This window comes from Rhodococcus sp. NPDC079359 (assembly GCF_040702585.1).
Taxonomy (GTDB): Bacteria; Actinomycetota; Actinomycetes; order Mycobacteriales; family Mycobacteriaceae; genus Rhodococcoides.
On sequence record NZ_JBFBLH010000007.1, the window covers coordinates 57672 to 112227 of the forward strand.

Annotated in this window: 63 protein-coding genes (2 of these 63 only partly in view); 26 read left to right on the top strand and 37 right to left on the bottom strand. The window is 64.3% G+C overall.

From position 1 onward, the window contains the following. The 3 genes in view from AB0362_RS17355 to AB0362_RS17365 are tightly spaced (each overlapping or abutting the next) and all read left to right on the top strand, a layout consistent with a single transcriptional unit that may run on beyond the window. Positions 1–879, top strand: partial view of a sugar ABC transporter permease gene (locus tag AB0362_RS17355; RefSeq protein WP_317809081.1) — the 3' portion only. 168 nt of this gene lie to the left of the window's left edge; 879 of the gene's 1047 nt are visible here — the last part of the coding sequence; its start codon lies off the left edge, out of view; it ends in the stop codon at positions 877–879. Next, positions 876–1697, top strand: a complete 822-nt coding sequence (locus AB0362_RS17360; protein ID WP_317549119.1) for a carbohydrate ABC transporter permease — start codon at positions 876–878, stop codon at positions 1695–1697. Before AB0362_RS17355 ends, AB0362_RS17360 begins: the two co-directional genes overlap by 4 nt. Then, positions 1694–1867: a hypothetical protein gene (locus AB0362_RS17365; RefSeq protein ID WP_176460445.1), complete on the top strand. Its 174-nt coding sequence runs from the start codon at positions 1694–1696 to the stop codon at positions 1865–1867. The genes AB0362_RS17360 and AB0362_RS17365 overlap by 4 nt, the downstream gene beginning before the upstream one ends. Before the next feature lie 3 nt (positions 1868–1870). Here the strand turns inward: AB0362_RS17365 and AB0362_RS17370 are convergent, their stop codons facing one another. The 4 genes from AB0362_RS17370 to AB0362_RS17385 all read right to left on the bottom strand — a co-directional run bounded on the left by AB0362_RS17370 (position 1871) and on the right by AB0362_RS17385 (position 4413). Beyond that, entirely contained in the window at positions 1871–2596 is a 726-nt protein-coding gene (locus tag AB0362_RS17370) for a peroxiredoxin (protein ID WP_256980785.1), read from the bottom strand. A gap of 47 nt (positions 2597–2643) precedes the next feature. Further along, complete coding sequence (locus AB0362_RS17375; RefSeq protein ID WP_068047505.1) at positions 2644–3012, bottom strand: DUF5313 family protein; 369 nt, start codon at positions 3010–3012, stop codon at positions 2644–2646. Between the two features lie 88 nt (positions 3013–3100). Continuing rightward, entirely contained in the window at positions 3101–3988 is an 888-nt protein-coding gene (locus AB0362_RS17380; protein WP_317809080.1) for a LysR family transcriptional regulator, read from the bottom strand. Continuing rightward, positions 3979–4413, bottom strand: coding sequence for an MmcQ/YjbR family DNA-binding protein (locus AB0362_RS17385; protein WP_317809079.1), 435 nt, complete (start codon positions 4411–4413; stop codon positions 3979–3981). Before AB0362_RS17385 ends, AB0362_RS17380 begins: the two co-directional genes overlap by 10 nt. A 108-nt stretch (positions 4414–4521) precedes the next feature. On the opposite strand from AB0362_RS17385, the gene AB0362_RS17390 reads away from it, so the two are divergent. Continuing rightward, positions 4522–4872: a nuclear transport factor 2 family protein gene (locus AB0362_RS17390; protein ID WP_094687319.1), complete on the top strand. Its 351-nt coding sequence runs from the start codon at positions 4522–4524 to the stop codon at positions 4870–4872. Positions 4873–5013: 141 nt separating this feature from the next. On the opposite strand, the gene AB0362_RS17395 is transcribed toward AB0362_RS17390, so the two are convergent. Then, a complete protein-coding gene (locus AB0362_RS17395) occupies positions 5014–6096 on the bottom strand; it encodes an inositol-3-phosphate synthase (protein WP_032396939.1) in 1083 nt (360 codons plus the stop codon). Further along, the gene (locus tag AB0362_RS17400; RefSeq protein ID WP_068047497.1) at positions 6089–6679 is read right to left on the bottom strand and encodes a PadR family transcriptional regulator; all 591 of its coding nucleotides are present in this window, start codon (positions 6677–6679) and stop codon (positions 6089–6091) included. Before AB0362_RS17400 ends, AB0362_RS17395 begins: the two co-directional genes overlap by 8 nt. 121 nt (positions 6680–6800) lie before the next feature. On the opposite strand from AB0362_RS17400, the gene AB0362_RS17405 reads away from it, so the two are divergent. Then, entirely contained in the window at positions 6801–7208 is a 408-nt protein-coding gene (locus tag AB0362_RS17405; protein ID WP_269596053.1) for a hypothetical protein, read from the top strand. Positions 7209–7243: 35 nt separating this feature from the next. Here the strand turns inward: AB0362_RS17405 and AB0362_RS17410 are convergent, their stop codons facing one another. Then, positions 7244–7774 (bottom strand): GNAT family N-acetyltransferase, encoded by a 531-nt coding sequence (locus AB0362_RS17410; protein WP_317809077.1) that lies wholly within the window; start codon positions 7772–7774, stop codon positions 7244–7246. Positions 7775–7965: 191 nt separating this feature from the next. On the opposite strand from AB0362_RS17410, the gene AB0362_RS17415 reads away from it, so the two are divergent. From AB0362_RS17415 to AB0362_RS17425, 3 genes are all read left to right on the top strand, one after another. Beyond that, positions 7966–8397 carry a DUF5318 domain-containing protein gene (locus AB0362_RS17415; protein WP_170944655.1) on the top strand — a complete coding sequence of 144 codons (432 nt, stop codon included), beginning with the start codon at positions 7966–7968 and terminating at the stop codon, positions 8395–8397. A gap of 702 nt (positions 8398–9099) precedes the next feature. Next, positions 9100–11208 (top strand): transglycosylase domain-containing protein, encoded by a 2109-nt coding sequence (locus AB0362_RS17420; RefSeq protein ID WP_269596066.1) that lies wholly within the window; start codon positions 9100–9102, stop codon positions 11206–11208. Positions 11209–11320: 112 nt separating this feature from the next. Next, entirely contained in the window at positions 11321–12772 is a 1452-nt protein-coding gene (locus AB0362_RS17425) for a glycosyltransferase family 87 protein (RefSeq protein ID WP_317809300.1), read from the top strand. Here AB0362_RS17425 and AB0362_RS17430 read toward each other — a convergent pair. The 9 genes from AB0362_RS17430 to AB0362_RS17470 form a co-directional block, all read right to left on the bottom strand. After that, on the bottom strand, positions 12747–13979 hold the full coding sequence (locus tag AB0362_RS17430) for a TerD family protein (protein WP_317549124.1): 1233 nt from the start codon (positions 13977–13979) through the stop codon (positions 12747–12749). The two genes, AB0362_RS17425 and AB0362_RS17430, sit on opposite strands and share 26 nt — an antisense overlap. A 90-nt stretch (positions 13980–14069) precedes the next feature. Beyond that, positions 14070–14297: a helix-turn-helix transcriptional regulator gene (locus AB0362_RS17435; protein ID WP_032378705.1), complete on the bottom strand. Its 228-nt coding sequence runs from the start codon at positions 14295–14297 to the stop codon at positions 14070–14072. Then, complete coding sequence (locus AB0362_RS17440; RefSeq protein WP_262498627.1) at positions 14297–14896, bottom strand: DUF2975 domain-containing protein; 600 nt, start codon at positions 14894–14896, stop codon at positions 14297–14299. The genes AB0362_RS17435 and AB0362_RS17440 overlap by 1 nt, the downstream gene beginning before the upstream one ends. Before the next feature lie 84 nt (positions 14897–14980). Further along, complete coding sequence (locus tag AB0362_RS17445; protein WP_317809076.1) at positions 14981–15712, bottom strand: ESX secretion-associated protein EspG; 732 nt, start codon at positions 15710–15712, stop codon at positions 14981–14983. 17 nt (positions 15713–15729) lie between these two features. Further along, entirely contained in the window at positions 15730–17124 is a 1395-nt protein-coding gene (locus AB0362_RS17450; RefSeq protein ID WP_366235975.1) for a hypothetical protein, read from the bottom strand. Positions 17125–17163: 39 nt separating this feature from the next. Beyond that, the gene (locus AB0362_RS17455) at positions 17164–17967 is read right to left on the bottom strand and encodes an HAD family hydrolase (protein WP_366235976.1); all 804 of its coding nucleotides are present in this window, start codon (positions 17965–17967) and stop codon (positions 17164–17166) included. After that, a complete protein-coding gene (locus tag AB0362_RS17460) occupies positions 17964–20297 on the bottom strand; it encodes a phosphoribosyltransferase (RefSeq protein WP_366235977.1) in 2334 nt (777 codons plus the stop codon). Before AB0362_RS17460 ends, AB0362_RS17455 begins: the two co-directional genes overlap by 4 nt. Continuing rightward, on the bottom strand, positions 20294–21442 hold the full coding sequence (locus AB0362_RS17465; RefSeq protein WP_366235978.1) for an HpcH/HpaI aldolase/citrate lyase family protein: 1149 nt from the start codon (positions 21440–21442) through the stop codon (positions 20294–20296). Before AB0362_RS17465 ends, AB0362_RS17460 begins: the two co-directional genes overlap by 4 nt. 23 nt (positions 21443–21465) lie before the next feature. Continuing rightward, positions 21466–22551, bottom strand: a complete 1086-nt coding sequence (locus AB0362_RS17470) for a hypothetical protein (RefSeq protein WP_366236051.1) — start codon at positions 22549–22551, stop codon at positions 21466–21468. Positions 22552–22771: 220 nt separating this feature from the next. Between AB0362_RS17470 and AB0362_RS17475 the strand changes: the two genes are divergently transcribed. Together AB0362_RS17475 and AB0362_RS17480 are read left to right on the top strand one after the other, a co-directional pair. After that, a complete protein-coding gene (locus AB0362_RS17475; protein ID WP_027495074.1) occupies positions 22772–23347 on the top strand; it encodes a TerD family protein in 576 nt (191 codons plus the stop codon). Between the two features lie 92 nt (positions 23348–23439). Next, positions 23440–24537, top strand: coding sequence for a DUF475 domain-containing protein (locus AB0362_RS17480; RefSeq protein WP_068048447.1), 1098 nt, complete (start codon positions 23440–23442; stop codon positions 24535–24537). 9 nt (positions 24538–24546) lie between these two features. On the opposite strand, the gene AB0362_RS17485 is transcribed toward AB0362_RS17480, so the two are convergent. From AB0362_RS17485 to AB0362_RS17505, 5 genes are all read right to left on the bottom strand, one after another. Then, the gene (locus tag AB0362_RS17485) at positions 24547–24912 is read right to left on the bottom strand and encodes a helix-turn-helix transcriptional regulator (RefSeq protein ID WP_149408094.1); all 366 of its coding nucleotides are present in this window, start codon (positions 24910–24912) and stop codon (positions 24547–24549) included. Positions 24913–25039: 127 nt separating this feature from the next. Next, positions 25040–26083: a hypothetical protein gene (locus tag AB0362_RS17490; RefSeq protein WP_366235979.1), complete on the bottom strand. Its 1044-nt coding sequence runs from the start codon at positions 26081–26083 to the stop codon at positions 25040–25042. Beyond that, entirely contained in the window at positions 26080–27255 is a 1176-nt protein-coding gene (locus AB0362_RS17495) for an ATP-binding protein (protein WP_366235980.1), read from the bottom strand. The genes AB0362_RS17490 and AB0362_RS17495 overlap by 4 nt, the downstream gene beginning before the upstream one ends. Continuing rightward, positions 27255–27953, bottom strand: coding sequence for a response regulator transcription factor (locus tag AB0362_RS17500; protein ID WP_366235981.1), 699 nt, complete (start codon positions 27951–27953; stop codon positions 27255–27257). Before AB0362_RS17500 ends, AB0362_RS17495 begins: the two co-directional genes overlap by 1 nt. Positions 27954–27974: 21 nt before the next feature. Next, positions 27975–29378, bottom strand: a complete 1404-nt coding sequence (locus tag AB0362_RS17505; RefSeq protein WP_366235982.1) for a hypothetical protein — start codon at positions 29376–29378, stop codon at positions 27975–27977. Positions 29379–29540: 162 nt separating this feature from the next. Between AB0362_RS17505 and rpsF the strand changes: the two genes are divergently transcribed. The 7 genes from rpsF (at position 29541) to AB0362_RS17540 (ending at position 35957) form a co-directional block, all read left to right on the top strand. Beyond that, positions 29541–29828 (top strand): 30S ribosomal protein S6, encoded by a 288-nt coding sequence (rpsF, locus tag AB0362_RS17510; RefSeq protein WP_008711385.1) that lies wholly within the window; start codon positions 29541–29543, stop codon positions 29826–29828. A gap of 57 nt (positions 29829–29885) precedes the next feature. Next, positions 29886–30437, top strand: coding sequence for a single-stranded DNA-binding protein (locus tag AB0362_RS17515; protein WP_037195207.1), 552 nt, complete (start codon positions 29886–29888; stop codon positions 30435–30437). 42 nt (positions 30438–30479) lie between these two features. Then, positions 30480–30722 carry a 30S ribosomal protein S18 gene (gene rpsR / locus AB0362_RS17520; protein ID WP_032396926.1) on the top strand — a complete coding sequence of 81 codons (243 nt, stop codon included), beginning with the start codon at positions 30480–30482 and terminating at the stop codon, positions 30720–30722. A gap of 14 nt (positions 30723–30736) precedes the next feature. Next, complete coding sequence (gene rplI, locus AB0362_RS17525) at positions 30737–31192, top strand: 50S ribosomal protein L9 (protein ID WP_032378698.1); 456 nt, start codon at positions 30737–30739, stop codon at positions 31190–31192. Between the two features lie 234 nt (positions 31193–31426). Then, positions 31427–33706 carry a bifunctional SulP family inorganic anion transporter/carbonic anhydrase gene (locus tag AB0362_RS17530; protein ID WP_366235983.1) on the top strand — a complete coding sequence of 760 codons (2280 nt, stop codon included), beginning with the start codon at positions 31427–31429 and terminating at the stop codon, positions 33704–33706. Between the two features lie 521 nt (positions 33707–34227). Beyond that, the gene (dnaB, locus tag AB0362_RS17535; protein WP_032396923.1) at positions 34228–35622 is read left to right on the top strand and encodes a replicative DNA helicase; all 1395 of its coding nucleotides are present in this window, start codon (positions 34228–34230) and stop codon (positions 35620–35622) included. Between the two features lie 77 nt (positions 35623–35699). After that, entirely contained in the window at positions 35700–35957 is a 258-nt protein-coding gene (locus AB0362_RS17540) for a DUF3297 family protein (RefSeq protein ID WP_366235984.1), read from the top strand. Positions 35958–35999: 42 nt separating this feature from the next. On the opposite strand, the gene AB0362_RS17545 is transcribed toward AB0362_RS17540, so the two are convergent. The 6 genes from AB0362_RS17545 to AB0362_RS17570 form a co-directional block, all read right to left on the bottom strand. Next, positions 36000–38180 (bottom strand): cation-translocating P-type ATPase, encoded by a 2181-nt coding sequence (locus AB0362_RS17545; protein WP_366235985.1) that lies wholly within the window; start codon positions 38178–38180, stop codon positions 36000–36002. A 19-nt stretch (positions 38181–38199) separates the two neighbouring features. After that, positions 38200–38484, bottom strand: a complete 285-nt coding sequence (locus AB0362_RS17550; protein WP_366235986.1) for a DUF1490 family protein — start codon at positions 38482–38484, stop codon at positions 38200–38202. 91 nt (positions 38485–38575) lie between these two features. Then, positions 38576–39331: a class I SAM-dependent methyltransferase gene (locus AB0362_RS17555; protein WP_366235987.1), complete on the bottom strand. Its 756-nt coding sequence runs from the start codon at positions 39329–39331 to the stop codon at positions 38576–38578. 23 nt (positions 39332–39354) lie between these two features. Then, entirely contained in the window at positions 39355–39828 is a 474-nt protein-coding gene (locus AB0362_RS17560; protein WP_366235988.1) for a GNAT family N-acetyltransferase, read from the bottom strand. 14 nt (positions 39829–39842) lie between these two features. Continuing rightward, entirely contained in the window at positions 39843–40178 is a 336-nt protein-coding gene (locus tag AB0362_RS17565; protein ID WP_366235989.1) for a hypothetical protein, read from the bottom strand. 66 nt (positions 40179–40244) lie between these two features. After that, the gene (locus tag AB0362_RS17570) at positions 40245–40616 is read right to left on the bottom strand and encodes a VOC family protein (protein ID WP_366235990.1); all 372 of its coding nucleotides are present in this window, start codon (positions 40614–40616) and stop codon (positions 40245–40247) included. Positions 40617–40764: 148 nt separating this feature from the next. Here AB0362_RS17570 and AB0362_RS17575 point away from each other — a divergent pair, with 148 nt between their 5' ends. Continuing rightward, a complete protein-coding gene (locus AB0362_RS17575; protein ID WP_366235991.1) occupies positions 40765–41445 on the top strand; it encodes a transketolase in 681 nt (226 codons plus the stop codon). Further along, on the top strand, positions 41445–42344 hold the full coding sequence (locus tag AB0362_RS17580) for a transketolase (RefSeq protein WP_366235992.1): 900 nt from the start codon (positions 41445–41447) through the stop codon (positions 42342–42344). Before AB0362_RS17575 ends, AB0362_RS17580 begins: the two co-directional genes overlap by 1 nt. Here the strand turns inward: AB0362_RS17580 and AB0362_RS17585 are convergent, their stop codons facing one another. From AB0362_RS17585 to AB0362_RS17595, 3 genes are all read right to left on the bottom strand, one after another. Further along, positions 42345–42803, bottom strand: a complete 459-nt coding sequence (locus tag AB0362_RS17585) for a DUF6194 family protein (protein WP_366235993.1) — start codon at positions 42801–42803, stop codon at positions 42345–42347. It lies immediately after the preceding gene. 76 nt (positions 42804–42879) lie between these two features. Beyond that, complete coding sequence (locus tag AB0362_RS17590; protein ID WP_366235994.1) at positions 42880–43521, bottom strand: hypothetical protein; 642 nt, start codon at positions 43519–43521, stop codon at positions 42880–42882. Positions 43522–43570: 49 nt separating this feature from the next. Then, a complete protein-coding gene (locus tag AB0362_RS17595) occupies positions 43571–44149 on the bottom strand; it encodes a hypothetical protein (protein ID WP_366235995.1) in 579 nt (192 codons plus the stop codon). 277 nt (positions 44150–44426) lie between these two features. On the opposite strand from AB0362_RS17595, the gene AB0362_RS17600 reads away from it, so the two are divergent. After that, entirely contained in the window at positions 44427–44702 is a 276-nt protein-coding gene (locus AB0362_RS17600; protein WP_149406752.1) for a PLD nuclease N-terminal domain-containing protein, read from the top strand. Here AB0362_RS17600 and AB0362_RS17605 read toward each other — a convergent pair. Then, the gene (locus AB0362_RS17605) at positions 44695–46089 is read right to left on the bottom strand and encodes a PLP-dependent aminotransferase family protein (protein ID WP_366235996.1); all 1395 of its coding nucleotides are present in this window, start codon (positions 46087–46089) and stop codon (positions 44695–44697) included. The two genes, AB0362_RS17600 and AB0362_RS17605, sit on opposite strands and share 8 nt — an antisense overlap. Between AB0362_RS17605 and AB0362_RS17610 the strand changes: the two genes are divergently transcribed. From AB0362_RS17610 to AB0362_RS17630, 5 genes are all read left to right on the top strand, one after another. Then, entirely contained in the window at positions 46088–47029 is a 942-nt protein-coding gene (locus AB0362_RS17610) for a DMT family transporter (protein WP_366235997.1), read from the top strand. The two genes, AB0362_RS17605 and AB0362_RS17610, sit on opposite strands and share 2 nt — an antisense overlap. Further along, positions 47026–48246 (top strand): pyridoxal phosphate-dependent aminotransferase, encoded by a 1221-nt coding sequence (locus AB0362_RS17615; protein ID WP_149406755.1) that lies wholly within the window; start codon positions 47026–47028, stop codon positions 48244–48246. The genes AB0362_RS17610 and AB0362_RS17615 overlap by 4 nt, the downstream gene beginning before the upstream one ends. A 161-nt stretch (positions 48247–48407) precedes the next feature. Beyond that, on the top strand, positions 48408–49571 hold the full coding sequence (locus AB0362_RS17620; protein WP_366235998.1) for an NADH:flavin oxidoreductase/NADH oxidase: 1164 nt from the start codon (positions 48408–48410) through the stop codon (positions 49569–49571). 115 nt (positions 49572–49686) lie between these two features. Next, positions 49687–50628, top strand: coding sequence for a DUF808 domain-containing protein (locus AB0362_RS17625; RefSeq protein WP_094638341.1), 942 nt, complete (start codon positions 49687–49689; stop codon positions 50626–50628). Next, the gene (locus AB0362_RS17630; protein ID WP_366235999.1) at positions 50628–51113 is read left to right on the top strand and encodes a GNAT family N-acetyltransferase; all 486 of its coding nucleotides are present in this window, start codon (positions 50628–50630) and stop codon (positions 51111–51113) included. The genes AB0362_RS17625 and AB0362_RS17630 overlap by 1 nt, the downstream gene beginning before the upstream one ends. 10 nt (positions 51114–51123) lie before the next feature. On the opposite strand, the gene AB0362_RS17635 is transcribed toward AB0362_RS17630, so the two are convergent. The 3 genes from AB0362_RS17635 to AB0362_RS17645 are packed head-to-tail and all read right to left on the bottom strand — an operon-like array spanning position 51124 to position 52352. Beyond that, positions 51124–51336, bottom strand: coding sequence for a hypothetical protein (locus tag AB0362_RS17635; RefSeq protein WP_366236000.1), 213 nt, complete (start codon positions 51334–51336; stop codon positions 51124–51126). Positions 51337–51344: 8 nt separating this feature from the next. After that, positions 51345–51932: a helix-turn-helix domain-containing protein gene (locus AB0362_RS17640; protein ID WP_366236001.1), complete on the bottom strand. Its 588-nt coding sequence runs from the start codon at positions 51930–51932 to the stop codon at positions 51345–51347. A gap of 48 nt (positions 51933–51980) precedes the next feature. Beyond that, a complete protein-coding gene (locus AB0362_RS17645; protein ID WP_366236002.1) occupies positions 51981–52352 on the bottom strand; it encodes a VOC family protein in 372 nt (123 codons plus the stop codon). Between the two features lie 63 nt (positions 52353–52415). Here AB0362_RS17645 and AB0362_RS17650 point away from each other — a divergent pair, with 63 nt between their 5' ends. Continuing rightward, positions 52416–52850, top strand: a complete 435-nt coding sequence (locus AB0362_RS17650) for a MarR family transcriptional regulator (protein WP_068049409.1) — start codon at positions 52416–52418, stop codon at positions 52848–52850. Positions 52851–52852: 2 nt separating this feature from the next. Here the strand turns inward: AB0362_RS17650 and AB0362_RS17655 are convergent, their stop codons facing one another. The 3 genes in view from AB0362_RS17655 to AB0362_RS17665 are tightly spaced (at most 13 nt apart) and all read right to left on the bottom strand, a layout consistent with a single transcriptional unit that may run on beyond the window. Beyond that, positions 52853–53662, bottom strand: coding sequence for an alpha/beta hydrolase (locus AB0362_RS17655; RefSeq protein WP_366236003.1), 810 nt, complete (start codon positions 53660–53662; stop codon positions 52853–52855). Between the two features lie 13 nt (positions 53663–53675). Further along, on the bottom strand, positions 53676–54398 hold the full coding sequence (locus AB0362_RS17660) for a pirin family protein (RefSeq protein ID WP_366236004.1): 723 nt from the start codon (positions 54396–54398) through the stop codon (positions 53676–53678). Then, a protein-coding gene (locus AB0362_RS17665) for a MarR family transcriptional regulator (RefSeq protein ID WP_094669507.1) crosses the window boundary here: on the bottom strand, positions 54395–54556 show its final stretch. 291 nt of this gene lie beyond the right edge of the window; the window shows 162 of its 453 coding nt (coding positions 292–453); its start codon lies off the right edge, out of view — the gene reads right to left on this strand; it ends in the stop codon at positions 54395–54397. The genes AB0362_RS17660 and AB0362_RS17665 overlap by 4 nt, the downstream gene beginning before the upstream one ends.

The window sequence follows — 54556 nt, forward strand, 5'->3', positions numbered from 1 at the left end:
ATCGTCTACCCGGTCGTTCGAGCTCTGGTGATGTCGTTCTCCAAGGATCCCGGTCTCGATCCGGCCACCGGCATGTTCGTCTCCGGTGGCTCTGCGGGTTTCGCCAACTACACGCATTGGATCCTGCAGCAATGCACGTCGGCGTCGGGCACGCTGGTGCCCTGCCCGCCGGGAACTCTCGGTTCTCAGTTCTGGGGCGCGGTCGGCAACACCGCGTTCTTCACCGTCGTGACGGTGTCCATCGAGGTGGTCATCGGCTTCGCCATGGCCGTGATCATGGGCAAGACCTTCGCCGGACGGGCCCTGCTGCGCGCCGCGATCCTGATCCCGTGGGCCATCCCGACGGCGGTCACGGCCAAGCTCTGGTACTTCATCTTCGCGTACGACGGTATCGCCAATCGCATTCTGGGAACGAACATTCTGTGGACCGGTGATGCCTGGCCCGCGCGTTTCGCGGTCATCATCGCCGATGTCTGGAAGACGACGCCGTTCATGGCGCTGCTGATCCTGGCCGGGCTGCAGATGATCCCGGCGGACGTCTACGAGGCAGCTCGCGTCGACGGTGCGTCGGCATGGCAGCGTTTCACCAAGATCACGCTGCCACTGGTCAAGCCCGCGCTGATGGTCGCAATTCTGTTCCGCACCATGGACGCGCTGCGGATGTACGACCTGCCCGCCATCCTCACCGAAGGCAACCCCGCCACTCGAACCATCTCGATCCTGGTGGTGGAGCAGATCCGGCAGGGATTCAACAGCGCTGCGTCACTGTCGACCATCTCGTTCGTCATGATCTTCGTCGTGGCGTTCATCCTGGTCAAATTCCTCGGTGCCAATGCCGTTGCCACTCAGGACAATCAGCGTAAGGGGGCCGGCCGATGAAGCAGGCTCGCATCTATCTCGGCGTTGTGGTCATTCTCGTGTGGGGACTGGCACCGTTCTACTGGATGGTCGTCACCGCGTTCCGCGACCCGCGCTACACCTTCGACACGACGCCGTGGCCGACGCATGTCACGTGGGAAAATTTCGACAACGCCCTGTCGACCGCGAACGGCAACAACTTTCTGCGGGCGGTGGGCAACAGCCTCATCGTCGGCGGAGCGACCACGCTGATCGCACTGACCATCGGCATCTTCACTGCGTATGCACTCTCGCGCATCGACTTTCGCTTCAAGTACGTGGTGACGGGCATCATCCTGGGCGCCTCGATGTTCCCGGTCGTCGCGCTGGTCACCCCGCTGTTCCAGTTCTTCACCAACATCGGGTGGATCGGCAGCTATCAGGCCATGATCATCCCGAACATCTCGTTCGTACTGCCGTTGACGATCTACACGCTGGCAGCGTTCTTCGCCGAATTGCCCTGGGAACTCGAAGAAGCCGCCCGGATCGACGGCGCCGGACGCTTCCAGGCCTTCCGATTGGTGATGCTTCCACTTGCCGCACCTGCCCTGTTCACCACCGCCATCCTCGCGTTCATCGCCGCGGTGAACGAGTACCTGCTGGCGAGTCAGCTCTCGAGTGACAGCACCGAGCCGGTGACCGTGGCCATCGCGCGGTTCACCGGCAACGATCCGCTGGTGGTGCCGTATGCCGCGATCATGGCCGCCGGGACCATCGTGGCCATCCCGTTGGTGATCATGGTGCTGCTGTTCCAACGCCGCATCATCTCCGGCTTGACCGCAGGCGGCGTCAAGTCGTGACGGCACAGGATCATCTGCAGCTGCTGGCGGGCATTCTGGGATTCTTCGCGCTGGTGGCTCTCGGGTTCGCGGTCGCCGGGATCATCGGGGGTGATCCCGGCGTACTGCCGTCGCTGGCGCTGCTGGGTCTGCTTGTCGCACTGTGGTTCACCGTCAAGAAGATTCGCTGACTCTCAGCGTGCGCGGATAGCACCTTCGATGTCTTCGGCGCTGATCGACCGTGTGCAGAAGAACCAATCCTGGCATTCCACGTCGGAATCGGTACCGTCCATTCGGTCCGCGGCAGTACCGCAAGAACCAGCCGGTGGCACGATGACCGGATCGCCCGGGCGCCAATCTGCCGGCGTCGCAACGTCGAATGCGTCTGCGGTCTGCAGTGCCTTGATCAGACGCAGGATCTCGTCGAAGTTCCGACCGGTGCTCAGCGGGTAGTAGATGACTGCGCGCACCACACTCTTCGGGTCCACGACGAACACCGCCCGCACTGCCTTCGACGAACTTTCACCGGGCATGATCATGCCGTACGCGCGGGCTATGTCCATCGAGATGTCCTCGACCAGAGGAAATTTGACCTCGATGCCGGACATCCCGTTGAAACTGATCTTGTCCTTGATCGTGCGCAACCACGCGATATGGCTGTACAGACCATCGATCGACAGTCCGACCAATTCGGTGTTGTACTCGCGCAATTCGTCGGACATGGCGGCGAATGTGATGAACTCACTGGTGCAGACGGGTGTGAAATCTGCGGGGTGCGAGAAGAATATGACCCATTTTCCGCGGTAGTCGGCGGGGAAGTCGATCGGCCCTTGCGTGGTGACTGCGGTGAACGACGGAGCGCGGTCTCCGATTCGTGGCATTCCGACGTCGGTCGCGGGTTCTGTCTGGGTGCTGGTCATGGGTTCCTCGTCCTGTGCTGTTTTCGGTCGGGTATCGGGTGTGGTGGTCACGGGTGCCTGTAGTTGGCCTCGTAGGTCTTGCGGTCGCGTTCCGCACTGGGCGTAGCGCGCGGAATCGAGGCTGCGTCGATCCCGTGTTGCCCGAGCCGGAACGCGCGATAGATCAGATGCAGTGCCGAGGCGAAGTAGACGACCGGGACGAAGATCAGCATCATCATCAGACCCGCAATCCAGTTCGGCCCTGGAAACAGGAGGAACAGCAAGAGCACGGCGGCCAGTGGAACGAGGAATCGGGCCAGATAGCGCGGAGTGGATCCACGTCCGGTCAGGTCGTGGAGGACCCAATCCCGTAGGTCGTCCGGGAGGACGCCGCCGACGTCGTAGCGAAGACGCTGACCGAAGGTGGGAGTTTTCATGTCCTCGACCGTAGGTTCGCATCGGCACCGGGCGCTGGGGTAGGAAGTCCCGACCTGTGCGCCGAACGACTCCGGTTCTCGATCCGGTTCAGATCGCGGTGGAACCGAAGGCATCCAGCGTCATCGAGACCAACCTCGCCGACGCGGCGTTCGGTTTCGGGGTCCAGACGAGAGCCAACAGCGCTGCCGTGGTCGAGTCCGCCAGCTCCACAACAGTCAGTCGATCGCCGTAGGTATCGATCATCGATGCGCTCAGGATCGCCACTCCCAGACCGCGAGCAGCGAGGTCGGCGACTGCGTCGGGAGCGCTGGCCTGCAACGTGATCGACGGCGACAGTCCCGCTCCGGCGCAGTCACGGTCGAACACCGCCCGCACGCCCGTACCCACGGGAAGCGAGACGATCGGGTAGTGATTCACCTGAGCCAACGTCGCCCGCTCGAGCGATGCCAACGGATGGTTCGGTGACACGGCCGCGCAGATTCGCTCCTCGATGATCACCATCGATTCCAGTCCGTCGGGGGTCCGAGCCGCCACGCCGACGAGTGCGAGATCCAGTTCCCCTGAGCGTACATCGGCTACCAGACGATCCGAATTCCCCTCCTGCAGAGCAAGTTCGACGCCAGGATACGTGGAACGGAAGCGGGCCAACGCGTCGAACAGTTGTGGGACGGTGCACGCGGTCACCATGCCGATCCGTACCGATCCGCGTAGAAGTCCGGCAACATCGTCGACGGATTGCCGAACCGAGTCGGCGGCGGCCAGAGTCGCACGGGCGTGTGTCAGCGCGGCCTGGCCTGCGGTGGTCAATGTTGCTGTGCCGCCGGATCTGTCGATCAATTCGGCACCGAGTTCTCGTTCGAGCGCGCGGATCTGGGCGCTGACGCCGGATTGGCTAATGTGAACTCGGGCAGCGGCGCGGGTGAAGTTCGCTTCCTCGGCCACCGCGACGAAGTACTCCAGCTGCCTCAGTTCCACTGCTGGACACCTAGATTCGGACCCTCACCGGCGTCGAGTCTGGCGACGTTGCGCTTCGGGGCAGTGATGCGGTAGCTGCAGTCGATCAGTTCGGCGGCCTCGGCCCAGACGTCGTCATCGGCCTTGTCGTCGGGGGCATCGGAGAGGTCGAAGCCCACCCAGCCGGCCGGGCCGAGGTAAGCGGGGTGGAAGTACCGGGGTTCGAGCTCGCAGGCACGCTGTTCCTCGGCGCTCTCGCATTTGACCAGGATCGAGAGGTCGTGTTGGTCGCCGCCTTTGACGCCACCGCCGAAGTACACGAAGACCGAGGACGTACGGAAGGTCGGCCGTCCATGGGAGATCTTCTCGGACACCTCGGGATAGGCGAAGGCCAGCGCGCGGACGCGTTCGAGGACCGGATGCTTGGACGTGGGATCGATGGCCACGAGCACACGATAGCGCGCTAGCTTCAGCTGCGGCTATGAGTAGAACTTCTGATGATCATCGGAATCAACTGTTGGACTTCTGGCCCAGTGCGCTCGAGACTCGATGTCATGACACGGACACCGAAAGAAGTTGCCGCGACCTACTTCGAGGCCTGGAAAAGCAAGGACTTCGACACTCTGGCGTCGATCCTGCACGAGGACGCGACATTCCGGGGACCACTGGGCACAGCGGCCAACGGCGCGGAATGTGTGGCGGGATTGAAAGGAATGTCGGAAATCGTCACCGACATCGATATCGCCCACGTCTTCGTGGACGGCCCCAACGTACTGACGTGGTTCGATCTGCACACGTCGATCGCCTCCCCGGCAAGCACCGCCAATTGGCAGCGAATCGAGGACGGATACATCAAAGAAATCCGGGTGACATTCGATCCACGAGAAATCACCGCGGCCGGATAGACGAACGCCCACCGGTCCACTCAATGTGACATTCAGTGACCTTTTCGGGGGTCAATGTCACATCGAGTGGACCGGCGGGCGGGGGCAGTGGCGCGGATGAGTGCCGTCGCGGGCGCTCAGTCACATCACTGTCGCAGGCACCTATGCGTCGATGATGAACGCTTCAAGTTGTTCGCGAGCGACGTCGTCGGCCAGCTGCTTCGGCGGGCTCTTCATCAGGTAGGCCGAAGCCGGGATGACCGGTCCACCGATGCCGCGGTCCTTGGCGATTTTCGCGGCGCGGACTGCGTCGATGATGACGCCTGCGGAGTTGGGCGAGTCCCATACTTCGAGCTTGTACTCGAGGCTCAGGGGAACGTCACCGAAGGCGCGGCCTTCGAGGCGGACGTAGGCCCACTTGCGGTCGTCGAGCCAGCCGACGTGGTCGGACGGTCCGATGTGGACGTCCTTGGCGTTGAATTCCTTCTGCAGGTTCGACGTGACGGCCTGCGTCTTGGAGATCTTCTTCGACTCGAGGCGGGTGCGCTCGAGCATGTTGAGGAAGTCCATGTTGCCGCCGACGTTGAGCTGCATGGTGCGGTCGAGCTGCACGCCGCGGTCTTCGAAGAGCTTGGCCATGACGCGGTGGGTGATGGTGGCACCGACCTGGCTCTTGATGTCGTCGCCGACGATGGGGACGCCCGCGTCCTCGAACTTCTTGGCCCAGACGGGATCCGAGGCGATGAAGACGGGCAGCGCGTTGACGAAGGCGACGCCTGCGTCGATGGCGGCCTGTGCGTAGAACTTGTCGGCTTCTTCGGATCCGACGGGGAGGTAGGACACGAGGACGTCGACCTTGGCGTCGCGCAGGGCCTGCGCTACGTCGACGGCGTCGCCGTCGGCCTCGGTGATGGTCTCGCGGTAGTACTTGCCGAGGCCGTCGAGGGTCGGTCCGCGCAGGACGTGGACGTCCTTCGGGGGTACGTCGGCGATCTTGATGGTGTTGTTCTCGCTGGAGAAGATGGCCTCGGAGAGATCGAAGCCGACCTTCTTGGCGTCCACGTCGAACGCGGCGACGAACTCGACGTCGCGGACGTGGTACTTGCCGAACATGACGTGCATGAGGCCGGGGACGGTGGCGTTCTCGTCCGCGTCCTTGTAGTACTCGACACCCTGGACCAGGGATGAGGCGCAGTTGCCCACACCCACAATGGCCACGCGGATTGCGTTGTTGTTCTCACCCATGGTCGGGTTCTCCTTCTGTCTTGACTGTCCTGTTTGGTGCTGTGCGGGACGGTGCTGGGTTGGGGTCGGCCTGCTCGGCTGCGATGACTTCGTTGAGCCAGCGCACCTCGCGTTCGCTCGATTCGAGTCCGAGCTGATGTAGCTGCCTGGTGTAGCGGTCGAGTGTCCCGTTCGCCTTGGCCACAGCGTCGCGGAGGCCTTCTCGGCGCTCCTCGACCTGGCGACGTCTGCCTTCGAGAATGCGGACTCGAGCTTCCGCGGGAGTCCGACTGAAGAAGGCAAGATGTACGCCGAATCCGTCGTCGGTGTAGTTCTGCGGTCCGGTGTCGGCCACCAGTTCGGCAAATCGTTCCCTGCCGAGCGGGGTGAGCTGATACACCCGTTTTGCTCGTCTCTTCACGAGCAAGTCGGGACCGGCGTCCTCGGCGATGAGACCGTCGGTTTGTAGTCGACGGAGTGCCGGGTACAGCGATCCGTACGAAAACGCTCGAAAAGCTCCGAGCAGGCCGGTCAGCCGCTTGCGGAGCTCGTAACCGTGCATGGGTGATTCGAGAAGCAGTCCGAGAATTGCGAGCTCGAGCATGCAACTCCCCCTTCTCGAATCCAACGGTCACATCATGACGATGCGATTGATCGCACTATCGAAGAATGTATCGCGCCGATACATATTCTGACAACTCGGCCGTGCACGTATCGTGCGACACATGACCCCGGTCGACGCGCTTCTCGCCGCCGCGGCCCTCCACCTGGGCTTTCAGATGGTGGTGACCGGCGTCGTCTATCCGGCGCTGGCGGAGGTTCCGGACGACGACTGGTCGCGTGCCCACGACGCGCACTCGCGTCGGACAACCCTCGTCGTCGGGCCGGTCTACGGTCTGCTCGCAGCTGCGTGTCTGTGGGTGTTGGTGTCCGGGCCGATCGATGCGGTTGTCTTGACGAGCATCGGCGGCGCGGCGGTCTCGGCGTCGGCGACTGCCTTCGTGGCTGCCCCCACCCATGGCGAACTGGGGCGTGCGGGACGCAACGAACACCTGATGAGTCGGCTGCGATCGGCGGACCGCGTACGTCTCTGCGGTGCAGTGGTGTGTGCGTTTTTCGCACTGTCGGCGTGATCGAGCGCGGGTGAACGTGCAAGTGGCCAGTCGGCTCAGTGAGACGGTGCCACCATCAGCACGGCGTCGACTCGATACTCGCCCCACTGCTGTGCAGACGTCCCGATCTGTTGCCACCCTCGCCTCCGGTAGAAACCGAGGGCAGCGCTACTCGGCTCGACGAGCAGAACCGCCACGCGCCCTGCATCGCGCGCAGCATCGATCGCGTGTGCAAGCAGAGTCGTTCCACTGCCCGGTACCGAACCGTCGGTGACCACGCGCGACACCACAGCGAGTCGATCGGCAGCCACCCCCGTTGATCGGCACCACTGCGCGCTTGCGTCGTCCGCACCGGGATCGGTTCCCGGTGCTGCCGTCGAGTGCAGCGCGATATGGCCGACGACGGCGTCGTCGGACTCGGCGACCCAGGCCGCGAGTTCGTTCGGTGGGACGAGCCAGTCGGCTCGCACCGCCACTGCGCGCACGGGATAACGGTGTAATTCGTGCGCACGTTGCAGGATGGGCAGGAGAGTGGTCAGGTCGCCGTGTCGTCGGGGGCGCACGTGGATTCCCGATGTGGCCGACATGCGAGCAAGTGTAGGGACCGGAGCTCACATCGAATCGACGTCGGTGCGATCTGCGTCTCTCGCCTGCGTCGAGGGGCAGACCGCGTCGGCACAGGTGGAGAGGAGTTTCCGAGGGCCGAAATGGGCCCTGCTCGCCGTCGAGGCGGGGTTCGCAGGTCCGCATCGGAGGGGCCGCACGTACTCTGGTCCTCGTGCGACTTCAGCGACAGGTGGTGGACTACGCCCTTCAGCGTCGGTCGCTGCTGGCCGAGGTGTACTCCGGAAGGACGGGCGTCGCAGCGGTCTGTGATGCGGATCCGTACCTTCTTCGCGCCGCCAAGTTCCACGGACGTGGCAGCGATGTGGTGTGCCCAATCTGCCGCAAGGAGCAGCTCACGCTGGTGTCCTGGGTGTTCGGTGAGAAGCTCGGGGCACTGTCCGGGTCGGCGAGAACGGCGGACGAACTCGTCCGTCTCGCGGCGACCCAGGAGGAGTTCTCGGTCCACGTGGTCGAGGTGTGTAGGTCGTGCAGTTGGAACCACCTCGTCCAGTCCTATGTCCTCGGGGCCGTCCCCGCGCCCAAGCAACCCCGTCGTCCGCGATCGGGTTCCCGTCAACCGAACCGTCGAACAGCGAGTGAGTGACACAATCGCTCAGCTGATCCCATCCACCGAGAATTCGACGCGGCCGCCGAAATTACTGGAGATTCGTACGTGAGTTCCCCCTACGACAACAATCCGGGTAGCAACGAACCGGGCCGTAGCGACTCCGGACGGCGTCCCGACGTGCCCGGGCCGCCGCGCGGCAGTCGCCATTCCGACCCACCCGGGCGTCGGCCGGTACCCCCGCCCGGGCAGCGTCCGATGCCGCCGCAGGGCCGTCCTCCGATGCCTCCTCCCGGCCAGCGACCGGTACCCCCTCCCGGCCAGCGACCGGTACCCCCTCCCGGCCAGCGTCCGATGCCGCCGCAGGGCCGTCCTCCGATGCCTCCTCCCGGCCAGCGACCCGGTCCCCCTCCCGGGCAGCGTCCGATGCCCCCGCAGGGCCGTCCTCCCATGCCCCCGCAGGGCCGACCCGTCCAGGGCAGGCCGCCGGTGGATCCGGTGAGTGGACGTCCCGCAGGCGAACGTCCCTACGGCGAACGTCGGTACGGAGAGCCGCCCATCGCGCCTCCTGTTCGATCCGCTGCCCCGACGGGCGTCACTCGGTCCGGTGCTGTGCCACCACCCCACGAACCGAACGATCCATCAGTTCTCTCCTCGGGCAGCGAGCCGCCCGAGCCGCCCGAAAGAGGTCCCGCCGCGAAAACGAAGAAGAAGTCCAAGTGGCGGGTCGTTCGACGCACGATGTATGCGTTGATCGCCCTGGGTCTGATCGTGCCGATCCTGGCGTTCATGGTGGCGTACACCGTCGAGGACGTGCCGCGTCCCGGCGACATCAGAACCAACCAGGTCGCCACGATCTTCGCGGCCGACGGCTCGAGTGTGCTCGGCAAGGTGGTGCCACCCGAGGGCAACCGCACCGACGTGACGATCGATCAGATCCCGGAGCACGTGCGCAACGCCGTTCTCTCGGCCGAGGATCGCGACTTCTACTCCAATCCGGGATTCTCGGTGACCGGTTTCGGCCGGGCTCTGCGTGACAACGTGCTCGGACGCGACAGTGCCGGCGGTGGCTCGACCATCACCCAGCAGTACGTCAAGAACGCGTTGGTCGGTAACGATCGGACGCTGACCCGAAAGATGCGTGAGCTCGTCATCTCCTCCAAGATGGCGCGGCAGTGGTCCAAGGACGACATTCTTGCGGCGTACCTGAACACCATCTACTTCGGTCGCGGTGCCTACGGCATCGCCGCCGCGTCGACGGCGTACTTCGGCAAGTCCGTCGACCAGCTGTCGGTGGAGGAGGGCGCGGTTCTCGCCTCCGTCATCCAGCAACCCTCCAATCTCGATCCTGAGTTCAACCCCACCGGCGCGCAAGCGCGTTGGGACTACGTGCTCGACGGCATGGTCTCCCAGGGTCAGCTCGATGCGACCCAGCGGGCGTCGATGATGTTCCCGGCGGTGGTCCCGAGCGCGCAGGTCGATACCGGCGATGCTCAGGATGCCGGGCCGGACGGCTTGATCAAGGCCCAGGTGCTGCGAGAGCTGTCGGCGGTGGGTATCAGTGATCAGGACCTCAATACCGAGGGGTTGCAGATCACCACGACCATCGACCCGAACGCCCAGGCGGCGGCGGTCGAGGCCGTGAACGGCAACATGGAGGGCGAGCCCTCGGAGCTGCGGACGGCGTCGGTGTCGATCGATCCACGCACCGGCGCGGTTCGCTCGTACTACGGCGGTGCGGACGGTCGAGGATTCGACTTCGCCCAGTCCGGCTTGCAGACCGGATCCTCGTTCAAGGTGTTCGGTCTGGCCGCTGCACTGGATCAGGGCATTCCGCTGTCGAAGATGTACGACAGCTCCCCGCTCGACGTCAACGGCATCGAGATCAGCAATGTCGAGGGTGCCTCCTGTGGAACGTGCACCATCGCCGAGGCGCTGAAGCGTTCACTGAACACCAGCTTCTACCGGATGATGCTCAGCATGGACAACGGTCCGCAGGCCATCGCGGACATGGCACACAAGCTCGGCATCCCGCAGGAGATCGAGGGCGTCGGACCCACCCTCACCGAGCCCGACAACGCGGGCCCCAACTACGGAGTCGTGCTCGGCCAGTACCAGTCTCGCGTCATCGACATGGCTTCTGCCTACGCGACATTGGCTGCGTCCGGCGTCTATCACACTCCGCACTTCGTGCAGAAGGTCGTCACCGCCGACGGCACCGTGCTGCTCGACCGGGCTCCCGAAGCCGGCCAGCAGGTCGTCTCGGCTGCGGTTGCGGACAACGTGACCTCGGCGATGCGTCCGATCGCCGGCTACTCCAACGGTCACAACCTCGCCGGCGGTCGCCAGTCGGCAGCCAAGACCGGCACCGCTCAGCTCGGAGACACCGGTCAGAACAAGGATGCCTGGATGGTCGGCTACACGCCGTCGCTGTCCACTGCCGTCTGGGTGGGCACCGAGCAGGGTCTGCCGCTGGAGAACAGTTACGGCGGACCGATCTACGGATCGGGCCTACCGTCGGACATCTGGAAAGACACGATGGACGGCACGTTGGACGGCACCTCGAACGAGACCTTCCCGACGCCCGAGGCCATCGCGGGTCAGGCCGGTGTGCCGCAGTACTCGGCACCCGCTCCGGCGACGACGGTGGCACCATCGACAGCCCCGCCGCAGGTGACCCTGCCGATTCCGACGGAGATTTCGCCGCCGGTCGTCATCACTCCGCGGCAGGTCGAGATTCTGCCCGGCGTGACCATCCCGCTTCCCGGACTGGCACCGGCGCAGCCTGCGGAACCCGAACCGGCGGCACCCGAACCGGCAGCGCCCGAACCGGCAGCGCCCGGGCAGTAGCGACGCGGCGGTGACGACCGAACCCGACCGCAAGGGTCGAGCCGTGGCGAGCCCCGGTCGCCTCGATTCGGCGAGCGCTGCGGACCGCGATCTACCCAGTCGTACCGATCCGATGACCGAGGAACTGTCCTCGGTCATCGGCGGTCCGGTCGGCAAGCACGCGGTGATCGGTCGGCAGCGCTGGTTCACGGCGCTCCGGGTGATTCTGCTGCTCGCGGTGGTCTTTCTCTGCTTCGGTTGGTTCGCCAAGGCCGCGTGTATCCAGCAGGCACCGGTGGGACCGGGCGGTGAGCTCGGACTCGATTGGAGTGGCAGTCGTCAGTACGTGGCGATATGTTACTCCGATACCGTGCCGCTGTACGGGGCGGAGCGACTCGATCAAGGTGCGTTCCCGTACAAGAAGTCCTGGGAAGAGACCAAGGCCGACGGGTCGAGTCAGATTCGGTACATGGAATACCCGGTGCTCGCCGGGCTCTACCAATACGGGTCGATGGTCGTCGGAAAGGCGTGGAACTCACTGAGTTTCCTGCCGCAGGCGTTGCCGGTCGTCGTGTACTTCAACGTGGTTGCCCTGGGATTGGCCGTCGCCTGGTTGGTCACCGTGTGGGCCACCGCCATAGCCGCCGGACGCCGCATCTGGGACGCGGCCCTCGTGGCGGCCTCACCTCTGGTGATCGTGCACGGATTCACCAATTTCGACGCTCTCGCAACGGCTTTCGCGCTCACCGGTTTGCTGGCATGGGCCAAGAAGAAGCCGGTACTGGCCGGAGTTCTGATCGGTCTCGGCGGTGCCACCAAGCTCTATCCCCTGTTGTTCCTCGGGCCCCTGCTGGTGCTGTGCTGGCGCACCGGAAAGATGCGCGAGTGGGGCATCACCGCCGGTGCGGCGATAGGTGCCTGGTTGGCGGTCAATCTTCCACTGGCGCTGCTGTATCCGTCGGGATGGTACGAGTTCTTCCGGCTCAATTCCGAGCGCGGCGCGGACCCGGATTCGCTGTACAACGTCGTCACCTCGTTCACCGGTTGGACCGGTTTCGACGGTCCGCTGTACCCGGGCGACAAACCGTTGGTTCTCAATGCCGTGACGCTCGTGTTGTTCGCCATCGTGTGTGCGCTGATCGCGTACATCGGCACGACGGCACCGACGCGACCGCGGCTCGCGCAGCTGGTGTTCCTGGTGGTCGCCGGGTTCCTGCTCACCAACAAGGTGTGGAGTCCGCAGTACTCGCTGTGGCTGGTTCCGCTGGCCGTACTGGCGCTGCCACATCGTCGAATCTTGTTGGCGTGGATGACGATCGACGCCTTCGTCTGGTTCCCGCGGATGTACTACTACCTGGGTGTGGAGAACAAGGGTCTACCCGAACAGTGGTTCACCGCGACCGTCGTGGTGCGCGATGTCGCCGTGATCGGATTGTGCGCGTTGATCGTTCGGCAGATCTACCGGCCGGCCGAGGATCTCATTCGAAACGGCAGCGCCGTCGACCCGCTCGGTGGCGTGCTCGACGGCGCTGCAGATCGGACGACTACTGCCCGCAAGGTCACATATAGCGGCCGAGCTGTTTGACGGCTTCACCGGCGTGCTTGGCCTGAATACCGTCGCCGATGGCCTGGAGCTTCCATTCGCTGCCCTGGCGGTACACCTTCGCCATCACCAGACCGGTGAACGGCATGCCGCCCTGCAGGGTGAAGCGGGCCAGTTCGGTGTTGGTGGTGTTGTCGACGAGACGGCAGAATGCGTTCGCGACCTGCTCGAATGTCTGACCGCGGTACGACGTGACCGTGAAGACGATGCCGGTCACGTGCTTGGGTACCCGCGTCAGGTCGACCACGATCACCTCGTCGTCGCCCTCGCCTTCGCCGGTGAGGTTGTCACCCTGGTGCACGATCGAGCCGTCCTTGGCATTGAGCTGCCCGTAGTAGACGACATCGTTGACGTTACGGTCGGCGAGCATGATCGCCGACGCGTCCAGGTCGATGTTCGCGGCTCGGCCTCCGCCGCCGAAGAATCCGCCCTTCTTCGGAGTGGTCACCGGGTCCCAGCCGAGACCCATCCGGATGACCGTCAGAGCCACGCCGCCGTCCTTGCGGAGGGTGACCTTCTGGCCCTTCGTGAGGCTGACGGGCTTGGACTTGGTGAGGCTGACTTCCGGAGCCTCGGTGGGGACCGGTGCGGCGGGTGGTGCCGGCGGGGCAGCCGGCGGCGGTGGAGTGACGGGAGCGGGAGGCGGTGTCGGTGCGGAAGGTGTGGGAGCAGGGGCGTCGTCCACGGACACACCGTGATCGGTCACCAGGGCGGCGAATCCGCCCGCGTAGCCCTGCCCGACGGCTCGCACCTTCCAACTTCCCTGACGGCGGTAGATCTCCAGCGCGATCACGATGGACTCCGAGCTCAGGCCATCGATTGTGTACTCGTACAACACATTTCCGGCTGTATCGCTCACTCGCGCCACGGGGGCGGTGGATCGCCCGAAGTTGCTCGACGCGTCGTCGAGGGTGATGACCGCGCGGATCTGCTCGATGTCGGCGGGCACTGCAGCGAGCGACACGGCGAGCCGGGCCGGTCCGCCCTGGCCGGGCTCGAGGCGAACACCGGGGCCGGTGGGCTGATTGAAGAACACGAAGTCGGCGTCGGTGCGTACTTTTCCGGCGTCGGTGACCAGTAGCGCGGACAGGTCCGCAGGTACGGCCAGCGAGATGGAGACGACGACGTCACCGACGGTGAGGGGGCCGTTCTGACCCTTGGACAACGGTTGACCGGCCGGAGCAGACAATGTGATGGACTCTCTCTCGTAGTGCTGGTTACCGTCATCCAATGTACTTGTTCGATTTGTCCGACTGGTGTGGCTGCGATCGGGCGGACGTCAGATCTGGCGGAGGGTGAACAGGTCGCCGGGTGTGCAGCCGAGGACGCGACAGACTGCGGTGAGCGTCGAGAATCGGATGGCCTTGGCACGGTCGTTCTTGAGCACCGACAGATTGACGACGCTGACCCCGGCGAGACGGGAGAGTTCCGCGAGGGTCATACCGCGGGCGTCGAGAATCTCGCCCAGATGACAGACGACGAGGTGGTCTACGAATTCCTCCGCCATCAGACCAGACCATCGGCATCGCGAGCGAGCTTGGAGCCTTGCCGGAGAACTGCGTAGACGAATTGCAGGACCAGAGCGACGATCAAGGCCAGCCAGACCGAGCCGAAGCTTCGTGCAGTATCGGTGACCTCGGTTGTTTCGAGTGCGGCCTGGATGGCGTTGGTACTCATCACCCGAAGCCCTCCGGTGATGACCGGGTACAGGACCAGGCAGGCGGCAACCACGACCAGGTCGATGCTGGCAGCGACGCTGAACGGGGTTTCCTTGATGACATTGTCGAAGAATCGGTACGCGAAGAAGATTCCCACCAGGATGAGGATTCCGCCGGCCACGATCTCGCCGTACCTCATGAAGTCGATCATCCCGATGAGCCGCTGGACGTCGCTTTTGGCGACACTGAGCTCGATGACGTTGCCTGGCTGCAACTGTCCGCCGAACAGGTCGAGCGTCGGCGACTTCTCCAGAGGCGTGACGGTTGCGCTGACGTAGTCCGAGGAGTGGTATTCCCACATCTTCCGACCGGTCCAGATCACAGCTGCCGCCGCATAGAAGGCCATCGTCCATTTGTTCGCCCGTGCCGAGCCCACTCCGTATGCCATCCCGCCGTCTCCATATCGATAGTCGATAACAACGAATATCGATAACCTATCGAAAATCGATACGGTGTCAAGGGCTGGCCGATCTCACCGCCTCAGCGCCACTGCCACGTGCCGTCCGATCTCCGACGCCAGGCCGGTCGTATCGGCGGGCGCGATGTCGATTGTTTCCGCGGAGTGGACGATGTACCGGCCGTCGTGTTCGAAGTCCATCCAGAAGAACGAGACGGCATCGGTGTCGCGGCGGTTGTCGAAGGTCTTGCCGCGCGCGACGATGATTTCGCCGACTGCAGACCGCGGGCGGTCGAAGAACGACCGGAACCGCTCGTTCGCGGTCGCACCCCGGGTTGCGGTGGACAGATGCGACCCGCTCGAAGTCGTTGCAGCAATGGCACGTTCGAGTCGCTCGGCCGGTCGGCGGCCTGCAGCGATGTTCGGTACGGATCCGAGAACGACGGCGGGGGCATGGGCCGGGCCGGTCAGTTCGACGGTGACGGCACCGCCGGAGGAGGCGTCGGGCCCGGGCTCCTGAGTGAGCACCGCGGCAGTGTCGTGGCGAATCGCTGCGTGGCTGCGCACGATGCCGTGACGAGAATCGATTGTCTCGCCGCGGCATTCGATGCGAACGATCGGGTCGACGACGGTCCGAACAGCTGCGCCGAGTTTCTCGTCCATCATCGCGTCGATCCTCGCCGACGCCTCGCTCCGCAGCTGTCGGAGTTCGTCCACGGTCTCGACGTCGATGGTGACCGCCAGCGGGTACGGCAGTCGGTCGCGTCCGAATCGACTGCACAGCATCATGAAGTCGATGCCGGGCATGGTCCATTTCGTCACCGTCAGCCGCCGAGTACCGGAGGTGCGACCAGGGGTAGATCGCCGATCAGTTCGCTGCCGTTGCTCACATCGACCAGGTAGCCGGGAACGGCGTGCTCTCCGTCGTTGTCGCCGGCTCCCCGTGCGCCTGCTGCGCCCATGGCACCCATTCCCGGCATGCCGTGTGCTCCCGCGCGGCCGGCCGACGCCGCAGCTGCACTGCCCGCACCGCTGCCTCCCGCCCCGCTGCCGCCAGCACCGATCCCGCCCGTGCCGCCGCCGATCGGAGAGCCGAGAATCGAGCCGCCGTAACCCGATCCGGCACCGGAACTGCCACCAGATCCGTATCCCGCACCGGCGCCGTAGCTCGAACCATTGGATCCCGCGAAGCCGCTGCCGCCCGGTCCTGTTCCGCCGAATCCCCCGCCGGGACCCGCGCCGACCCCGGAACCCGCACCACTGCCGGACGCGCCCGGCCCGGTGGCCGAGGCGGCACGAGTTTCGCCTGAGTTGTCGGCCGGAGGCAGGGAACCCGAACCGCCCGACCCGGGCTGCTCCGACGCAGCAGTACCTGCCCGACCCGCTTCGACAGCCTCGGTGCCGCCGGCCTGCGCCTGCGCTGCCCTGTCAGCCCCACCCTCGGTACCGGAGCCGCCGGGCGATGTCGACCCGATACCCCCATCTCCGCCCCCGGCAGAACTGACGAGTCCCCAGCTGCCGTCGGAACCACCACCGTCCACGACCGGGTTGTGCGCTGCCGGTAGCACCGGGACCTCGGAATCGGACTGCAGCACCCCTGGTACGTAGACCGAGCGCATGATTCGGCGTGCTTCTTCCTGCTGCTCCTCTCGGGCCGACACCACCTCCTTCGCGGCGAAGGGGATGGGCAGCAGGGAATCGATCAAGCTGCTTTCGGCTCCCGCAACCACCGGCGGCATCCTCGACTTCGTCTGCGTGAAACCGGAGTGCGCCTCGAGCAACTTGTTGCTGATCAGACTCATGGAGGTGGACAGCGCGTTCGCAGACGAGACGTAGTCGCCCACACCGCCGCGGACGGCGTCGGCTGTAGGTCCCGACCAGCCCGACGTCATGGCCGCCTCGATGCCGGACCGGAAGCCGTCGGATCCGCTGTTCGCGGCAGCGGACAAGTCGTTCCAGTTCCTGGACGATTCCCCGATGGTTTCGGTACCCAGCGATTTCACCATGGCCGCGATCTGCTCGTGCGGCATCACCTCGAACGCCTCCGTGATGACCACTTCGGCCGGCTCGAACTCGCCGCGGTAGTCGAGGGCCACGTTCGCCTTCTCGAATGCCGCATTCAGAACGGAGCCGAGAAATTCGGGGCCGACCGGCGTCACGAACGCACTGGTGACGATGTTGTCGATCGTCGCCGCGAGTTCCTCGTACGGATCCGTCATGCCCACCCCTTGCCCTACGTCTGCCTCCCCGACGAACAGTTAGACGCGGCGCACGGCGGTTCGGTTCCGCAGCCACTCGAGAATTTCCTCGCTGGCCCGGACACCGGAGGACTCGGTGACGGTCAAACCGGGTCGAGTGAATCCGAGCAGCTCCAGTTCGCCGTGCCGCGGACGGATCGCGGCGTCGGCCGCGATGAGCATCTCGGCGTCGAGTGCACCGTCACCTGCGGCGAGGACTCGGGCGTCGGCGTCGAGGGTGCCGTCCTGTACCAGCCTGGTCCGAACCTCGGCCACCGCAGAGCTCTTGCACACCGCGTTGGGCATCGTGTAGATCTTGCGCCCCTGTTGCGAGACGTTCCAGTCCCTAGCGGCGCACCACTGCGACCACTCCGCGACGAAGCCCTCGGGCACGGCCGCCGTGTTCACCACCAGGTAGCAGAACAGGCCGTCGGCTTCGCGGTACTTCAGGACCCAGTCCTCGGAGACCCTCGATCTCAACTCGGCACCGATGCCGGCCAGGTTCAACTCGAACCCGTTGCGCCAGTGCATGTCCGGCTCGCCGTCGACAAGAATATTGCCGCCGTTGCTGGTGATGGCGTACCGCCACGGGGCACCTGGGAGTGCGATCCGCTGAAACTGCTCGATGGTACGTGTCGTGGTCGGCACCACCACAACATTCTCGCTCAACTCGCGCAGCAGAGAGATCGAACGAGAAGACATGTACGACAACGGCTTTCCCTCGTACAGCTCCACGCACTCGAACGAATCGTCCAGGGGCACACCGAGTGCGCCCTCGGAGAAGATCATCGTACGGTCGAGATCCACCGCGACGAGAGCGCTCACGACGCGTCCCCGCTCGACACGTTCTTGATCAGCCCCATACACGAATATGCGAGGTCGGGAACCACATCCACCGGCACTCCCCTGGCCGCGGCGAGCATCCTGATGTGTTCGTGCTCGGGCGCATCGGCCTCGCGCACCAGTACTCGCCACGGGACACGACGCAGCAGCACCCGAGTGGTTTCGCCGACGCCGGGTTTGACGAAATTGACGTGCGATATGCCGTACTCCTCGCGGACCTTCTCCACCGATGCCCAGCCGGACCACGTGGGCGTTCGGTCGGAGCCGAGAACCGCTGCTACAGAGGCATCGACCTCGTCCCGGACGTCCTCGAAACGGGCAGCGACGGTGTCGAGCAGGTGACGCGAGACGTCGTCGGGGGCGAGATCGGCGTAGTACTTCGCGCCGTGGAAGTCCCCGGGACGAATCAGACTGTCGTTGAGCACGGTTCGTGAAACCAGGCCCGACACAGTCGAGTTCAGACAGGCCGAGGCGATGAGGAAGTCGTCGCGGGTGCCGTAGGTGCGAGCGCAGTTGCCCGGATCGGCGAGCACGGCGAGGTCGTCGTCGAACTCGGCTCCGGGGAATTCGCGCAGCGCCGCGGTGAGTTCGCGAGCGATCGCGCCCTTGCCCGTCCAGCCGTCGACGAACACCACCGAGCGCGAATCGTGATGCTCGGCCAGGTAGCGCAAGGCGACGGCGTCGATGCCTCGATCGCGCACGATCGAGACGGCATAGTGCGGAATCTCGATGCCATGGGCTGCGAATGCCCAGCGGCGCATCAGAATTCCGACGGGTGTGCCCGCGCGGGCCAGGGACGCCAGTGCGATGTCGTGTCCGCGCTCGGCCAGCACGACCTCGGTGACGGTGCCGACCGCGACCGCCAGCCGTGACGCGCTCTCATGCAACACTTTCTCGAACAGTTCGCGGTAGGCAAGATCCGGTTGATACTCGACCGGAAGCGATTCGGCGTAGTGGGCTTCGCCTGCCTGAATGCGCTTCTCCCGCTCCTCGATTCCTGCTTCGAGTGAGACCGACGAGAGGTCCTTGAGCAGCCAGGTGACTTCCTCCGCTGCGTACGAACCGAAATCCGGCCCCCGCAGCGGACGTGCCCGCCGCGAGACTTCGAGAGCCACCGGGTCCGCGCCCGTGACGACGACCAGCAGCACGTCGGTACCCGAGGCGGCCAGGGTCTCGGCGGCTGCTGCCAGAGCGTCGGTGTCGGCGGGGGCGTCGGCGACGAGCACCAGTGTCGCGTCGTCCGGTCCGGACGCGTTGTAGAGGTAGCGCAATCCCGATTCGTCCTCGGGCGCAGTGAACTCGAAGCCGCGGCGCAGGGGGTAGCCGGGCACGTCGAGGACGTATGCCGGTGACCGTGTGGTGGTCTGGAACAGTGCGGTGTGCCCGCGCTCCTGCAATGCCGCCGCCAGTCGGAGCGGCAGGTACATGAGCTCCTCGTGGCCGATGACGACCACCGGTGCCGATCCGGGGAGCGAGGAGTCGACGGTGGCTGCGAGAGCATCGATCGCCGAGTCGAAACCGGCGGCGTCGGATCGGAGGAACCCGTGCCGGCCGCCGTCGGGCAAGGTTGCCGGCCACTGCGCATCGACGCGCCGAACCGAACCAGGCTGTGCAGCAACCGGATCGAACTCCGGATCGGGGAGGGCCAGTACCGTTTCCACCAGGCCTGGCTCGAGCTCAACCGATCCCTGCGCCAGGCTCACGTTGTCGATCCGAACGCCGAGTTCTGTTGCCACCGCCGCAGCTGCAGCGAGATGCTCGGTGGTGCGCATGTCCACCAGGGATGCGATGACGTAGTGCGCGCGGCCGGCGGATGCGTGAATCTGCCGAAGGGCATCGAGCGCGGTCGCTCCGGTCGAGATCTCGTCGTCGACGAGTATCAACGGTAGGTCGCCGGCCAGAAGGTCGGCCGAGGTGGGCATCAGCAGGTGGTCGGTGGCGTGTGAGTGACCCTCCTCGAACTCGCCGTGCACGGTCATGCCGGGAACGTGGCGACGCGTCGAGTGCAGGTAGCAGTGTGCGCCCAGAGCCGTCGCGACGGTATGGCCCAATCCGGTTGCAGTTTCGGCGAATCCGAGCACGTCGACATCGGAGCCGCCCACCGCGGTCTGCACCAGGGCGGCCAGTTCGTTGCCGGCGGAGATGACGACGTCCGGATCGACGGGTATGTGTTTGCCGAGCACCGTCGAGACCAACAGGTGGGCGCGGCGAGGGTTGCGACGCAGACCGGGCAGCACCAACTGTGTTGCCGTCCAGGACGACGACGAACCGGTGTCGGTGAGCACGATGCCGTCGGCCGGATTCGCGTTCATCGCTGTGCCAGTGCGGTCAGTAGATCCACGAACGTGATCCCCTCGTTGGTGACACCGAACGCCCTGGCGCGCACCACCGTCTGTTTCGCCCAATTGCGGTGCGGTCCCAGCTCGTTCATCTTGTTGCGGTAGCCGGATGCCTGGACGCCGCCCTGGTCGGAAGAGAGAATGTCGAGTGCGTCGTGGTATTCCTCGTGCGTCACCGCGGACAGCGCGTGCACGGCAGGCACGTGCGAGGGGTGGATGACGGTCTTGCCCTGAATGCCGTTCGCGCGGTCGAGTGCCACCTCGCGCAGGAGGGCGTCGAGGTCGCTGCTCACCAGTTGCTGGCGAAAGCGCACGGCCTCCTGATCGACGAACGGCGTCTGGCGCAGCAGCGGGCGGAACATGCGTTCGTGGTCTGCGAAGTACTCCCACACCGGTCCGGTGATGACGAAACCCGATCCGTCGTAACGACCCAGGTGATTGACGATGGCGCTGATGACGTCGGCGACGACGCGGACGTCGTAGATCGTCAGGTCGCGGTCGCGGCGGATGCCGAAGGTGCCGCACATGTCGGTGGCCCCGATTCGCACCGCCAGCACGGTGTCGCGGTACGCACCGAGGAGTTCACGGATGGCAACCAGTTCCGCGTCGCGTGTCTCCCGGTGCACCACTTCCGTGGATTCGAGGACGGGCATGGCGAACAGACGGGTTCCGTGCGTCGCGGACGCGGCGACGATCTCGTCGAGGAACTCGGCTCCGCGTGCTGCCGTGAACTTCGGTACGACGAATCCGGCGAGCCCGGCGGCACCGTGGTTCAGGCCGGCGCAGATGCTGCGGATGTGCGCGGCGGTGCGAGCTCGAACGAACACCAGTGATCCCGAACCCGAGAGTTCGTTCAGAGTTCGTACGGTGTTGGCCAGCGCTTCTTCCAGATTATGGTCCGCCACAGCGTCTTCGAGATCGATGACGATGGACCGAACCCCCTCGTCGGTGCGTTTGTTCACCGTCGCGGTCAGGTCGGGACGCGTCGCCGGGATGTACAGCGTCGCTCCGAGAGCCGTTGCCACGAGGTCGTTTCCGTCGCTCGTCTCGATGTCCTCCGGCTGCAGGAAGAACACTCGTTCACGGGTGTCTGCGTCGAGATGGCGAAAGTGTTGCACCACTGTCCTTCGTGTGAATGTGATCAGTGCGAGGTACGCATGCGGTCGATCACGCCTGCGATGAAGTCCGAAATGGTATCCAGATCCTGCAGATATGACCAGTAGTCGGGGTGGGTACCCGACAGGGCTGTGCTCGCCCTGTCGATCCGGGCGAGCTGAGCATCCAACACCGAGCCCCATTCGGCAACCAGACCACGGTTGACCGCGAGTTGTTGGGCGTCACGAAGTTTGAACCGCACTTTGTTCTCGGTCTGTTTCGGATCGGCTTTGACCGCGCGCAGTAGACGAACTCGGTCGGTGACCGCGTCGACCAGTTGTTCGGCATCGCTCAGGTGTTGGCGTGCCTGGGTCACCAGATCCAACGAGTGTTCGGGATTGCCCGCGTCGAGTGCAGAACGCGCTGCGCTCAGATCCTCGTCGGCCTGCTCGATGTGGCGCGCACTGGACCGTTCGTTGCGAGAGAGGTCCGCCGAGCTCTTGGCGTTGAACTCCCGCAGCAAGCTCGAGAAGGCCGGGGCAATGCCCTCGGATCTCGTTCGCACGGCTTCGATTCGGGTGCGCACCGAGGTCAGTGCCGTTCGGGCCTCCTGAAGGCGGCCCGGGGCCGAGTTCACTGCAGCACGCAGTGCGGCCGCCCGCTCGCGGACCAGGGCGGCGTGCTCTCGGGCGCGCAGGGGGTCGCGCTGATCGGCCTGCAATTGCGTTGTCGCCGAATCGAGTTCGCGCCACGCCTGCCGGAGTGAGGGGTAGCCGGCAAACTGTTCGTCGACGGTCGATCGGGCTGCGTCGGCCTCGGCCAGTGCGTCCTGGACCAACCGCGGGGTCGCGGCGAACTGAGCGGAGGACTGCTCGAGGGTGTCTCGGTGGGCGTCGTAGAACCGATCCACAGCCGAGCTGGCGTCGTGCAGAAGCGCGGTCGCTCGGTCGAATGCCGATCTGGCGGCAGGAGTGGTGATTCCGTCGAACTGATCGACGGCGGCGAGGTAGGCGGCTCCGGCGTCGAAACATTGCTTCTCGGTGTCTGCCCACCGGCTCGCGAGTCGATCCTGAGGACGCAGTGCGGTGGAGGCCTCGACTCCCGCCGAGGCGATGGACTGACGTTTGTCCATGTCGAGGAACGCGGCGACAGCGTTGTCCTGGGAACGACGCGCGGCGGCGTCGGATTCGGTACCCCGGCGGAACACCCCAGGCCAGCGACTTGTCACCTGCTCGATAGTACTGACGGGAACCCTGGCGATGTCGTACTCGTTGGCGGAGTACGTCCAAGAACCGGACATTCCCACTACGGTTGAACCCGTAACGGGAAACCAATTGCGAAAGGACCTCTCCATGGGCGTCAGCCTCAGCAAGGGTGGCAATGTCTCGCTCACCAAGGCAGCTCCGAACCTGACCGCGGTCGTGGTCGGTCTCGGATGGGACATCCGCACGACGACCGGCACCGACTTCGATCTCGACGCCAGCGCCATCGCTCTGAACTCGACGAAGAAGGCCTTGAGCGACGGGCACTTCGTGTTCTTCAACAACCTGAAGTCTCCGGACGGCTCCATCGAGCACACCGGCGACAACACCACGGGTGAGGGCGACGGAGACGACGAGCAGATCAAGGTCGATCTCGCCGCAGTACCGCCGGAGATCGAGACCATCACCTTCCCCGTGTCGATCTACGATGCGGACGCACGCTCGCAGTCGTTCGGTCAGGTGCGCAACGCGTTCATCCGCGTCATCAACCAGGCCGACAACTCCGAGCTCGCTCGCTACGACCTCAGCGAGGATGCCTCCACCGAGACCGCCATGGTCTTCGGTGAGCTGTACCGCAACGGCGCGGAGTGGAAGTTCCGCGCAGTCGGTCAGGGTTACGCATCCGGACTCGCAGGAATCGCCCGCGATTTCGGGGTAAACGTGTAGTAAAGGCCCTCTCAAGATTGGGAGTACCCCCGCCTCGTCATTCATGATAGGCGGGGGTTTTTCCGTCTTTAGTCTCGAGAAGGGCCACGCCTGTGGTTGTGAAGATCTTCGGATGGTCGATCGCGGTCACCATCGTGTCCGTGATCGTGGCTTTCCTGTACGGCGGGATCGAGGCGATGATCCTCGTCCTCATCCTCGGCGTGCTCGAGGTGTCGTTGTCCTTCGACAACGCCGTCATCAATGCCACTGTGCTGCGACGCATGAGCGAGTTCTGGCAGAAGATCTTCCTCACCATCGGCATCATCATCGCGGTGTTCGGCATGCGATTGCTGTTCCCGCTGGTCATCGTCTGGGCCGCGTCCGGTCTGGGCCCGGTGGCGGCACTCGATCTGGCACTGAACCCGCCCGCCGACGGCGCCGCGACCTTCCCGGACGGGTCGCCGAGTTACGAAACTCTGCTCACCGACGCGCATCCGCAGATCGCCGCGTTCGGTGGCATGTTCCTGCTGATGTTGTTCCTCGGCTTCATTTTCGAGGATCGCGAGATCACCTGGTTGAGCTGGCTCGAGAAGCCCCTCGCCCGGATCGGCCGCCTCGATCAGCTCTCCGTGGTCGTCGCAGGCCTGCTGTTGGTACTGAGCGCCGAGTTCCTGGCCGAGGACGACAAGATCTCCACCGTCATGGTCTCGGGTGTGCTGGGCATGATCACCTACATTTCGGTCAACGGACTCGGTGAGCTCTTCCACGTCGAGGAAGAGGGCGAAGAGTCCTCGGGCGGACCGAGCGAACTGGCGAAGGCGACGGGTAAGGCCGGATTCTTCCTGTTCCTCTACCTCGAGGTGCTCGACGCGTCCTTCTCGTTCGACGGTGTCATCGGTGCCTTCGCCATCACCGCCGATCCCATCATCATTGCGCTCGGCCTCGGCTTCATCGGCGCGATGTTCGTCCGCTCGATCACGGTGTTCCTGGTCCGCAAGGGAACGTTGTCCGACTACGTGTACCTCGAGCACGGTGCGCACTGGGCGATCGGCGCGTTGTCCATCATCCTGCTGGTCTCGATCGGTGTGCACATCAACGAGCTGATCACCGGCTTCGTGGGAATTCTGTTCATCGGAGCCGCCCTGCTGAGCAGCATCCGACGCAACAAGCGTCTGGAGAACGAAGGCGTGGAGACCGCAGTCAGCGTCTGACCGACGGGCTCACAGCTCCGAGATATCGACCAGCCCGTCCTGCAGGGCCCGTGCGACGAGGGCGGCTTTGGTCGGTGCCGGGCGCCCGACCGAGGTGTACTTGGCCCGGATTCGGGTGAGGTGTGTGTTGACCGTGCCGAGCGAGAGAAACAGTGTCTTCGCCACTTCGGTCTTCGAGTCGTGTCGAATCCAGCAGAGCAGCACCTCGATCTCGCGGCCGGTCAGATCCGGTCGCGGCGGGAACGGGCTCGGGGCGGCCGGGACAGGGTGAATCTGCATCGCAGGCGGAACCAAGCTGATGGGCCCACGTGAACGGTGCGTCGTCGGGACTCCCGCGTCGTCCGCGGAGGGCAAGGGTTCGAGCAGTGCAGACATCAATTCTCCCGGACGCCGTAGTGGGTTGAGACCAACTAAACCAATGGGAATGATTCTCACAGGTAATTCGCAGGTTTTCTGCCCTGACTATTAGGGGCATTGAACCGTCAACCGTCCGATGAGCGTGTCACGAAGCTACGACAGACTGCCGGCCGTCGGCATCGAGTTCGATCCGCACGTCGGCGCTCAAGTCGCTGACCAGGATGGATACGATCCTCGCGCGGCCGGGCGGCAGTATCCGAGCGGTCACCACTCCGCTCGTCGAACCCCTGAGTGCGTCGGAAACCGCGGTGCTCACCCGCGTCGACACTGTGGGATGAACCACAGCAAGTCCGCCGTCGTCGAGCAGAACCACCTGCACTCCCCGTGCCCGGGCAGCCCGCGCCTGCGCGGCGACCTCGTCCGTCATCAGTCCCGGTGCCCTCAGTCGATCCCGCAGAGCTGCCTCGAGAAGTCCGCAGGCCTGACGCTCCGCGGCATCGAGATCGGATCCGCTCGCGATCTTCTCCAGCAACGGGCGGGCGAGATGATCCAACTGCTCGAGTTGGCGATCTCTCTCGTCGAGGCCGGCCGAGGTCGCGGCGTCCTCTGCCGCGCGGCGACGAGATTGAGCCCGGAGCTCGAAGACCGCCGCGGCCGTGGAGCGAAACGTCAGTGCGAAGAACGTCGCCATCACCAATGGGGCGAAGCTGATGACCGACATCGCGACACCGGCCATCGGGCCCTGGCCGGTGGCGGCCGACCAGACAGTGCACACCGCGACCACCGCGGCCATCGCCACCCAACCGAGGACAGTGCGCCCCCGCACACTGACGAACCCGCACAGGGCGACCGCAGCGCTGAGCGGCCAGGTCTGCAGCCCGTTCGCGACCGGTACCGAAAGCTGTGACAACACAACGGCTGTGGCAACGGGAGCCGATGCGCTGATGGCCGTCGCCCACCCGACCCCGAGCGGATCGCCTGGCACGGCCGCCAGTGCGAACGCCGCGAATGCCACCAGCAGCACCGCCGCTTGCACCACCCAGACGCTCTGCACGCCCTCCGAGGCGGTGAAGTTCATCAACGAGTAGGTGCCGAAGAAGGTCGCGGCGACTCCGTACGCGCTGGCGGTGTTCATTCCGAGGAAGGCCCGGACGTCGCGATCGGCGTCGACAGCGGGGTCGTCGGTCATGTCGCGTCCACCGGGGACCGGTACGTCAGCGTGACCGTGGTGCCGTGGCCTGGTGTCGACGTCACCTCGGCCGATCCGCCCTGCAGCTGACGCATGCGACCTCTGATGCTGACAGCGAGACCCAGTCGGTGCGGGGCAACCGACCCGGGGTCGAAGCCGTACCCGTCGTCGCGGACGTCGATGCGCACAGAGTCGGAGTCGACGCGAACGTGCACCTCGCGCTGCGCGCGATCACCCGCATGTCGGACGCTGTTTCGCAGCGCTTCTGCGGCGCTCGCCGACAGCGCGCGCACCGCCTCCATCGGCAGTGTCGAATCCTGCGACACCGCATCGGCATCGATGACCACGTCGTCGTCCACTTCGGTCAGCGCAGATCGGAGGTAGGCGAGGAAGCTGTCGGGTCCTACGGGTTCGGTCGAGGAGATGCCCGCACGCAACCGATCCAGCCGGGCGAGTGCCGTGGTTGACTGAGCGGTCAGCGCCGGACTGTTGCCCACGCGCGCGGCCGAGAGCAGCGTCGACATGACGTCGTCGTGGATCAATGCGTCGAACCGTTCGCGCTCGACCGATCTCGCAGCGCTCGCTGCTGCCGTGGCGGCCTGAGATTCTGCGGCGACTCGCGTCGTATCGAGCAGCCGACCGGTTCGGACCACCAATGTCACTGTGACAGTGAAGATTCCGCAGAAGACGATGCCGAAGACGATGTCCGAGAACAAGGGAACGTTGCCGTGGTCGATTCGGCTGAAATAGTTGACGACCTGCCCGAAGGAGGCGACGAACAGTAGGTACGCGAATATCGCACGATTCGACCACGCGATCGCCGTCGTCACCGAGATGAGACCGGGGAACACAGCGATCCAGGCCGATTCGGTCAATCCGAGTGCCGGGCCCTCGAAGGCCGGAAGCCAGAGCACCTGCCCGGAGAGATACGCGACGGCCATCGCCGTGACGAGAGCGCGGATGCGGCGCATGCTCCACCGGAACGACGCGAACGACAGGCAGAGAGCCGGGCCGAAGATCGAACACACGAACAGTGGGGTGTACCAGGGTTGCAGCCGATCGAACTGCGACAGGATCTGCGGTCCCAGCAACACCAGATAGGCGAACGCGCCGGCACTCGCGAAGCGAGCCATGTAGCGCGAGAGGCGTTCCTCTGCGCTCGGACCCTGCATCAATCCTGCGGAGGTAGTTCGGGCATCGGCAGCCAGCCGTCCTCGACCGCTCGCTTGTACAGGTCGGTTTTCGTCGGTGCCGGACGCCCGGCCTCGGCGTATTTGTTGCGGATCCGCACCAGGTAGTCGTTGACGGTCTGCTCGGACAATCCGGCGAGGCGGGCAACGCGTCCGGCCTTCTCGCCCGACGCGTAGAGGGCGAGTACCTCGCGCTGACGCGGACTGAGCCCGACGTCGGGAAGCTGCGGATCGCCGTCGATCGCGGCAGCCCAATCCGTCGTGACGACCTGCCCGCCGCTCGCTGCGCGTCGGATCGCGGAGACGATCGCCGCCGCGGGGGCGGACTTTCGGACCACGCCGAGCACACCTGCACGGGCTGCCGAACGAACGAGAAAGGCGTTCTCGGCTCCGGTGTAGACGAGGACGCGCGCGCCGGCGGCGTGCAACTGCTCCACGTTCGAGCGGGGTGACGAACCGTCACCCAGACGAAGATCGAGCACCACCAGATCGAGTGTCGGCTGTTGGGCGAGCAGCTCCGCGACCGTGGCGGCGGTGGACACCAAGTCCAGGTCGGGTTCGTCTGCGAGCATGGCCTTGAGTCCGAGCGCTACCGATTCGTGGTCCTCGACGAGGCCGACGCGTCGTACTTCGGTGGTTAGTTTCTCGGTGTTCTCCTGCGATTGCGACACCTGTGTCATGTCCCCGCCCCGCCCTACGTGCTACTGCCCCGGTGATGTTGTCAGCGATATCGTTGCTGGTCGGGGCGATGATACAGACGCCTGGTCGGTTTCGCCCGGGAACGGAACCCGCATCCGAGCTCGGAGGAAGAGCACGAAGAACACCAGCAGCAGCAGCGCTCGTCCCCACACTCCGACGAGAACGAAGAACTCTTCGTCGGTGGCATCGGCCCCCGAGGCCAACGCGGCGAAGTACTTGAAGACGCCGATTCCCATCGACAGATCGACGACCAGATACGCGGCGACGAGCCCCCACGGGACCCGAAGCAGCACCAGGAAGGGCAGCAGCCACAGCGTGTACTGGGGCGAGTGCACCTTGTGCAGCAGCATGAAACCGCACAGCATCGATCCGCTGACCGCGACCCACGGGTACGTCCCGACGACCTTCGCGCGACGCCATCCGAGCCACAGCGCGAGAGCGAACGCGGCGAACACCAGCAGCGGCGACGCCACGTCGACCACGTTCTGGAAGGAGGCCTCGGCCTCGGCGTAGGCATCGGGATTCATCTGGTCGTTGATGTAGAAATGGCGCAATCCCCAGTACCAGATGGAGTTGGTCGTCAGGTCTGCCTGCCGCAGCGACTGGAACGTGAACGACGCCCGCCATCCTTCGTAACCGAGCACCGCGAACGGCAGATTCACTGCGACGACCGTGCCGATGGCAGCGCCGGCCACCATCAGGCCGCCGCGGATGTCCCAGCGAGCTCGGACGGTGTCGGCGGACTCGCGTCCATCGATGCCGCCGGTGACCACGTACGCGATCAGGGGCAACACGAATGCTCCCGGATAGAGCTTGAGGCAGAAGCCGACGGCCAGCAGCACCGAGGCGAGAATCGCCTTGCGTCGCAGCGGCATCGGCAGCGTCATGACGAATATCGCGCCGACGGCGGTGGCCACGACGGGAAGCTCCCAGTTGTGGAAGGCGTACATCACCAGAGGCGGGCCGATCGACCAGAGCAAGGCGGGCCAGCCTGCCATCCGGCCGAGCATCCAGGCGGTGAGCAGACCGAACGGCGCGAGAATCAACGCCGAGGTCAACAGGAACTGTGCATCGGTGTGGGCCGGAATGGCTCCGAGCCACATCAGCAATCCACTGAGGACCGGGTACTCCACCGTTCCGCCCGTGAGGATTCCGTCGCTGGTGATGGCCCCGTGAATGTACGGAAAGATGTGATTGTCGATGTCTCGGCCGAGCCACAGGAATTGGATGTCGGAGTAGCAGACCGAGGAATCCTTGATGGCGTCGAACATCGTGCTGCGACCGGAGGCGTCGAACGGCGCGACCGCGCATCGGGCCTTGTTCAGATAACCCAGAATCAATCCCACCGCAGCCATCGCGACGACCACGACGACCGTCATCGGATTGGCGCGGACCCCGGATCGCATGGTGCAAGACTATGACGCGCGAACGCCGGACCGTGCGCCCGACGCGAATTAGCAGGTCAGGGCCCGCCTCGTGTATCTTCGAGGGGTTGCTGACGCAACGACCCTCCTGCCACGGACAGTCCGTGGCCGTTTTCACTAGTCCACAGGAGGTGATGAGGTCTTATGCGTCATTACGAATTGATGGTCATTCTCGACCCCAATCTGGACGAGCGCACTGTCGCTCCGTCGCTCGATACGTTCCTCAACGTCGTTCGCAAGGATGGCGGCACCGTCGACAAGGTCGATGTGTGGGGCAAGCGTCGTCTGGCCTACGAAATCCTCAAGCATGCCGAGGGCATCTACGCCGTTGTGAACCTCAACGCCGAGCCTGCCACGGTCAGCGAGCTGGATCGTCAGCTCGGACTCAACGAGTCCGTTCTGCGCACGAAGGTCCTGCGACAGGGCAAGTAATTGTCGTTGCCCGCCTCTAGGCTGGCATCTACAACGCTTACTACTGAAAGAGGAACCATGGCAGGCGAGACCGTCATCACCGTCATCGGAAACTTGACGGCTGATCCAGAACTTCGATTCACCCCCGCCGGTGCGGCGGTTGCCAACTTCACGGTTGCATCCACCCCGCGCACATTCGATCGTCAGACGAACGAGTGGAAAGACGGCGACGCGCTCTTCATGCGCTGCAACATCTGGCGCGAGGCAGCGGAGAACGTTGCCGAGAGCTTGACCCGAGGCTCGCGAGTGATCGTGAGCGGACGGCTGCGGCAGCGCTCGTACGAGACGCGTGAAGGTGAGAAGCGGACAGTCGTCGAGCTCGAAGTCGACGAGATCGGACCTTCACTTCGCTACGCCACCGCAAAGGTCAACAAGGCCAATCGCGGTGGAGGTGGCGGCGGAGGCGGCTTCAACTCCGGCTCCGGCTCCGGTTCCTCCGGCGGATCGGGCGGCGGCCGCTCGAACTCCTCGTCCAACTCCGGTTCCGGCGGAGACGATCCCTGGGGCAGTGCCCCGGCGGCGTCGGGCTCCTTCGGCGGACGTGGCGGAGACGAAGAGCCACCGTTCTAGATCCTTCGATCGAGAACAACCAGATGTAACGGAGAAAGACCCATGCCCAAACCGCCATTGCGCGACAAGGTGCTCAAGAAGAAAGCGTGTTCCTTCTGCAAGGAAAAGAACACGTCGATCGATTACAAGGACACGACGTTGCTGCGTAAGTACGTCAGCGATCGCGGAAAGATCCGTGCTCGCCGTGTCACCGGCAACTGCGTCCAGCATCAGCGTGACGTGGCCGTTGCCGTGAAGAACTCGCGTGAGGTAGCACTGCTGCCCTACGCCGCGACGGCTCGATAGAAAGGGCGATTGGTATGAAACTGATCCTCACCGCTGATGTGGACAACCTCGGTGCGCCTGGCGACACCGTAGAGGTCAAGGACGGCTACGGCCGTAACTTCCTGCTGCCCCGCGGATTGGCCATCCAGGCCACCCGTGGAGCTCAGAAGCAGGTCGACGGCATCCGCCGCGCTCAGGAAGCTCGTGCCGTCCGCGGCCTCGAGCACGCCAACGAGCTCAAGCAGGCCATCGAAGGCCTCGAGGCCGTCACGCTGTCCGTGAAGACCGCGGGCGACTCGGGCAAGCTGTTCGGCTCGGTCACCGCGTCGGACGTCGCTTCTGCTCTGAAGGCTGCCGGTGGCCCGGTCGTCGACAAGCGCAGCATCGATCTGCCGAAGGCTCACGTCAAGAGCACGGGCAAGCACGACATCGTCGTGAACCTGCACCCCGACGTGACCGCGAAGTTCAAGCTGGAGGTCGTCGGAAGCTGATTTCAGCTTTCGGCCCGTTTCGGTCGTACAAAGCCCCACGAACCCTGGGTTCGTGGGGCTTTTTCGTGTCTTCTCACAAAGATCAACTGTCGCAATGGGTTCCGATTTGTGAAGCATCTCTCTTCGGAGGTTCGTGAGCAAAGCTTTGCGTACTCTTTAGGCGGGGCGACATCGAACATCATCACCAACTGGATCCACCCGACCTGACGCCTAGACGCCCGGAGGAACGCTGCCGTGACCACGACCGTGGAACCCGATTCCGACCCCAGTCCCGAGGCCCGACCCGAGCCGCAGTCTCGCGTCGGGTCGATCCTGAAATACGACGTACCGGCCTCGTTGGTCGTTTTCCTTGTGGCAGTACCACTTTCGATCGGTATCGCCGTCGCCTCCGGTGCCCCGATCATGGCCGGCCTCATTGCCGCCGTGGTCGGCGGAATTCTCGCCGGCATACTCGGCGGATCACCGTTGCAGGTCAGTGGGCCCGCTGCGGGACTGACCGTGGTGGTTGCCGAGCTGGTCAACCAATTCGGTTGGGGCGTAACGTGCGCGATAACGGTGCTGGCCGGTGCTGTGCAGATCCTGCTGGGAATGAGCCGGATTGCGCGCAGTGCGCTGGCGATCTCGCCCGTGGTGGTGCACGCCATGCTCGCCGGAATCGGTATAACCATTGCGCTGCAACAGATTCACGTACTTCTCGGCGGTGAATCCGAAAGCTCCGCGGTTCAGAACGTCCTCGCCATTCCCACGTCGGTCGCCAACGGCCAATGGCCGTCGATCATCGTCGGCGGAATCGTGGTCGTGCTCATGTTCGGCTGGCCGCGATTGGCTGGAGTGTCGGGCGTGATGGCGAAGATCACGAAGGTGCCGGCTGCGCTGGTCGCGGTGGTCACCGCCACTGCGGTCTCGATCTTCTTCTCCCTGGATGTCGAGCGAATCGAGTTGCCCGGCAACCTGATCGAATCGCTGAGCTTTCCGATCATGCCCGACGGGCAGTGGAGCGCCTTCGCGACCGGCGTCATCACCATCGCGTTGATCGCCAGCGTCGAGAGTCTGCTCTCCGCGGTGGCCGTCGACAAGATGCACAGCGGTGAGCGCACCAACTTCGACCGGGAACTGATGGCGCAGGGCGCGGGCAACATGGCCTCCGGTGCCATCGGCGGTCTGCCGATCACCGGCGTGATCGTGCGCAGTGCCACCAACGTCAAGGTCGGTGCCAAGTCCCGTGCGTCGGCGATTCTGCACGGCGTGTGGATTCTGATCTTCTCGGTGCTGTTCATCTCGATCGTCGAATTGGTTCCGTTCGCCGCACTCGCCGGATTGCTGGTGATGATCGGTGTGCAGCTGATCAAGTTGGCAGACATAAAGATCGCCAACAAGACCGGAGACATCGCGGTCTATGCAGTGACGGTTGTCGGCGTGGTGGCACTCAACTTGCTCGAGGGCGTGCTGATCGGTTTGGCACTGTCGATCGTTCTCGTGCTGCGCCGTGTGGTGTGGGCGAAGGTTCGCGCAGAGGAGACGGTCGACGGCACCTGGCGCGTCACCACCGAGGGGTCGTTGAGTTTCCTTGCGCTCCCTCGATTGACACACGTACTGTCCACCGTCCCCGCAGGCACCGTCGTCACCGTGCATCTGGGAGTGGATTTCCTCGATCATGCGGTGCACGACGCTCTGAACGAGTGGATCCGTCAGCACGAACTCGGCGGCGGCACGGTGAGAGTCGAGGAAGTGGGCACGGCGTCGATGGCAGCTGCTGCCGAGGGGCCGCCCAAGGGGGGATCTGCGACGGTACGCAGCTCGTTGGCACCGTGGCGGGCATGGCAACTGAAAAGCGATGTAACACAGGATGATTCACCTGTCGCGCTGCGGGCGGTCTTGAGTGGTGTTGCCGAGTATCACCGCACCCACGCGCCCAATATTCGACCGCACCTCGAGGGTTTGACCGAGTCTCAGGATCCCGACACGCTGTTCCTCTGCTGCGTGGATTCGCGCGTGATGCCGAACACGATCACCAGCAGCGGACCTGGCGATCTGTTCACGGTCCGAAACATGGGCAACCTCGTGCCTGCCCAGGGGCAGGACTGCTCGGTGGAGGCAGCGCTGGCCTTCGGTGTCGATCAACTGGGCACCTCGTCGGTGGTGGTGTGCGGACACTCGGGCTGCGGTGCCATGAAGGCGGTGCTGAGTGGACCGGAGAACGCCGAGGACGAGTCGGTGGCGGAATGGCTGGGTCATGCCATGACGAGCTTGGATGCGTACCGCAGCGGGCACGTGGTGGGCCGTCAGGCGGCAGAGCTCGGCTTCGGGGAGGCGGACCAACTCGCGATGGTGAACGTGGCGGTGCAGTTGCAGACGCTCACCCGTCACCGGGTCGTCGGCCGAGCCAATGCCGAGGGGCGGTTGCGCATCACCGGACTGTTCTTCGACATTCCCACGGCACGAGTGCTTCAGATCGGTACCAAGGAGGTCACCGTGCTGGACCCGGCGATGTGCCCGCAGGAGATCGGTAGCTGAGCTTTCGTCAACAGTATCGAGGGGCCCGATTCCGAGCGTGGAATCGGGCCCTTCGCGCGCAAACGGGACACTGGTCTGTTTCTGTGAGTCATCCCAGCCACTGTGACCTGGTTCACCCCCGGGTTCACCTGGTATTTACTCAACACGCCCGAGCTGTCAATTCGGCCGACACGCCGATCCAGAATCGATGCACAGGAAGAAAACTTTATGTACATGCCCTGACCTGCCGAAAAGACCGAAACTCGGAAAGTTATACCCAGGTTATCCCCAGACGGTCAACACGGTTGTTCAAGACCATCCACATTTCGTGCACAGGTTCATCCACAGGCCGTGTTGTGACTCCTGCCGATAGCGCTTAACGTCCGTGCAGCGTCTCTCTCGATGCCGTGCAGCGGCGACGAGACAGTGCGAATCCGGTGCCGAAAAAGCTTGTCGGTGCCCGGGGGTAGAACTTGCTACACAGCACCGCCGGGTGATAGCCGACGATGCCGACGACAATGGGGAGAGGACGGCCGGTTCGCGTGGCAGTTGTGGACGATCGAGGACAGTCCGACTACTCCGGCCCCTCGTCCAGCGAGGGGCCCGGCGAGGATTTCGGTCGCCAGCCCCCACAGGACATGGCCGCGGAACAGTCCGTTCTGGGCGGCATGCTGCTGAGCAAGGACGCCATCGCAGACGTGCTAGAGGTGCTTCGTCCCGGCGATTTCTACCGGCCGGCCCATCAGAACGTGTACGACGCGATCCTCGACCTCTACAGCCGCGGTGAGCCTGCCGACCCGGTGACCGTATCGGCCGAGCTGGATCGTCGCGGGGAGCTCAAGCGCATCGGCGGCCCGCCGTACCTGATCACTCTCACCCAGACCACGCCGACGGCAGCCAACGCCGGGTACTACGCCGAGATCGTCGCCGAGAAGTCGATTCTGCGCCGGCTCGTACAGGCCGGCACCCGCATCGTGCAGTTCGGTTACGCCGGAGCAGACGGGCAGGACGTCGCCGAGGTCGTCGACCGCGCGCAGGCCGAGGTCTACGAGGTCACCGAGCGCCGCACCTCCGAGGACTTCCTCCCCCTCGAGGAACTCCTGCAGCCCACGATGGACGAAATCGACTCCATCGCCAGCCGCGGCGGCATATCCTTGGGCGTACCAACAGGATTCGCCGAACTCGACGAAATCACCAACGGCTTGCACCCGGGTCAGATGATCATCGTCGCGGCGAGGCCTGGCGTGGGTAAGTCTACCCTAAGTATGGATTTCATGCGTTCGTGCTCCATCAAGCACGGCATGCCCAGTGTCATCTTCTCTCTGGAGATGAGTCGTACCGAGATCGTCATGCGCCTGTTGTCCGCCGAGGCGAAGATCAAGCTCGGCGACATGCGTTCGGGAAAGATGACCGACGACGACTGGACCAAGCTGGCCCGTCGAATGAGCGAGATCAGCGAAGCGCCGTTGTTCGTCGACGATTCTCCGAACCTGACGATGATGGAAATCCGAGCCAAGGCGCGTCGCCTCAAACAGCGCAACGGTCTGAAACTCATTGTGGTGGACTACCTTCAGCTGATGTCGTCCGGCAAGAAGGTCGAATCCCGTCAGCAGGAGGTCTCGGACTTCTCGCGTCAGCTCAAGCTGTTGGCGAAGGAACTCGAATGCCCGGTGGTCGCGGTCTGCCAGCTGAACCGTGGTCCTGAGCAGCGAACCGACAAGAAGCCGATGGTCTCGGACCTTCGTGAGTCCGGCTCACTCGAGCAGGACGCCGACATGGTGATTCTGCTGCACCGCCCCGACGCGATCGAGCGCGACGACCCCCGCGGCGGTGAGGCCGACTTGATTCTCGGCAAGCACCGTAACGGTCCGACCGCGACGATCACCGTGGCACACCAGCTTCACCTGTCCAGATTCGTGGACATGGCGCGGGGCTAGGGGTCATCAGCGCGGGATCGCGTATTCTCGCTGTGAATCAACCGAGCACCTGACGCCGCATTCGACGAAAGTGATCCATGCCCGAGGACCAGAACACAGACGTTCCACCGAATCACCTCTCGATCGATCCGCGGAGCCCCTTCTACAACGAAGAAGTTCTTCAGCGGGACGTGGGTATTCGCTTCAACGGCGTCGAGAAGACCAGTGTCCGTGAATACAACGTGACCGAGGGTTGGGTGCGAGTCGAAGTCCCCACCGCGAAGGATCGCTTCGGAAATCCCATGCTCGTCAAGCTCAAGGGCACGGTCGAACCGTACTTCCGCGGCGCGAAGTAGCGGACTTCGTCGAGTACCTCGATCGCGTTCGGGCGCTATTGATCAGATTCGGTATCGGATCAGTCGTGAGCTATTGCCCACCACCGCGACCGAGGATGCGTTGTGCAGAATCGCGGCGAGCACCGGAGACAGTGCTCCGCCGGCGCTGACCACGAGGCCCAGTGCATTCACAGCGATCGACATTCCGTAGTTCTGCCGGATGACGGACACCGAATGTCGGCCGAGATCGCGAACGTCGAGCAACCGTGTCAGGTCGTCGCTGGCCAGCGCTACATCGGCCGTCTCGACGGCAACATCGGTGCCCGCCAAGCCCATTGCGATTCCGATATCCGCGACGGCGAGGGCGGGAGCGTCGTTGGTGCCGTCTCCGACCATCGCGACGACGTAGCCCTCTTCTTGTAGCTTGCGGACGGCTTCGAGTTTGTCGTCGGGCATCACCTCGGCTCGCCACTCGGCAATGCCCAGTTCGGAGGCTACGGCCGCAGCGGTCTCGGGGTGATCTCCGGTGAGCATGACGATGCGTTGCACACCGTCGGCGCGAAGGGCGTCCAATACTTCAAGAGCATTCGACCGGACCTCGTCGCGCAGGCTGATCAACCCGACCAACACCCCGTCGACTGCGAGCAGCAATGGGGTCTCGGCCTGACGCTGAAGTCGCGAAACCCAGTCGGCTGCATACTCGGACACGTCGACGTTCTCGCTGCGCAGCAGCGAAGGACTGCCCAGCAGCAAGGTCCGGCCGTCTGCGACGGTGCGCATGCCGAGACCGACGAGCACCTCGCATTCCTCGTGCGGAGGAATGACGATATGGCGTTCCTCGGTGCTGCGAATCACAGCCTCGGCCAACGGATGTCGAGAGTGGATTTCGGAACTGGCCGCGTACGCCAATACCTGCTCCGGTTCCCAATCGTCCTGAAACGACACGACATTGGTGACGACGGGACGCCCGACGGTGAGGGTTCCGGTCTTGTCGAACACGAAGGCATCGACTCTGCCTGCTTGTTCCAGATGCGATCCGCCCTTGATGAGAATGCCTCGGCGAGCACCGTTTCCGATAGCGGCGCTGATGGCCGTCGGAGTCGACAAACCCACCGCGCACGGGCATGCGACGAGCAGCATGGTCATCGCTCGTCGGACATCGCGGGTGACAACGAGCGTGAGGGCCGACAGGATGAACGACGCGGGTACGAACCGGCGTGAGAAGTTCTCTCCCACAGTCTGAATCGGGGCGCGGTCTTCCTGCGCTTCCTCGACACGGGAAATGATGCGGCCGATCGTCGTATCGCGGCCCACCGCAGACGCGCGGATGACGATGCGGCCACGAACCACGACGGATCCAGCATGGATGCGGTCGCCTGCAATGATCGATACCGGCAGTGTCTCACCAGTGATCGCCGACTGGTCGACCACCGCGTCCCCGTCGACGACGGTCCCGTCCACCGGAACACCGACGTGATCGTGCACGACGACCTCGTCGCCGATCTCCAGCCGATCGACGTCCACGGAGATCTCGGAACCGTCGGGTAGCCGGATCCACGCGGTGTCCTGCGTGCCGGTCAGGAGATCGGAAATTGCCCGACGAGTGCGCTTGAGGGTCAGCTCCTGCAGGTATTCGCCGATGTTGAGCAGCCACAGCACGGTCAGGGCCACGACATTCTCGCGGAGTACGAGACTTGCCACAGTGGCAGCGCTGACGAGCGCGTCGGTGCCGGCGGACCGGTTTCCGGCCAGCGAGCGCAGCGCTCCCTTCAGGAATGGATAGCCGGTGAAGATGGTGGCTCCGGTGGCTACGACACGGCTGGTGGGGCCGAGGATGGGTGGCCGCCGGAAGGCATAGCGACGGAAGCCGAGCAGGACCAGCGCGGCCCCGCCGATGGTCATGCGCAGGACGTCGCCGTTGTTGACGTCCGCAGACCGTGGGCTACGGACTGGTACGAGTCCCCAGTCGGTGGTGCGACCGGCGTTCACTGCGTCGAACAACTCGGCCCGGTCGATGCGGGAGCGGGAGTACCAGACCACAACCGATGCGGTGCGGGGATACGCGTGGACAGCCCGCACGCCGCGAATCTTGTCGACGTGGTCTTCGACGGCGACCGCGCGACCCGGACTGGACCGCAGCCAGTCGACGTGGAGCCGCATGCGGCCGGCTGCGTCGGACAGGATTTCGATGCCATCCGCGCGGTCGGGAGCCGCATCGAGCGAGTGTTCGACGAGCGTCGTCATAGTCGGCGTGCTGTCGCGCTCAGTGCGAGTGGCCGTGGCCGGCTTCGGTGGCCGAGGGTGGCGGTACCTCTTCGCCGAGTCGGTCGCGTGCCTCCGCAACGACATCGGACACAGCCAAACGCGCTGATTCGGCGTGGATTTCGGCTTTTCGTGCGGCGCGGAGACCGAGTTCGGTTGCCGATACCGCAGCCTTGCGGACGGGAGCCTTGTCGTACAGCTTCTTGGCACCGTTGTATGCGGCGACGCCGACTGCGCCTGTTACGACCGTCGATACTGCCTTCGCGACGATGATCGGAAACGCCATGTTGTAGCTCCTCGCATTCGAACCTGACCCACTTATTGGGAATCGTATTCGTTTTGTTCGGCTGTGGCGACTTCCGGGGTTGCGGGAAGCATCATCGGATCGGCATCGTGGTGCGGAACGCTCTGGTCACGTAGGGAAGGTCGATCGTCGTCGAGCCGTTCAGGCCCAGTTCGTCGAACAGTGCGGCGAGATCCTGGTCGATGCGGTTGCGCTCATCGGCGGTGGCAGTGATGTAGAAGCTGCGCGACCGAACCAGGTCGGTCAACTGGGACCGAGTCACCGTCCGCGACCACGTCCACCGCTCCTCGTCGAGCTGATGGAACGGTTCTGCGATCGGCGGTGGACCGTCGTCGAACATGGTCAGGGCTCCACCGCGCGAGACCACCGAGTTCAGTCGCCGAACCCACGGCTGCGATTCGTCGCGAAGGTTCCAGATCAGTCCCAGGGTGCCGCCCGGGCGAAGAACCCGGCCGATCTCGCGTGACGCGGCCGCTGGCTCGACCCAGTGCCAGGCCTGTCCGAGCAGAACGGCATCCACGCTTCCGTCTTCCAACGGGAGGGACTCGGCAGTGCCGACGTGGGCGGAAACGCCGGGCACTGCGTCGCGCAGGGCGTCGAGCATGGCGGGATCAGGGTCGACGGCGACGGCATCGCACCCTGCAGCGACGAGGATGCGGGTGAGCTTGCCGGTGCCGGCTCCGACGTCGGCGACAAGAGGACGCCTGCCGACCTCGAGAACGGGTTCCAGCAGCCATTCGACCGCGGCCGACGGGTACTCGGGGCGAGCAGATTCGTACACGTCGGCGACGGTCCCGAACGACGTCGAGCTGTTATCTCGGCTAACCATATAGCCAGGTTACATCTCCTGCGTCAGTTCAGTTCGAGTTCGTAGTAGAGAGCCTTCGGTCCCTCGCCGCGGCCTTCGTGGCAGTCGAACCCACGCTTTTCGTATACGTGTCGCGCCGCCTCGTCGTCCTCGGAGGTATTGAGGTCCATGTAGGTGGCACCCCTGCCGCGCGCGTGCTGGATGACGTCATCGAGAAAGGTTGTGCCGTAGCCCTTCCCGCGAAGACCGGGCTGGATGTAGAACTCGGCGAGGTAGGCCTCGAGGTCTGCGCTCAGCGTGCCGGTCCGAAAGCGCAGTACCGCAACACCGATGGCAGGAGTCCCGAATGTCAGCACGCTGGTGTCGGCCGACTTCACCAGAGTGTCGAGATGTGCTGCAAGCCAGTCGGGCTCGGGCACCGGGTAGTCGTACTCGCGATTGAAATCGATCAACAGCTTCGCAGCCTCGATGAATTCGGCGGGATTCTGGACGGCACGTGTACCGCTGACCGATGGCATCGACTTCTCCCCCGTCAGTGACCCGGTTGAACGAGATTCTTCGCATCGAGCAGTCCGAGACCGGGATGCATCTCTCGTAGCGCTTTGATGGCGTGGACAGTTCTGCCGGATTCTGCGACCACCGCGTCGACATCCTCGGCGGGTACGGCCTCGGGCCCGATCTTCTCCGGGGACGTCCGGGGTCGGCTCTCTCCGAACCAGATGAACGGACCGGCTACAGCCAGCACAACCAGCTTCGACCAGTTCCAGGCAGAAGGATCGGACACAAGGTCGCTGATGGTCATGAACGCGAGCGCAGCCAGCAACGCGGCAAGCCCGTATCGCTTCCAGGGGCGTTCTTTGGCCTTCATGCCTTTCATGCTGTCACCGCACCCCGGTATGGGCAACGACTCAGCGTCGCAATTCGATACCGCCAGTCAACCGTCGTACACCTCCGTGGTGATGCAGAAGGGGTGGCCGGCGGGGTCGAGGAGAACGCGCCAACGGGGGTCAGGCTGGTCCGCCGCCTCGGTCGCTCCGCATTCGACTGCGTAGGAAACAGATCCCGCGAGGTCCCCTCCCGCGTCCAGGTCGAAGTGCACGATCGGCGTCGACGGCCACACGGGCGGAATGTAGTTCGCTACTTTCTGCGCAACGATATTCAGGCCTGCCTGCGTGCGTATGCCCGAGCTCGACGGGTTCTCCCACAACAGCTCTCCACCGAGTAGGGCGAGGTAGAAGCGAGCCAGCTCTGCCGGCTCGGTGCAGTCGATGGACGTCCCCGCTACAGCGAGGTGTGTTCGCGGCATGTCTGGAGACTACGGGCGGTGGTGCGCGCAGTGTCCACGATTCCGCTCGAGAATCTGGAAAGCGCCTCGGAGCGCAAACGTTGGACACCCACCGCACCACCCACAGAGCTCTTGACCTCGAGTGCGCTCGAGGTTGCAGGGTGGGGTCATGCAAAGGACTTACGGCGAGTTGCCGCAACTCATGACATTGATGACGGGCGACGAAAAGCACAGCACCAGTGCCACTTCGACGCTGGATGTGCTGTGGGTGCTGTACTCCGACATATTGCGGCTCGATCCTACGAATCCCGATGACCCGAATCGTGATCGGTTCTATCTGTCCAAGGGGCATGGCCCGATGGCGTACTACGCCGTGCTAGCGGCACGTGGATTCTTGACGCCCACCGAGCTCGCGTCGTTCGGCAGCCACCACTCTCCGCTGGGTAATCATCCGGACCGCACGCTCATTCCCGGGGTCGACATCGGATCCGGATCTCTCGGTCATGGTCTGGCGCTGGCCGCTGGAACTGCTGTCGCGCTGCGGATTCAGAAGTGCATCGCCCGAGTCTTCGTGCTGATCGGCGACGCGGAACTCGACGAGGGCAGCAATGTGGAGGCCATCCAATTCGCTGCGCGGTCCGATTTGGGCAATCTGACCGCCGTGGTGATCGACAACGATTCTGCCGGTCTGGGTTGGCCCGGAGGCATCGCCTCGCGGTTCGCCGTCGAGGGGTGGCTCACCTCTGACGTCGACGGTCGAGACCACAGTGCTCTTCGCCAGGCGTTTCGCGCCGATCACGCAGGCCGTCCACATGTGGTGGTCGCTCACGTCGAAAAGAAGGAGAGCTGATGAGTGCATCGCTGGATCAACGCGAGTACTTCTACAGTCTGGTGCCCCGATTGTTGGCGCAGAACGAGCGAACAGCGTTGGTGCTGGCGGAGATCGGAGTCGGATATCTCGAACCACACCTCACCCCCGATATTCGATCGCGGGTGATCAACGTCGGGATTCGAGAGCAGGCGATGATCGGTGTCGCCGGTGGTCTGGCCCTGGCCGGAATGCGGCCGATCGTGCATACCTTCCCGCCGTTTCTGATCGAGCGACCCTTCGAGCAGGTGAAGCTCGATCTGGGGCACCAGGGCGTCGGTGCCATCCTGGTGAGCTCCGGGGGGTCCTACGGATGGCCGCAGGGCGGCGAGACACATTTCGGTCAGCGAGATGTCGCACTCCTCGACACGCTGGGCGAGTGGACCGTCCACATCCCCGGTCACATAGACGAGGTCGAGTGGATGCTGCACAGCGCGGCGGCCACCGACGATCGCGTGTACATCAGGCTCGACGGGGTGTGCAACGATCGCCCGTACGGACGGTCCGACGGGATGTTCACCGTTCTGCAGCAGGGTAATTCGGGAACCGTCATCTCCGTCGGACCGATGACGGACCGAGTTCTGGCCGCGGCGTCGGGGCGCGACCTGACGGTGCTGCATGCGTCGTCGATCAGGCCCTTCGACAGTGCCACTCTACGAGAGACGCTGACGGCACCGGACATCATGATCGTCGAGCCGTATCTCGCGGGAACGTCTGTGCTGCAGGTCGATCGGGCCATGGCCGATGTGCGTCATCGGGTGCTGGGAATCGGGGTGGAGCGCGGAGAGCGTCGCAAGTACGGCACAGTGGCCGAACACGATCGGGTCAACGGCCTGGACGTCGAAGGGCTGTCCCGATCGATGGACGACTTCTTCGCGTGATCAGCCCTGGCGTCGTTCGTATCTGCTCTTGGCAACGTGGTAGGCGGAGTCCAGTAGTTCCCGAATGTGTGTCTCGGTCTGCGCTGACGGGTTGACCACCGAAAGCCAACCGGCGGTGCCGTACTGAGGGTGGGCGGCGATGACATCGTCGCTGTCGGCCTGGGGTGCGTGGGCCGCCTCACGGGGCGGCACTCCCAGGATCTCCTCGAATTGCTGCTTTCCTGCAACGATATTGACGCGGAACGCGCCTGGCCTATTCAGTTGGGACAGCTCGTCACCCGGGTAGTTCTTGGTCACGATGGTTGCGAACGGCTGCGTCGTCGGGATCGTCCCGTCGGGTGAGTAGTAGAAGAACGCATCGCCCCAAGCAAGTTCGGGAGTTCCATCACCCTCTCGTGGGCGCTGCGTCACGGTGCCCTCGAAGCTTGCGACCACGTTCACGATGTCGTCGAGTGTCATTCATCGATCGTCACATGTTCGGTAGCTTCTGCCCAGAGTTCAGCCGACTTTGTCCGTACCCCGCTCGAGTGCAGAGTCAGGCCCTCGCGGTGGAGACCGCGCGTCGAATGATCTGTTCGATTCCGTAGATGTCGTCGGAGTCTCGTGGTGCGTAGAGGAAGACATAGGTCTCGGGTAGCCCGAGGACCGGGCGTCCGGCCAAGGGGTGCAGTTCACCCCACCCCGCGGAGATGACGGTCTGGGCATCGTCCGGCTGCATCACCACGTGCATCGAGCCTTCGCTCTCGTGTAGGTGCAGAACTTCGCCCTTAGTTCGCGATATCCACGGCGCGGCAGCATTGATGTCCGAGACGTACAGCGCGTCGCCTCGTCGCTCGAATCGACTGCGCTCCATGTGAAACGGCAATTCCGATCCGGCGTGTTCGGTGACGGCGGCAGTCAGACGCTCGATCGAAGCAGGGGTACCTCGATCGGTGAGTTGGCGATGAGGAATGGGGTGCGGCGCGATCGACGGCCGTTGTCCGGATCGGGGTTCGAGATGCCAGTGCAGGCCAGGACTCGCTGTGCCGGCGACCGTCAGTGGATCGCGTCGAGCAAGTGGCCTCAGGGCAGTGGTGATCAGCCAGCCGCCCACGTTCGCGGGAAGTCCGCCCGGCCCCAGTCCCATCCACGCGGCGTAGTCGTTCTTGACGTTCTGCACAGTTCCCCCCCAGGTCACGTCGCTCAGTGACAACGTAGCCCGGAGGGGCCTGTCGTGGGTAGCTCTCTCAGGCCGGGCAGCTCACGGTGTAGGTCCAGACGGTGTTGGCCGGTCCGGTGACGCGCACCAGCACGTTGGTTGCTGCGCCGGGCGGAACTGCCACCACCACCGAGCCGACGCCGGTGCTGCCGCCGACATAGCCGGTGTTGTGGATCAGTGCGCCCTGGTAGAACACCTCGATCTGATCGGGAACGTCGACGGTGTCGTAGCTGAGAACGAACGACGTCGGTCCGGTTCGACCCAACTCGTGCAGGGTCTCCGTCACGCCCTCTTCTCCCGACAGAGTCGAGGCGTTGCACTGCTGGGTCGCGATGCCTCCGTTCGCCGAACCCGTGTCGATCCCGAGGATGCCGCCGGCTATGGCACTTCCGCTTCCGAGAATGCGTACACCGTTGTCGATGATGTTCCCGCCGTCGAGAATCGCACTGCCACTGTCGACGATGGCGCTGCCGCTGTCGACGATCGGGCCGAGTTCGGGCTGGGCCAGGGCCGACGCGGGCGCGGCCAATGTGAACGCTGCGGCGGTCAGGGCCACCGCCACCGAACGGCGCGCCAGGTTCTTACGAATTCCACTCTTGCTCGACACAATTCCTCCACCGAAAGTACTGGACGGGCTGTCCGTCTCAGCGATGGTGGCACAAAGGAACCGCGTCGGATATCCCTTGTTCGGATGATCGTTCGGAGCCAAATTGTCTGTGCCCCAAAGGCTTGTGTCGTTCGGTCGACTGAACAACGGGGCCGACCCGGACCGCGTCGTACATCTCGAGATGTACGACGAAATACCCACGCAGACCGATGTGGCGCGGCCTGCGGGTTCGTAACGTTGTCCAGGTCAACGAAACAGCTATATCGGAGGAACCGTCATGCACGCCGTAACACTTCTGTCTCAGCAGCCGTCCACCACCGAGCAGGTGCTGGGGTGGGGCTTGGGAACCATCGTTCTGGTGGCAGTGCTCGGCGCGGTCGTTCTGTTCGTTGCTGCGTTGGTCAGCATCATCGGCTCGCCGAACTACACCGTCGCCGGTCGCGCAGTGTGGATCTTCGTCGTACTGGCGTTCCCGTTCCTCGGTCCCCTGGTCTGGTTCGTGTGGGGTCGGAAGTCGACGTTTGCCGTCGATGCTTCCAACGGTCTCAGATGATCGAGCCGATCGTGCGCGCCGCGTCGGCGAACTCCCCGGGGTTGGGGCCCGCATAGTTGAGTCGAAGGTACTTTCCGGTTGGTTCGGCGGGGAAGTAGTCGTCGCCGGCCCCGACGATGACGCCCGCCGACTTACATTCGCGCACAATGCGTTCCAGATCTGCGTCGTCGCTCAGTCGCATCCAGAGATTGAGTCCACCTCGGGGCACCGCGTCGAGATGTCCACGCGGTGCGAGCTCGATGAGGCTGTTCGCCAACAAGTCTCGACGCGAAGCCAGCTGAGTACGCAACCGCCGCAGGTGGGTTCGCCAGGCAGGCTGCGTGACCACATCGAGCGCCACGGCTTGCAGAATCCCGCTGACATACATCGATTCGGCTCCCGTATCGGCGAGGATGCGCTCGTGTGCGGGCCCGCGAGCGATCAGGCCTGCCAGGCGAACCGAGGGTGACACCGTCTTGGTGAGTGAGCGAAGGTAGACGACATGCCCGGCGTCGTCTCGTGCGGCCAGCGGACTCGGCTCCGCGGTGATGCCGAAATCGTGGGCCGAGTCGTCCTCGATCAGAAACGCGCCGTGGCGTCGAACAGTGGCGAGGACCTGCTCGGACAATGTGGGCGACCACTGTGCCCCGGTGGGGCTGGCGAACGTGGGTTGGGCATAGAACGCCCGAGCGCCGGTGTGCGCGAATGCCCGAGCAAGCGCGTCGGGGTCCGGACCGTCGACGCCGCTGGGTATCGGTACGACGCGGACACCTGCCTGCGTGGCAGCAAGGATCGCGCCCCAGTACGTCGGGGACTCCATGAGTAACGGCCGACCGGCTCCGACGAGCGCCCGAAATGCCGTGCTGAGTCCGGTCTGGCTGCCGGGGATGATGACGACGTCACTGGCCGACGGTGGCGTGATGCCCAACGGTGTCGACGCCCCCAACTCGGCGGCGAACCATGCCCGCAGTTCCGGCAGACCCGCGGTGGGCGGTCGGGCGATCACCGCGTCGGTGCGCGAGGCGCGGGTGAAGGCGGCGTGAACAAGCCTTTCCGGCAACAACTCTCGAGCCGGGTAGCCAGAATGCAGAGCGATCACGTCGCTCGACGTCGACTGCAGAGCCGCCGGGAGTTGCAGTCGATTGTCCGGCGCTCCCAGAGCCGCAGTCTGCCACCCGTAATCGTTGGGGCGCGCTGTGCGCACCGTCTTGACGAATGTGCCGACGCCAGGCCGGCTTTCGATGACGCCCTGCGCGATGAGCGTACGGAGAGCCTTCTGAACCGTGACCGGGCTTGCCGAATGTTCGGCGACCAGGGCGCGGGTGGACGGCAGCCGGGCTTCCGGTGGCGCAGTCGCAATCCATATTCTCAGTGCAGACACGATCCGGGAACTGCTATCGTCGGACATGACACAGCATAGTAGCGCTACTCGGTCTGGGGCGGGTCTGCTATCCCGCGCCGGACTGCTCTGGGGCCTGGCAGGCGTCACGGCGTTCTCGTTCACGGTGCCGCTGACCCGCGTCGCCGTCACCGGGGGCCTGTCCCCGCTTTTCGTCGGAACTGGACGCGCTCTGGTCGCCGCCGCATTGGCTGCGGTAGCGCTCGCCGCTACTGGGCAACGGCTCCCTCAGGGGCGGCAGTGGATGCGGCTCGCGGTGATCGCGGCCGGTGTCGTCATCGGCTTTCCGGTGCTCACCTCGTACGCCCTCACCACTGCATCGGCCGGGCACAGCGCCGTTGTCATCGCATTGCTGCCGGCCGCCACCGCCGTCGTCGCTGTCGTCCGCGAACGGCAATCCGTGCGGCCGATGTTCTGGTTGGTCGCAGGCGTGGGCGCTGCCGTCGCAGTCGGATTCGCTGCTCTGCAGGGCGGGCAGTCGACGGGTGTCCAGTGGTCGGATCTGCTGCTGCTCGGAGCAGTGGTCGCCGCGGCGGTGGGATACGCCGAGGGCGGCCTGTTGTCGCGAGAACTAGGCGCGTGGCAGACGGTGTCGTGGGCGCTGGTCGTGTCCGTACCGTTCACCGGCGCATCGGCCGCGTTCGCGTGGTGGCAGCAACCCTCGACAGCCGGTGCGCCCGAGTGGACAGCCTTCGGGTACCTGGCGGTGGTGAGTATGTACCTGGGGTTCTTCGCTTGGTACCGGGGACTGGCGATCGGTCCGATGTCCAGCGTCAGCCAGGTCCAGTTGATCCAACCTGTGCTCACCATCTGCTGGGCCGCGATCATCCTGCGCGAGGGCTTGACCTGGCCGGTGCTCGTGGGTGGAGCGGCGGTCATCGTGTGTGCAACAGTGGCGGTCCGGACCCGGATGTCGCCGACCGTTCGGCAGGAGGAGTTTTCGAAATGACGAAATCGATCGATCAAGCGCGCAAGCTCGAGAACGTGCGGTACGACATTCGTGGACGCATTCTGGACAAGACCGAAGAACTCGAGGAGCAGGGGCACGCGATCCTGCGGCTCAACGTCGGCAATCCTGCCCCGTTCGGTTTCGAGGCACCGGACGAGATCATGATGGCGATGATCCGCAACCTCCCTACCGCACAGGGTTATTCGGATTCCCGGGGCCTGTTCTCTGCCCGCACCGCGGTGGTTCAGTACTACCAGACCAAAGGCCTGACCGATCTCGACGTGGGCGACGTCTACCTCGGCAACGGGGTATCGGAATTGATCACGATGACGATGCAGGCGCTGTGCAACCCGGAAGACGAAATCCTGATCCCGTCGCCCGACTATCCGTTGTGGACGGGCTCGGTGGCTCTCGCCGGGGGCGTACCCGTCCACTATCTGGCCGACGAAAGCCAGGACTGGGCCCCGGACTTCGAGGACCTCGAAGCCAAGATCACCCCCCGCACCCGTGCGATCGTGGTGATCAATCCCAACAACCCCACGGGAGCGGTGTATCCGCGTGAGGCACTGGAGCGATTCGTCGACCTGGCGCGGAAGCACGATCTCATTCTGCTGGCCGACGAGATCTACGAGAAGATCGTCTACGACGGTGCGGAGATGATCAATCTCGCCACTCTGACGGGCAAAGATGTTCTGTGCCTGACCTATTCGGGTCTGTCGAAAGCGTACCGAGTGTGTGGATTTCGTGCCGGGTGGCTGGCGATCACGGGCCCGCGTCGGCGCGCGGCGAGTTTCATCGAGGGCATCACCCTGCTGTCCAATATGCGCATGTGTGCGAATGTCCCGGCGCAGCACGCGATACAGACCGCGCTCGGCGGTCGGCAGTCGATCGAGGATCTCCTACTTCCGGCGGGCAGGCTGACCGCGCAGCGCGATCTGGCGCATCGCATGCTCAACTCCATCGACGGAATCAGCTGCGTGCAGGCAGCGGGTGCGCTGTACATGTTCCCCAAACTCGACACCGAACGCTTCGGCATCGTCGACGACGAGAAATTCGTACTCGACCTACTGGAGTCCGAAAAAATTCTCGTCAGCCACGGCCGCGCGTTCAATTGGGATGTGCCCGATCACTTCCGACTGGTGACACTGCCCAACGTGGACGACCTCGCAACGGCACTCGAGCGGCTGGGCAACTTCATGAGCTCTTACCGGCAGTGAAGATCGACCTTGGACCGGTGTGCGTACAGGAAGCCGCACACCGGCCCTCACAGTCAGGTGAGTTGGACGGTGAGAAAACCGTCACCGATTTGCACCACCGGTGTAGTCGGTCGAAACGTGCCAGGTGATGAGGTGGTTCTACCGAGGAAAGGACCACTGCCATGCCCGATCTCTTCAGTCCGTTCACGCTCAAAGGCGTCACGCTTCGAAACCGCATCGCCATGTCGCCGATGACGATGTACCGCGCCGTCGACGGGAAGATGAACGACTTCCACCTCATGTATCTCGGTGCGCGTGCGGCAGGCGGCTTCGGGATGGTGTTCCCGGAGCAGGTTGCGATCACGCCCGACGGACGCACCACTCCCGGGTGCGCCGGGATCTACGACGACGATCAGATCGAGGGTCACGCTCGCGTGACGGCGATGATCAAGCAGATGGGATCGGTTCCGGCGATTCAGCTGGGCCACACCGGACGCAAGGGCAGTGAAGTGCCACCGTGGCAGGGCGGACACCAGCTTCCGGCAGAACATCCCGACGGATGGGAGTGTGTTGCGCCATCGGCGATTCCCTACGGCGGCGACCACTCGTTCCCCGTCCACGAACTCACCGTGCCCGAGATCAAGGCGATCCATCAGAGCTACGCCGACGCAGCTGTTCGTGCTGCGGAAGCCGGGTACGAGTGGCTCGAAATGCACTACGCCCATGGTTATCTCGGTGCCAGCTTCTTCTCCCCGCTGGCGAACCAGCGCACCGACCAGTACGGCGGAAGCCTGGAGAACCGGGCACGGTTCCACCTCGAGGCACTCGACGCGGTGCGTGAGGTGTGGCCCGAGAAGTATCCGCTCACCATGCGATTGGGCTCGGACGACCATCACCCCGACGGAGTTCAGTTCGACGAATCCATGATCGCCATCGGATGGATGAAGGAACACGGCCTCGACATGGCGGATGTCAGCCTCGGCTTCAACACCGACGACATGGTGGACCCACCGTTCGGCGACATGGGGTTCATGGTCGAGCGCGCCGCGCGGGTAAAGCGTGAGCTGGATATTCCGGTGACGTGCAGCTGGAACCTCGGTGTTCCGGAAAATGCGGACGCCGTGATCCGCGACGGCAAGATCGACGTGGTGTTGCTCGGTCGTCCGGCGCTGGCCAACCCGCACTGGCCGGTGTGGGCTGCACGCGAGCTCGGCCATGGTGACCCGTTCTCGCTGGTGCCCGAGGACTGGAGCTGGTGGTTGAAGAATTTCCGAGGACACGACCCGAGCATCGGATTGCCGCCTGCGAAGGTCGTCGAGGTCGAGGAGGAGCGCAAGATCGCGTAGCCACCGACAAGGAGGGGCCGGACGGCGATCACAGACCACCTGCGGACGGTAGGGTTCCAAGGGCTCGCATCATGAGGAGCCCAGTGGTGTTCTCGTATCGACGCGGAGGTTTGTGATGGCCGGCGGACTCGTAGCCCTGCTCGACGACGTGGCAGCGCTGGCGCGTCTGGCAGCTGCGTCCATCGACGATGTCGGTGCGGCGACAGGCAAGGCGACGGCCAAGGCCGCCGGCGTCGTGATCGACGACGCAGCAGTGACGCCGCAGTACGTTCGCGGTCTCGCAGCCGAACGTGAACTGCCCATCATCAAGCGCATCGCCGTGGGCTCACTGCGCAACAAGCTGCTGATCATTCTGCCGATCGCCTTGTTGCTCAGTCAGTTCCTGCCGTGGCTGCTCACCCCCATTCTGATGCTCGGCGGCTGCTACCTCAGCTATGAGGCCGCGCACAAGATCTGGGGTGCGCTGTTCGGCCACGGCGACCATCACGCCGCAGCCGAGGACGAGCCGCGCGACGAGGACACCGTTGTCTCCGGCGCAGTGCGCACCGATCTGATTCTGTCCGCCGAGATCATGGTCATCGCGCTGGACACCATTGCTGCAGAGGACTTTTGGAGCCGCTTGATCATCCTGGCGGTTGTCGCCGTTGTCATCACGATCGTCGTGTACGGAGTCGTCGCGCTCATCGTGAAGATGGACGACATCGGTCTGAAACTGGCCGACGGCTCCACCGGATTCGTGGAGAAGTTCGGCCGAGGCTTGGTCAAGGGCATGCCGAAGGTCATGTCGGTGCTCTCGGTCGTCGGCACCGCGGCGATGCTGTGGGTCGGCGGACACATCCTGCTCGTCGGTATCGACGAGCTCGGATTCCATCCGATCTACGAACTCGTGCACCACGGCGAGGACGCAGTGCGCGGCGTGGCCGGCATCGGCGGAGTGCTGGCATGGATCGTCAACACCCTCGCGTCGGCGATCATCGGCGCGATCGTGGGCGGCATCATCGTCGCTGCGCAGCTGGGGATCTCGAAGGTACTCGCCAAGCGGGCTGCCGCGAAGTAGTGGGAGTATCGGCGACGTTCGCCGTCGTTCATCCGTCCTCGGAGCCCGCACTCGACATTCTGTACCGCTACAACGTCGATATCGTCGGTCGCTTCTACGGCCGCGAGGCGTCGGACGAGGAAGTGCGCCGAGTCATGGTCGACGAGCCGAGCGACGACCTCACGGGTGACTCGGGCCTGTTCGTTGTCGCGTACGTCGGCGTCGAGGTAGTCGGTTGTGGGGGTGTGCGGTTCGTTTCCGCCGATGTCGCAGAACTGACCAGGGTCTTCGTCGATGCCGGAGCCCGCGGAAACGGCCTCGGAGCATCGATGATCGAGTTCCTCGAAGGGTTCGTCCAACAGTCGCAACGGAAGAGGATTCGTTTGGACACCCGGGCAGACTTGGTCGAGGCGCTTGGGCTGTACGCCAAGCTCGGCTACCGCGAGGTGCCCGAGTTCAACGATGAACCCTATGCCGAAGTGTGGCTCGAAAAGCAGCTCGACTGAACGGCTTCGATCACCGGCGAGCCAGTTCGAGCACCCGTTGCTCGGATACGGAGACGTCGGCGAGCGACGCCGTCAACTGGTCCCATGCGCGCTGAACGCGAAGTTCGTCGCGGCGCAGGCGTTTCTGGGCAGCAGCCAGTCTGCGGCGCTCGGCTCGAAGCGCATGCAACTCGCGATCGTGCCGGGCGATGAACAGGTACGTGTGCGGATCGAACGGATACATGCCAACTCCTATGGTGTCGTGGGGAATCCGTGCATCAGAACCATGACGTGTTCGCGGTCCCCCGAGGTCGCGGCTTCCCCATGTCGACGCCACCTGTCCACGACGGCACGTAATTCCACGTCCATCTCGGCGGTTTCGCTCGCGGTCAGTCGCAGGACGTTGTCGGTGCTGAAGGCAGCCGATACCCACTCCGGACCCCAGGATTCGGATGTTCGATCGAAGTTGCGCAGACGCGACCACTGGTGTGCCAACCAGGAGTCCTTGGATGCTTTCGCAACCTGTAGCGATTCGGGTGAGTCCGCAAAGTCGTTCTCGGACCAGCTGAACCCGTTCTCGTTGGCCTCCGACCACCAGCGCTGACGTTTGTCCGATCCGTTCTCGACCTCCTTCACGAACCCGTGCTCGGCGAGTTTCCGCAGGTGATAGCTCACCGAGGCGGGTGACTCGTCCACCAGATCGCCGAGCTGGGTCGCTGTCATGGACTTGTTGGCGCGCAACGCATAGAGCAGTCGCAGCCGGATGGGATGCGTCAGCGCCTTCAGCTCGGACATGTCCGTCAGCTTCCGTGGCGTCCGATCCTGAGGTGGTGGGGTCATACGACAACCATAACCCGAAAGAAGTATTTCGCAATAGTTCTTTCGGAACTAACTGCTGTGCACGGTGACCGCGTATCCGTCCGGGTCGGACAGGACGAAGGTCTTACCGAAGGGGCCGTCGAAGGGTGCTGTCAGGATGGGCACGTCGGCGGCGACCAGTGACTCGTGCAACGCCTCGGCGTCGTCGCAGGAGAGCCACAGGGCTACCCCCAGTCCTGCCTGCCCGCTGTCGAGATCGGTTCCGGGAGCCGGGTTTCGGACGGCGAACGGGATGGGTGAGGTTGTGAACACCACCGCTCCCGGGGGTGCCTGGGGAGCGCGGACCAGACCGAGCCGGCTTTCGTAGAAGTCTGCGCTGACGGCGAGGTCGCGTACTTGCAGAGAGAGGAAGCTCGGTCCGGAAACGGTAGCTGTGGTCATGTGGGGTCCTTTCGGGATGTTCGTCAAGTTCTTGACGACTGGAATGTATGTCAAGATGTTGACATGAGTCAAGTGGACCTCGACACCTCGATCGGTTACGCCCTCAAGCGGGCCACCTCCGCACTGCGTTCGGCGATGGACGACCGCCTCCGCGAACTCGACATCACGGTCTCGCAGTATTCGAGCCTCGAACTCCTCGCACACAAGCCGGGGCTGTCCAACGCAGAGCTCGCCCGCGCGGTGTTCGTCAGCCGGCAGGCAACCCATCAGTTGCTGGCCGGGCTGACGCGCGATGGCTTGGTGGAGATCGAAGGCGCCGGTCGAGACCAACGCCTGCACGTGACGGCTCGGGGAATCGAACGCCTACGACAAGCGTCGGCCGCCGTCGCAGACGTGGAACGCACCATGATCGAATCGCTCTCCGCGCAGGAGCGGGAAGTGCTGCATCGCAATCTTGTTGCGTGCGCGGAGGCATTGGGCGGCCACCCGCACGCGTGACCTCACTCGATCGAGTCGAGGAACTCCAGCATTGCCGTGTTGAATTCGTTCGGCCGGTCCATGTTCGCGGCGTGGCCGCATTTTTCCAGCACTACCGATCGACCGTGTGAGTTGCCTACGACGGAATCGGAAGCGTGTGCAGCAGGCCAGAACTGACTCTCACGCCCGGCGACCATCAGGTACGGCCGATCCGTTGCTGCGATGGTCGCGCGCCAATCCTGGGCAGCATGGTCTGCGAGCAGAGCCTTCATCGGCGGGGTATCGGGCGACGCCATCTTCGGAACCGCACGTAGCGCGAGCGCGAGCTTCAGGAGCGACGGCACGGACTTCCACTTGGGCAGGCCGTGTCCGGTATCGGGTATTCCGTTGTCGAAGAACGTCGTTCGGTTGTCCTCGGTGAGACCGTAGAAGCCGTTCTTCCAGTCGGAGCTGTTCACCATCTTCGGCGTCTGATCCACCGATACGACGGCTCGTACGTGCTCGGTGCCGAATTGCGAGATGTACGACCAGATGGTGCTCGCCCCCATGGAGCCGCCGATCAAGACGGCCTCGTCGACGCCCACCTCGGACAGGAAGTTCGCCACGTCGCGTCCGTGTCGCTCCATGGACGCCCCGTGGATCGGTGCCTCCGAAGCGCCGTGTCCTCGTCGATCGAGCGCCAGAACGCGATATCCGGCGTCCACCAACGCTTTCTGCTGCAGCGCCCAGGTCGTCGCGGGCGCGCAGAAACCGGCAATGAGCACCACGGCCGGGCCTGTGCCCTCGTCCAGATAGTTCAGGGTGACAGCATCGTCGGTGGTGATGGTCGGCATAGTCGACACTCCCTCAGGCGAAGGTGGCGTGCATTTCCCAGATCATGATTTCGCTCGCGGTCGATGCTGTCACACGGTGTCCGCCGGTGGAGGTCAGTCGCACCGCGTCACCCTGGGCGAGATCGCCGATGTCCTCGAACATCGCCGAACCGTCGGCGACGAAGACGTGACCGAACGGCGCGTCGGGAACGGTGATGGACTGTCCGGGCCGGAGCCGCGCAACGTGCAGTGCCGCAAAGCGATTTCCGATGTGTATTCCACTTCTGCCCGGCATTCCCGATGCCACACAGACCAGCTCGCCGGATGCCAACTCGTCGCGCACGTCCAGTTCGTCGTACGAGGGCACCCGTCCGTCGGCATCCGGCGGGATCCACATCTGTACGACGCGTAGCTTGTCGCGGCTGGTCAGGCTCGACGCGTTGCGTTCGGTGTGGCGAATGCCGGTGCCCGCACTCATGCGTTGAATCAGACCGGGGCGGATCAGTCCGGAATTGCCCTCGGAATCGGTGTGCGCGAGCGTGCCCTCGAGTACCCACGTGAGGATCTCCATGTTCCGGTGCTCGTGCGAATCGAAGCCCTCACCGGGAAAGACGGTGTCCTCGTTGTGCACCATCAGCAGGCCGTGCGCGTTCGCAGCCAGGTCGTAGTTGCCGGTGGCGGGGAAGGACTGTTTGGAGTCGAGCCATTCGTTCCACCAGTGATGCCGCTGCTCGCCGGGAATGTGGGTGAGGGTCACGACGCGTGGTTCCGCATTGCCGAGAAAGTGCGGGTGAGGGCCGCGAGATCCTCTGGGTTCACCAGGTCGAACATGTTCTCCCGTACCGCTGCGGCGTGCCCTGGACTGGCCTCGGCGAGGGTGCTGAGGCCGGACTCGGTGAGCTCGGCGGACATGCC

Excerpts from the sequence above, each read along its gene's own strand:
- AB0362_RS17400 (WP_068047497.1), bottom strand. The coding sequence starts at position 6,679 with ATGCTCGAGCTCGCAATTCTCGGACTGCTTCTCGAATCACCCATGCAC.
- AB0362_RS17475 (WP_027495074.1), top strand. The coding sequence starts at position 22,772 with ATGGGCGTCAGCCTCAGCAAGGGTGGCAATGTCTCGCTCACCAAGGCA.
- rplI (WP_032378698.1), top strand. The coding sequence starts at position 30,737 with ATGAAACTGATCCTCACCGCTGATGTGGACAACCTCGGTGCGCCTGGC.
- rpsF (WP_008711385.1), top strand. The coding sequence starts at position 29,541 with ATGCGTCATTACGAATTGATGGTCATTCTCGACCCCAATCTGGACGAG.
- AB0362_RS17485 (WP_149408094.1), bottom strand. The coding sequence starts at position 24,912 with ATGTCTGCACTGCTCGAACCCTTGCCCTCCGCGGACGACGCGGGAGTC.
- AB0362_RS17515 (WP_037195207.1), top strand. The coding sequence starts at position 29,886 with ATGGCAGGCGAGACCGTCATCACCGTCATCGGAAACTTGACGGCTGAT.
- AB0362_RS17565 (WP_366235989.1), bottom strand. The coding sequence starts at position 40,178 with ATGAAGGCCAAAGAACGCCCCTGGAAGCGATACGGGCTTGCCGCGTTG.
- AB0362_RS17615 (WP_149406755.1), top strand. The coding sequence starts at position 47,026 with ATGACGAAATCGATCGATCAAGCGCGCAAGCTCGAGAACGTGCGGTAC.
- AB0362_RS17470 (WP_366236051.1), bottom strand. The coding sequence starts at position 22,551 with ATGGACAAACGTCAGTCCATCGCCTCGGCGGGAGTCGAGGCCTCCACC.
- AB0362_RS17650 (WP_068049409.1), top strand. The coding sequence starts at position 52,416 with ATGAGTCAAGTGGACCTCGACACCTCGATCGGTTACGCCCTCAAGCGG.
- AB0362_RS17655 (WP_366236003.1), bottom strand. The coding sequence starts at position 53,662 with ATGCCGACCATCACCACCGACGATGCTGTCACCCTGAACTATCTGGAC.
- AB0362_RS17505 (WP_366235982.1), bottom strand. The coding sequence starts at position 29,378 with ATGCGATCCGGGGTCCGCGCCAATCCGATGACGGTCGTCGTGGTCGTC.
- AB0362_RS17450 (WP_366235975.1), bottom strand. The coding sequence starts at position 17,124 with ATGACGGATCCGTACGAGGAACTCGCGGCGACGATCGACAACATCGTC.
- AB0362_RS17605 (WP_366235996.1), bottom strand. The coding sequence starts at position 46,089 with ATGTCCGACGATAGCAGTTCCCGGATCGTGTCTGCACTGAGAATATGG.
- AB0362_RS17435 (WP_032378705.1), bottom strand. The coding sequence starts at position 14,297 with ATGGCGGAGGAATTCGTAGACCACCTCGTCGTCTGTCATCTGGGCGAG.
- AB0362_RS17625 (WP_094638341.1), top strand. The coding sequence starts at position 49,687 with ATGGCCGGCGGACTCGTAGCCCTGCTCGACGACGTGGCAGCGCTGGCG.
- AB0362_RS17550 (WP_366235986.1), bottom strand. The coding sequence starts at position 38,484 with ATGGCGTTTCCGATCATCGTCGCGAAGGCAGTATCGACGGTCGTAACA.
- AB0362_RS17445 (WP_317809076.1), bottom strand. The coding sequence starts at position 15,712 with ATGCCCGGCATCGACTTCATGATGCTGTGCAGTCGATTCGGACGCGAC.
- AB0362_RS17390 (WP_094687319.1), top strand. The coding sequence starts at position 4,522 with ATGACACGGACACCGAAAGAAGTTGCCGCGACCTACTTCGAGGCCTGG.
- AB0362_RS17495 (WP_366235980.1), bottom strand. The coding sequence starts at position 27,255 with ATGCAGGGTCCGAGCGCAGAGGAACGCCTCTCGCGCTACATGGCTCGC.
- AB0362_RS17375 (WP_068047505.1), bottom strand. The coding sequence starts at position 3,012 with ATGAAAACTCCCACCTTCGGTCAGCGTCTTCGCTACGACGTCGGCGGC.
- AB0362_RS17460 (WP_366235977.1), bottom strand. The coding sequence starts at position 20,297 with ATGAACGCGAATCCGGCCGACGGCATCGTGCTCACCGACACCGGTTCG.
- AB0362_RS17640 (WP_366236001.1), bottom strand. The coding sequence starts at position 51,932 with ATGACCCCACCACCTCAGGATCGGACGCCACGGAAGCTGACGGACATG.
- rpsR (WP_032396926.1), top strand. The coding sequence starts at position 30,480 with ATGCCCAAACCGCCATTGCGCGACAAGGTGCTCAAGAAGAAAGCGTGT.
- AB0362_RS17540 (WP_366235984.1), top strand. The coding sequence starts at position 35,700 with ATGCCCGAGGACCAGAACACAGACGTTCCACCGAATCACCTCTCGATC.
- AB0362_RS17370 (WP_256980785.1), bottom strand. The coding sequence starts at position 2,596 with ATGACCAGCACCCAGACAGAACCCGCGACCGACGTCGGAATGCCACGA.
- AB0362_RS17570 (WP_366235990.1), bottom strand. The coding sequence starts at position 40,616 with ATGCCGCGAACACACCTCGCTGTAGCGGGGACGTCCATCGACTGCACC.
- AB0362_RS17490 (WP_366235979.1), bottom strand. The coding sequence starts at position 26,083 with ATGACCGACGACCCCGCTGTCGACGCCGATCGCGACGTCCGGGCCTTC.
- AB0362_RS17645 (WP_366236002.1), bottom strand. The coding sequence starts at position 52,352 with ATGACCACAGCTACCGTTTCCGGACCGAGCTTCCTCTCTCTGCAAGTA.
- AB0362_RS17585 (WP_366235993.1), bottom strand. The coding sequence starts at position 42,803 with ATGACACTCGACGACATCGTGAACGTGGTCGCAAGCTTCGAGGGCACC.
- AB0362_RS17410 (WP_317809077.1), bottom strand. The coding sequence starts at position 7,774 with ATGTCGGCCACATCGGGAATCCACGTGCGCCCCCGACGACACGGCGAC.
- AB0362_RS17635 (WP_366236000.1), bottom strand. The coding sequence starts at position 51,336 with ATGTATCCGTTCGATCCGCACACGTACCTGTTCATCGCCCGGCACGAT.
- AB0362_RS17425 (WP_317809300.1), top strand. The coding sequence starts at position 11,321 with ATGACCGAGGAACTGTCCTCGGTCATCGGCGGTCCGGTCGGCAAGCAC.
- AB0362_RS17620 (WP_366235998.1), top strand. The coding sequence starts at position 48,408 with ATGCCCGATCTCTTCAGTCCGTTCACGCTCAAAGGCGTCACGCTTCGA.
- AB0362_RS17560 (WP_366235988.1), bottom strand. The coding sequence starts at position 39,828 with ATGCCATCGGTCAGCGGTACACGTGCCGTCCAGAATCCCGCCGAATTC.
- AB0362_RS17610 (WP_366235997.1), top strand. The coding sequence starts at position 46,088 with ATGACACAGCATAGTAGCGCTACTCGGTCTGGGGCGGGTCTGCTATCC.
- AB0362_RS17555 (WP_366235987.1), bottom strand. The coding sequence starts at position 39,331 with ATGGTTAGCCGAGATAACAGCTCGACGTCGTTCGGGACCGTCGCCGAC.
- AB0362_RS17545 (WP_366235985.1), bottom strand. The coding sequence starts at position 38,180 with ATGACGACGCTCGTCGAACACTCGCTCGATGCGGCTCCCGACCGCGCG.
- AB0362_RS17360 (WP_317549119.1), top strand. The coding sequence starts at position 876 with ATGAAGCAGGCTCGCATCTATCTCGGCGTTGTGGTCATTCTCGTGTGG.
- AB0362_RS17440 (WP_262498627.1), bottom strand. The coding sequence starts at position 14,896 with ATGGCATACGGAGTGGGCTCGGCACGGGCGAACAAATGGACGATGGCC.
- AB0362_RS17405 (WP_269596053.1), top strand. The coding sequence starts at position 6,801 with ATGACCCCGGTCGACGCGCTTCTCGCCGCCGCGGCCCTCCACCTGGGC.
- AB0362_RS17600 (WP_149406752.1), top strand. The coding sequence starts at position 44,427 with ATGCACGCCGTAACACTTCTGTCTCAGCAGCCGTCCACCACCGAGCAG.
- AB0362_RS17420 (WP_269596066.1), top strand. The coding sequence starts at position 9,100 with ATGTATGCGTTGATCGCCCTGGGTCTGATCGTGCCGATCCTGGCGTTC.
- AB0362_RS17575 (WP_366235991.1), top strand. The coding sequence starts at position 40,765 with ATGCAAAGGACTTACGGCGAGTTGCCGCAACTCATGACATTGATGACG.
- AB0362_RS17500 (WP_366235981.1), bottom strand. The coding sequence starts at position 27,953 with ATGACACAGGTGTCGCAATCGCAGGAGAACACCGAGAAACTAACCACC.
- AB0362_RS17580 (WP_366235992.1), top strand. The coding sequence starts at position 41,445 with ATGAGTGCATCGCTGGATCAACGCGAGTACTTCTACAGTCTGGTGCCC.
- AB0362_RS17395 (WP_032396939.1), bottom strand. The coding sequence starts at position 6,096 with ATGGGTGAGAACAACAACGCAATCCGCGTGGCCATTGTGGGTGTGGGC.